64 protein-coding genes (2 of these 64 only partly in view) are annotated in these 52,653 nt (G+C 68.6%); 28 read left to right on the forward strand and 36 right to left on the reverse strand.

Annotation, left to right across the window (positions count from 1 at the left end):
• The 4 genes from ACIO3S_RS10630 to ACIO3S_RS10645 form a co-directional block, all read right to left on the reverse strand.
• Positions 1-655, reverse strand: the 5' portion of a protein-coding gene (locus ACIO3S_RS10630; protein WP_400462746.1) for an endonuclease/exonuclease/phosphatase family protein. It extends 470 nt beyond the left edge of the window; the window shows 655 of its 1,125 coding nt (coding positions 1-655); it begins with the start codon at positions 653-655; its stop codon lies beyond the left edge, outside the window.
• 9 nt (positions 656-664) lie between these two features.
• Positions 665-1,414, reverse strand: coding sequence for a VOC family protein (locus ACIO3S_RS10635; RefSeq protein WP_400462749.1), 750 nt, complete (start codon positions 1,412-1,414; stop codon positions 665-667).
• A gap of 96 nt (positions 1,415-1,510) precedes the next feature.
• Positions 1,511-1,786 (reverse strand): Fe-S cluster assembly protein HesB, encoded by a 276-nt coding sequence (locus tag ACIO3S_RS10640; RefSeq protein WP_160023611.1) that lies wholly within the window; start codon positions 1,784-1,786, stop codon positions 1,511-1,513.
• Positions 1,787-1,870: 84 nt separating this feature from the next.
• The gene (locus tag ACIO3S_RS10645; RefSeq protein WP_400462752.1) at positions 1,871-2,236 is read right to left on the reverse strand and encodes an MmcQ/YjbR family DNA-binding protein; all 366 of its coding nucleotides are present in this window, start codon (positions 2,234-2,236) and stop codon (positions 1,871-1,873) included.
• Between the two features lie 152 nt (positions 2,237-2,388).
• On the opposite strand from ACIO3S_RS10645, the gene ACIO3S_RS10650 reads away from it, so the two are divergent.
• Entirely contained in the window at positions 2,389-2,808 is a 420-nt protein-coding gene (locus ACIO3S_RS10650; RefSeq protein ID WP_350713980.1) for an SPW repeat protein, read from the forward strand.
• A gap of 65 nt (positions 2,809-2,873) precedes the next feature.
• On the opposite strand, the gene ACIO3S_RS10655 is transcribed toward ACIO3S_RS10650, so the two are convergent.
• Complete coding sequence (locus ACIO3S_RS10655) at positions 2,874-3,296, reverse strand: PPOX class F420-dependent oxidoreductase (RefSeq protein WP_350843459.1); 423 nt, start codon at positions 3,294-3,296, stop codon at positions 2,874-2,876.
• Between the two features lie 117 nt (positions 3,297-3,413).
• Between ACIO3S_RS10655 and ACIO3S_RS10660 the strand changes: the two genes are divergently transcribed.
• The 3 genes from ACIO3S_RS10660 (at position 3,414) to ACIO3S_RS10670 (ending at position 6,394) form a co-directional block, all read left to right on the forward strand.
• Entirely contained in the window at positions 3,414-4,835 is a 1,422-nt protein-coding gene (locus ACIO3S_RS10660) for an aminopeptidase (protein WP_400462755.1), read from the forward strand.
• An 80-nt stretch (positions 4,836-4,915) separates the two neighbouring features.
• The gene (locus ACIO3S_RS10665) at positions 4,916-5,794 is read left to right on the forward strand and encodes an LLM class F420-dependent oxidoreductase (protein WP_400462757.1); all 879 of its coding nucleotides are present in this window, start codon (positions 4,916-4,918) and stop codon (positions 5,792-5,794) included.
• Between the two features lie 96 nt (positions 5,795-5,890).
• Entirely contained in the window at positions 5,891-6,394 is a 504-nt protein-coding gene (locus ACIO3S_RS10670; protein ID WP_400462760.1) for a DUF5994 family protein, read from the forward strand.
• Here ACIO3S_RS10670 and ACIO3S_RS10675 read toward each other — a convergent pair.
• The 4 genes from ACIO3S_RS10675 to ACIO3S_RS10690 are packed head-to-tail and all read right to left on the reverse strand — an operon-like array spanning position 6,391 to position 12,455.
• Entirely contained in the window at positions 6,391-7,887 is a 1,497-nt protein-coding gene (locus tag ACIO3S_RS10675) for an acyl-CoA carboxylase subunit beta (protein WP_400462763.1), read from the reverse strand. The genes ACIO3S_RS10670 and ACIO3S_RS10675 overlap by 4 nt on opposite strands.
• Positions 7,884-9,704 (reverse strand): alkyl/aryl-sulfatase, encoded by a 1,821-nt coding sequence (locus ACIO3S_RS10680; RefSeq protein ID WP_400462766.1) that lies wholly within the window; start codon positions 9,702-9,704, stop codon positions 7,884-7,886. Before ACIO3S_RS10680 ends, ACIO3S_RS10675 begins: the two co-directional genes overlap by 4 nt.
• Positions 9,704-10,888: an acyl-CoA dehydrogenase family protein gene (locus tag ACIO3S_RS10685; RefSeq protein ID WP_400462768.1), complete on the reverse strand. Its 1,185-nt coding sequence runs from the start codon at positions 10,886-10,888 to the stop codon at positions 9,704-9,706. Before ACIO3S_RS10685 ends, ACIO3S_RS10680 begins: the two co-directional genes overlap by 1 nt.
• A 1-nt stretch (position 10,889) precedes the next feature.
• On the reverse strand, positions 10,890-12,455 hold the full coding sequence (locus ACIO3S_RS10690; RefSeq protein ID WP_400462771.1) for a class I adenylate-forming enzyme family protein: 1,566 nt from the start codon (positions 12,453-12,455) through the stop codon (positions 10,890-10,892).
• Positions 12,456-12,564: 109 nt separating this feature from the next.
• On the opposite strand from ACIO3S_RS10690, the gene ACIO3S_RS10695 reads away from it, so the two are divergent.
• From ACIO3S_RS10695 to ACIO3S_RS10715, 5 genes are all read left to right on the forward strand, one after another.
• The gene (locus ACIO3S_RS10695; protein WP_400462774.1) at positions 12,565-13,170 is read left to right on the forward strand and encodes a TetR/AcrR family transcriptional regulator; all 606 of its coding nucleotides are present in this window, start codon (positions 12,565-12,567) and stop codon (positions 13,168-13,170) included.
• A gap of 114 nt (positions 13,171-13,284) precedes the next feature.
• A complete protein-coding gene (locus ACIO3S_RS10700) occupies positions 13,285-14,610 on the forward strand; it encodes an MFS transporter (protein WP_400462777.1) in 1,326 nt (441 codons plus the stop codon).
• Positions 14,607-14,975: a YidH family protein gene (locus ACIO3S_RS10705; RefSeq protein ID WP_400462780.1), complete on the forward strand. Its 369-nt coding sequence runs from the start codon at positions 14,607-14,609 to the stop codon at positions 14,973-14,975. Before ACIO3S_RS10700 ends, ACIO3S_RS10705 begins: the two co-directional genes overlap by 4 nt.
• Before the next feature lie 11 nt (positions 14,976-14,986).
• Positions 14,987-15,253 (forward strand): DUF202 domain-containing protein, encoded by a 267-nt coding sequence (locus ACIO3S_RS10710; RefSeq protein ID WP_400462783.1) that lies wholly within the window; start codon positions 14,987-14,989, stop codon positions 15,251-15,253.
• Positions 15,254-15,345: 92 nt separating this feature from the next.
• Complete coding sequence (locus tag ACIO3S_RS10715) at positions 15,346-15,858, forward strand: hypothetical protein (protein ID WP_160023580.1); 513 nt, start codon at positions 15,346-15,348, stop codon at positions 15,856-15,858.
• A 21-nt stretch (positions 15,859-15,879) separates the two neighbouring features.
• On the opposite strand, the gene ACIO3S_RS10720 is transcribed toward ACIO3S_RS10715, so the two are convergent.
• From ACIO3S_RS10720 to ACIO3S_RS10730, 3 genes are all read right to left on the reverse strand, one after another.
• Positions 15,880-16,383, reverse strand: coding sequence for a hypothetical protein (locus ACIO3S_RS10720; RefSeq protein ID WP_400462786.1), 504 nt, complete (start codon positions 16,381-16,383; stop codon positions 15,880-15,882).
• 181 nt (positions 16,384-16,564) lie between these two features.
• Positions 16,565-17,770: a M20 family metallopeptidase gene (locus ACIO3S_RS10725; RefSeq protein ID WP_400462789.1), complete on the reverse strand. Its 1,206-nt coding sequence runs from the start codon at positions 17,768-17,770 to the stop codon at positions 16,565-16,567.
• Between the two features lie 12 nt (positions 17,771-17,782).
• Positions 17,783-18,304, reverse strand: coding sequence for a pyridoxamine 5'-phosphate oxidase family protein (locus ACIO3S_RS10730; RefSeq protein WP_400462791.1), 522 nt, complete (start codon positions 18,302-18,304; stop codon positions 17,783-17,785).
• Positions 18,305-18,422: 118 nt separating this feature from the next.
• Here ACIO3S_RS10730 and ACIO3S_RS10735 point away from each other — a divergent pair, with 118 nt between their 5' ends.
• On the forward strand, positions 18,423-18,794 hold the full coding sequence (locus ACIO3S_RS10735) for a hypothetical protein (RefSeq protein WP_350714000.1): 372 nt from the start codon (positions 18,423-18,425) through the stop codon (positions 18,792-18,794).
• Here ACIO3S_RS10735 and ACIO3S_RS10740 read toward each other — a convergent pair.
• The gene (locus ACIO3S_RS10740; protein WP_400462794.1) at positions 18,717-19,763 is read right to left on the reverse strand and encodes a GlxA family transcriptional regulator; all 1,047 of its coding nucleotides are present in this window, start codon (positions 19,761-19,763) and stop codon (positions 18,717-18,719) included. The two genes, ACIO3S_RS10735 and ACIO3S_RS10740, sit on opposite strands and share 78 nt — an antisense overlap.
• A 69-nt stretch (positions 19,764-19,832) precedes the next feature.
• Between ACIO3S_RS10740 and ACIO3S_RS10745 the strand changes: the two genes are divergently transcribed.
• Positions 19,833-20,393: a TetR/AcrR family transcriptional regulator gene (locus ACIO3S_RS10745; RefSeq protein WP_400462796.1), complete on the forward strand. Its 561-nt coding sequence runs from the start codon at positions 19,833-19,835 to the stop codon at positions 20,391-20,393.
• Positions 20,394-20,500: 107 nt separating this feature from the next.
• Positions 20,501-21,322 (forward strand): alpha/beta fold hydrolase, encoded by an 822-nt coding sequence (locus tag ACIO3S_RS10750; RefSeq protein ID WP_378821091.1) that lies wholly within the window; start codon positions 20,501-20,503, stop codon positions 21,320-21,322.
• 76 nt (positions 21,323-21,398) lie between these two features.
• Here the strand turns inward: ACIO3S_RS10750 and ACIO3S_RS10755 are convergent, their stop codons facing one another.
• Positions 21,399-22,667 (reverse strand): FAD-binding oxidoreductase, encoded by a 1,269-nt coding sequence (locus tag ACIO3S_RS10755; protein ID WP_400462799.1) that lies wholly within the window; start codon positions 22,665-22,667, stop codon positions 21,399-21,401.
• Positions 22,668-22,939: 272 nt separating this feature from the next.
• On the opposite strand from ACIO3S_RS10755, the gene ACIO3S_RS10760 reads away from it, so the two are divergent.
• The gene (locus ACIO3S_RS10760) at positions 22,940-23,722 is read left to right on the forward strand and encodes a class I SAM-dependent methyltransferase (protein WP_400462802.1); all 783 of its coding nucleotides are present in this window, start codon (positions 22,940-22,942) and stop codon (positions 23,720-23,722) included.
• A gap of 26 nt (positions 23,723-23,748) precedes the next feature.
• Here ACIO3S_RS10760 and ACIO3S_RS10765 read toward each other — a convergent pair whose 3' ends face one another.
• On the reverse strand, positions 23,749-24,225 hold the full coding sequence (locus ACIO3S_RS10765; protein ID WP_400462805.1) for a cupin domain-containing protein: 477 nt from the start codon (positions 24,223-24,225) through the stop codon (positions 23,749-23,751).
• 57 nt (positions 24,226-24,282) lie between these two features.
• Between ACIO3S_RS10765 and ACIO3S_RS10770 the strand changes: the two genes are divergently transcribed.
• Positions 24,283-24,885, forward strand: coding sequence for a TetR/AcrR family transcriptional regulator (locus tag ACIO3S_RS10770; protein WP_400462808.1), 603 nt, complete (start codon positions 24,283-24,285; stop codon positions 24,883-24,885).
• A gap of 71 nt (positions 24,886-24,956) precedes the next feature.
• On the opposite strand, the gene ACIO3S_RS10775 is transcribed toward ACIO3S_RS10770, so the two are convergent.
• A complete protein-coding gene (locus ACIO3S_RS10775; RefSeq protein ID WP_400462811.1) occupies positions 24,957-25,970 on the reverse strand; it encodes a tyrosine-type recombinase/integrase in 1,014 nt (337 codons plus the stop codon).
• 84 nt (positions 25,971-26,054) lie between these two features.
• Between ACIO3S_RS10775 and ACIO3S_RS10780 the strand changes: the two genes are divergently transcribed.
• Entirely contained in the window at positions 26,055-27,053 is a 999-nt protein-coding gene (locus ACIO3S_RS10780; protein ID WP_400462818.1) for an alpha/beta fold hydrolase, read from the forward strand.
• On the opposite strand, the gene ACIO3S_RS10785 is transcribed toward ACIO3S_RS10780, so the two are convergent.
• Both ACIO3S_RS10785 and ACIO3S_RS10790 read right to left on the reverse strand, forming a co-directional pair.
• Complete coding sequence (locus tag ACIO3S_RS10785) at positions 27,034-27,423, reverse strand: DUF1304 domain-containing protein (RefSeq protein WP_400462821.1); 390 nt, start codon at positions 27,421-27,423, stop codon at positions 27,034-27,036. The genes ACIO3S_RS10780 and ACIO3S_RS10785 overlap by 20 nt on opposite strands.
• Positions 27,424-27,494: 71 nt before the next feature.
• The gene (locus ACIO3S_RS10790) at positions 27,495-27,797 is read right to left on the reverse strand and encodes a hypothetical protein (protein WP_400462824.1); all 303 of its coding nucleotides are present in this window, start codon (positions 27,795-27,797) and stop codon (positions 27,495-27,497) included.
• A 26-nt stretch (positions 27,798-27,823) separates the two neighbouring features.
• On the opposite strand from ACIO3S_RS10790, the gene ACIO3S_RS10795 reads away from it, so the two are divergent.
• A complete protein-coding gene (locus tag ACIO3S_RS10795) occupies positions 27,824-28,030 on the forward strand; it encodes a hypothetical protein (protein ID WP_400462826.1) in 207 nt (68 codons plus the stop codon).
• On the opposite strand, the gene ACIO3S_RS10800 is transcribed toward ACIO3S_RS10795, so the two are convergent.
• Positions 28,027-28,383: a TraR/DksA family transcriptional regulator gene (locus ACIO3S_RS10800; RefSeq protein WP_400462829.1), complete on the reverse strand. Its 357-nt coding sequence runs from the start codon at positions 28,381-28,383 to the stop codon at positions 28,027-28,029. The genes ACIO3S_RS10795 and ACIO3S_RS10800 overlap by 4 nt on opposite strands.
• A gap of 100 nt (positions 28,384-28,483) precedes the next feature.
• Between ACIO3S_RS10800 and ACIO3S_RS10805 the strand changes: the two genes are divergently transcribed.
• On the forward strand, positions 28,484-29,716 hold the full coding sequence (locus ACIO3S_RS10805; protein WP_400462832.1) for a low temperature requirement protein A: 1,233 nt from the start codon (positions 28,484-28,486) through the stop codon (positions 29,714-29,716).
• A 33-nt stretch (positions 29,717-29,749) separates the two neighbouring features.
• Here ACIO3S_RS10805 and ACIO3S_RS10810 read toward each other — a convergent pair whose 3' ends face one another.
• Together ACIO3S_RS10810 and ACIO3S_RS10815 are read right to left on the reverse strand one after the other, a co-directional pair.
• Positions 29,750-30,265, reverse strand: coding sequence for a putative immunity protein (locus ACIO3S_RS10810; protein WP_400462835.1), 516 nt, complete (start codon positions 30,263-30,265; stop codon positions 29,750-29,752).
• On the reverse strand, positions 30,262-30,663 hold the full coding sequence (locus ACIO3S_RS10815) for an MmcQ/YjbR family DNA-binding protein (protein ID WP_400462837.1): 402 nt from the start codon (positions 30,661-30,663) through the stop codon (positions 30,262-30,264). The genes ACIO3S_RS10810 and ACIO3S_RS10815 overlap by 4 nt, the downstream gene beginning before the upstream one ends.
• A gap of 207 nt (positions 30,664-30,870) precedes the next feature.
• Between ACIO3S_RS10815 and ACIO3S_RS10820 the strand changes: the two genes are divergently transcribed.
• The 3 genes from ACIO3S_RS10820 (at position 30,871) to ACIO3S_RS10830 (ending at position 34,003) form a co-directional block, all read left to right on the forward strand.
• The gene (locus tag ACIO3S_RS10820; RefSeq protein ID WP_400462840.1) at positions 30,871-31,803 is read left to right on the forward strand and encodes a zinc metalloprotease; all 933 of its coding nucleotides are present in this window, start codon (positions 30,871-30,873) and stop codon (positions 31,801-31,803) included.
• Positions 31,804-31,897: 94 nt separating this feature from the next.
• Positions 31,898-32,512 (forward strand): GyrI-like domain-containing protein, encoded by a 615-nt coding sequence (locus ACIO3S_RS10825; RefSeq protein WP_400462843.1) that lies wholly within the window; start codon positions 31,898-31,900, stop codon positions 32,510-32,512.
• 117 nt (positions 32,513-32,629) lie between these two features.
• Complete coding sequence (locus ACIO3S_RS10830; RefSeq protein WP_400462846.1) at positions 32,630-34,003, forward strand: lipase family protein; 1,374 nt, start codon at positions 32,630-32,632, stop codon at positions 34,001-34,003.
• Here ACIO3S_RS10830 and ddaH read toward each other — a convergent pair.
• Positions 33,994-34,764, reverse strand: coding sequence for a dimethylargininase (gene ddaH, locus ACIO3S_RS10835; RefSeq protein ID WP_400462849.1), 771 nt, complete (start codon positions 34,762-34,764; stop codon positions 33,994-33,996). The genes ACIO3S_RS10830 and ddaH overlap by 10 nt on opposite strands.
• Positions 34,765-34,777: 13 nt before the next feature.
• Complete coding sequence (locus ACIO3S_RS10840; protein ID WP_400462852.1) at positions 34,778-35,272, reverse strand: GNAT family N-acetyltransferase; 495 nt, start codon at positions 35,270-35,272, stop codon at positions 34,778-34,780.
• A 74-nt stretch (positions 35,273-35,346) separates the two neighbouring features.
• Here ACIO3S_RS10840 and ACIO3S_RS10845 point away from each other — a divergent pair, with 74 nt between their 5' ends.
• Positions 35,347-35,979, forward strand: coding sequence for a class I SAM-dependent methyltransferase (locus ACIO3S_RS10845; protein ID WP_160023540.1), 633 nt, complete (start codon positions 35,347-35,349; stop codon positions 35,977-35,979).
• A gap of 34 nt (positions 35,980-36,013) precedes the next feature.
• On the opposite strand, the gene ACIO3S_RS10850 is transcribed toward ACIO3S_RS10845, so the two are convergent.
• From ACIO3S_RS10850 to ACIO3S_RS10875, 6 genes are all read right to left on the reverse strand, one after another.
• Positions 36,014-36,499 (reverse strand): GNAT family N-acetyltransferase, encoded by a 486-nt coding sequence (locus ACIO3S_RS10850; RefSeq protein WP_400462856.1) that lies wholly within the window; start codon positions 36,497-36,499, stop codon positions 36,014-36,016.
• A 21-nt stretch (positions 36,500-36,520) separates the two neighbouring features.
• Positions 36,521-36,991: a VOC family protein gene (locus ACIO3S_RS10855; protein WP_400462859.1), complete on the reverse strand. Its 471-nt coding sequence runs from the start codon at positions 36,989-36,991 to the stop codon at positions 36,521-36,523.
• A gap of 39 nt (positions 36,992-37,030) precedes the next feature.
• On the reverse strand, positions 37,031-37,555 hold the full coding sequence (locus ACIO3S_RS10860) for a DUF6069 family protein (RefSeq protein ID WP_201451020.1): 525 nt from the start codon (positions 37,553-37,555) through the stop codon (positions 37,031-37,033).
• A gap of 125 nt (positions 37,556-37,680) precedes the next feature.
• Positions 37,681-40,053, reverse strand: coding sequence for an ATP-binding cassette domain-containing protein (locus ACIO3S_RS10865; protein WP_400462862.1), 2,373 nt, complete (start codon positions 40,051-40,053; stop codon positions 37,681-37,683).
• A gap of 49 nt (positions 40,054-40,102) precedes the next feature.
• Positions 40,103-40,525, reverse strand: coding sequence for a VOC family protein (locus ACIO3S_RS10870; RefSeq protein ID WP_355021447.1), 423 nt, complete (start codon positions 40,523-40,525; stop codon positions 40,103-40,105).
• 5 nt (positions 40,526-40,530) lie between these two features.
• Positions 40,531-41,007, reverse strand: coding sequence for a helix-turn-helix transcriptional regulator (locus ACIO3S_RS10875; protein ID WP_400462866.1), 477 nt, complete (start codon positions 41,005-41,007; stop codon positions 40,531-40,533).
• A gap of 112 nt (positions 41,008-41,119) precedes the next feature.
• Between ACIO3S_RS10875 and ACIO3S_RS10880 the strand changes: the two genes are divergently transcribed.
• Positions 41,120-41,290, forward strand: coding sequence for a hypothetical protein (locus ACIO3S_RS10880; protein ID WP_400462868.1), 171 nt, complete (start codon positions 41,120-41,122; stop codon positions 41,288-41,290).
• Here ACIO3S_RS10880 and ACIO3S_RS10885 read toward each other — a convergent pair.
• Entirely contained in the window at positions 41,287-41,958 is a 672-nt protein-coding gene (locus ACIO3S_RS10885) for a response regulator transcription factor (protein ID WP_355021450.1), read from the reverse strand. The genes ACIO3S_RS10880 and ACIO3S_RS10885 overlap by 4 nt on opposite strands.
• The gene (locus tag ACIO3S_RS10890) at positions 41,955-43,139 is read right to left on the reverse strand and encodes a sensor histidine kinase (protein WP_400462871.1); all 1,185 of its coding nucleotides are present in this window, start codon (positions 43,137-43,139) and stop codon (positions 41,955-41,957) included. Before ACIO3S_RS10890 ends, ACIO3S_RS10885 begins: the two co-directional genes overlap by 4 nt.
• Positions 43,140-43,272: 133 nt before the next feature.
• On the opposite strand from ACIO3S_RS10890, the gene ACIO3S_RS10895 reads away from it, so the two are divergent.
• From ACIO3S_RS10895 to ACIO3S_RS10915, 5 genes are all read left to right on the forward strand, one after another.
• On the forward strand, positions 43,273-44,181 hold the full coding sequence (locus ACIO3S_RS10895) for an ABC transporter ATP-binding protein (RefSeq protein WP_400462874.1): 909 nt from the start codon (positions 43,273-43,275) through the stop codon (positions 44,179-44,181).
• On the forward strand, positions 44,178-45,029 hold the full coding sequence (locus ACIO3S_RS10900) for an ABC transporter permease (RefSeq protein ID WP_400462877.1): 852 nt from the start codon (positions 44,178-44,180) through the stop codon (positions 45,027-45,029). The genes ACIO3S_RS10895 and ACIO3S_RS10900 overlap by 4 nt, the downstream gene beginning before the upstream one ends.
• A gap of 168 nt (positions 45,030-45,197) precedes the next feature.
• A complete protein-coding gene (locus ACIO3S_RS10905; protein ID WP_400462880.1) occupies positions 45,198-46,133 on the forward strand; it encodes a MetQ/NlpA family ABC transporter substrate-binding protein in 936 nt (311 codons plus the stop codon).
• Positions 46,130-47,176, forward strand: coding sequence for a methionine ABC transporter ATP-binding protein (locus ACIO3S_RS10910; protein ID WP_400462883.1), 1,047 nt, complete (start codon positions 46,130-46,132; stop codon positions 47,174-47,176). Before ACIO3S_RS10905 ends, ACIO3S_RS10910 begins: the two co-directional genes overlap by 4 nt.
• On the forward strand, positions 47,176-47,850 hold the full coding sequence (locus ACIO3S_RS10915; RefSeq protein ID WP_350844522.1) for an ABC transporter permease subunit: 675 nt from the start codon (positions 47,176-47,178) through the stop codon (positions 47,848-47,850). Before ACIO3S_RS10910 ends, ACIO3S_RS10915 begins: the two co-directional genes overlap by 1 nt.
• 16 nt (positions 47,851-47,866) lie before the next feature.
• Here ACIO3S_RS10915 and ACIO3S_RS10920 read toward each other — a convergent pair whose 3' ends face one another.
• The 5 genes from ACIO3S_RS10920 to ACIO3S_RS10940 all read right to left on the reverse strand — a co-directional run bounded on the left by ACIO3S_RS10920 (position 47,867) and on the right by ACIO3S_RS10940 (position 51,627).
• Positions 47,867-48,658 (reverse strand): class I SAM-dependent methyltransferase, encoded by a 792-nt coding sequence (locus ACIO3S_RS10920; protein ID WP_400462887.1) that lies wholly within the window; start codon positions 48,656-48,658, stop codon positions 47,867-47,869.
• Positions 48,659-48,705: 47 nt separating this feature from the next.
• The gene (locus ACIO3S_RS10925; protein ID WP_400462890.1) at positions 48,706-49,002 is read right to left on the reverse strand and encodes a hypothetical protein; all 297 of its coding nucleotides are present in this window, start codon (positions 49,000-49,002) and stop codon (positions 48,706-48,708) included.
• A gap of 201 nt (positions 49,003-49,203) precedes the next feature.
• Positions 49,204-49,980 (reverse strand): SDR family oxidoreductase, encoded by a 777-nt coding sequence (locus tag ACIO3S_RS10930; protein WP_400462893.1) that lies wholly within the window; start codon positions 49,978-49,980, stop codon positions 49,204-49,206.
• A 7-nt stretch (positions 49,981-49,987) separates the two neighbouring features.
• Positions 49,988-50,485, reverse strand: a complete 498-nt coding sequence (locus ACIO3S_RS10935) for a DUF4919 domain-containing protein (RefSeq protein ID WP_160023517.1) — start codon at positions 50,483-50,485, stop codon at positions 49,988-49,990.
• A gap of 119 nt (positions 50,486-50,604) precedes the next feature.
• Positions 50,605-51,627, reverse strand: a complete 1,023-nt coding sequence (locus ACIO3S_RS10940) for an LLM class flavin-dependent oxidoreductase (protein WP_400462896.1) — start codon at positions 51,625-51,627, stop codon at positions 50,605-50,607.
• A 724-nt stretch (positions 51,628-52,351) separates the two neighbouring features.
• Here ACIO3S_RS10940 and ACIO3S_RS10945 point away from each other — a divergent pair.
• Positions 52,352-52,653 carry the beginning of an alpha/beta fold hydrolase gene (locus ACIO3S_RS10945; RefSeq protein WP_400462899.1) on the forward strand. 397 nt of this gene lie beyond the right edge of the window, so the window shows 302 of its 699 coding nt (coding positions 1-302); its start codon is at positions 52,352-52,354; the stop codon falls past the right edge of the window.

Consider the following 52,653-nt stretch of genomic DNA (forward strand, 5'->3'; position numbering starts at 1 on the left):
CGATCCGCGCGCCGCTGGGAGCGTCGAGGTGATACTCGCAGCAGTCGCGGGAGAAGATCACGCCCTCATCGTCGCGGTCGAAGATGTGGGTACGCAGCTGCACCAGGCGGTAGCCGTCGCCGACCATCACGCCGACATCGATGCCGCGCTCGTCGTTGCCCTCCACGACCATCACCTGCTCGTACGCCTCGGCGCCGACCTCGGGCAGCAGCGTCTGGGAGAACATGTGCAGCCCCGGCCGGTCGTCGGCCTCGACGACGACCGCGACCTCCGCCCGCAGCTCGGCGAAGACACGCGCGGTGTTCTCGGTCGCGATCTCGTCGACGGCGGTCGTCTTGAGCTCGACGAACCCGACCCAGTCGTTGCGCCCCTTCGCGACCAGCTGCACCGGCCCCGAACGCGGGCGTTTGAGCAGCGAGCCGCGCATCTTCCGCAGCCGCGCGAACTCGCCCTCGTCGCTCTTCAGGAGCCCCAGCTTCTCGAGGTTGTCCAGGATCTCCTGCTCATCGCCCTGATAGCTGGGCTGGGCGAGAAGCGTGGAGACGCGGGCGTGAGCGGTCAGGACCGCTCGCCGAGTCGTGGCATCGGCCTCGTCGGCGTCCATCGCCTTCGGCCGGGCGAAGAGGTTCTCGACGTTGAACGATGCGAGCCGCATCTCCCCAGGTTAGGCCACTCGACCCGTCACCGGGTCGCGATCGGTGAGGCAGTAGATCTGCCCGTACGGCGCGCGCATCACCGTCCACCACTCGAAGACGCCGACGGTGTCGGCGCCGAGCGCCTCGTGACGGCAGGTCTCCGAGGCACGGTTGGCGACCGCGACATCGGGGTGTGCCCCGACCTCACCGTCCTCGTCCTCGAGCCGCTGCAGGAGGATCCGGAGCCCGCCGTGCGGATCGGGGTCGGCGAGACGTACGAACTCGGGGGTCTTGGCCGGCTCGGGAGTCCGCCCGGTGACCGCGGCCCAGAAGGCGACCTCCTGGTCCCAGCGGGAGCGGGGGATGTCAATGCACACCTGATCGAGCACCCGCTCCGGCTCCGAGCGCGCGAAGCGCGGCTGGGACTCCTCACCGACCGTGTGGCAGAAGAGCATGCCGCCGGGGGAGCGCATCACCGGAACCCCGTCGTACGTCCAGGCCGGAGTCGCTCCGTGCGACACCGATCGCTCCACCGCTTCCTCACGGTCGGCGGCATCGAGATCGACGTGGATCCGTGGCTCGCCGTCGTCGAGGGCCTGCATCTTCAGCCAGGAATCGCCCGTCTGCGGTACGAGCGTGACGAACTGCCCGTCCTCGCCTCTCGGCGGCGAGATCGCCCAGCCGGTCGCCGCGGACCAGAATCCGACCGCCTCCTCCCATCGTTCCCGTGGGACGTCGAGGAAGAGGTGGAACCAGGCAGGCGCGCCAGTGGAGCTCATGCCCGCGACCCTACGCGTGCGACAAGGCGGATGTGGTCGAAAACGACGTACGCCGGGGCGCACCGCGACTGCGGCACGCCCCGGCGTAGCGCGGGATCAGCCCTGCTGGGAGATCCCGAACTGGACGTTGCCGGAGGCATCCATCCCGGCGTCGAGGATCTTGTCGTCGAGCTCGGCGGCAGCGCCCTGGTCGAGGAAGACCCGCGCACCCTCCTGCTCGATGACCTGGTCCTCCGCCTCGGCGGTCGGGACGAGAGCGGCGCTCAATGCGCCGTCCGGTTCTGTGTTGGAGGCGAGCCGGAGGCCGGCGCCCTGGGCCTGCTCGGAGATCGAGCGGACGATCGTGGTGGCGTTCTCGGTCAGCTGAAGCATGTCGAGATCTTCCATGGTTGGGTACGGAGTACCCGCTCCACCATTCCTCACAGATCGGCCTCGTTCAAGCCCGGCATGCCGCGCTCAGGCGTCCCAGCCCTCCGGACGGAGCTTCTTCGGGAGCTTCGAGACGACCGTGGCGTACGACTCGTCGACCGCCTCCAGGATCTCCTCGTCAGGGATCGCGCCACCCCAGGCGAGGTCGTTCCAGCCGGAGCGGCCGATGTAGCCGGTGACGGTCACATCGTCGGGATAGCGCAGCAGCCACTCGTCGGCGATCTCCCGGGACGGCCCGCACTTCAGCCCCACTTTCGCGTCGCCGAGGAACGCGAAGATCTTGCCGCGCTCACCCGGCCCGACCTTGATCACCGGGTGCTCGTGATCCCACGGGTTGTCCGGCCAGGCACCGGGCTTGGTGAGGCAGTAGGCCTGCAGCGACGTCACGTCCATGGCGACCATGGTGCCACCGACGGAGGCTGCCCGGGGCCCGCGATTTAGGGCGGGTCAATTGCCGCTTCGCGGGCCTAGAATTGATCGCGAGGACAGTCGTTCTTCCTTTGGCATGGGGCTGAGGAGGTGAAAAACAAATGTCGTCTGAACACATGTCCATTCAGGAACATCCCGACATCGCGGCACTCCGAGACCGGTTCGATCTGACCGGCTCCTCCGCCACCGCTCAGGTGGTCGACGGTGTCACGATGATGGCCGGTCTCTATCTGGCCATATCTCCGTGGGTCGTGGGCTTCAACACCACGGCATCACCACTGATGGTCAGCAACCTGATCATCGGCCTCGCTGTCGCTCTGCTGGCGCTCGGGTTCGCGTCGGCGTTCGGCCGCACACACGGTCTGGCCTGGACCGTCCCGCTCATGGGTGCATGGGCGATCGTCTCGCCGTGGCTCATGAACGGCGTCGACACCACCGCTGGAATGATCGCCTCCAACGTGATCGTCGGAGCCGTCATCATGCTGTGCGGACTCGGTGCGTCCGGGTTCGGCACGTTGTTCAATCCGCGTAGGTAGACCCCGCGGAACCGTCACCGACCGGCCGAGCGAGGAGCGCTCGGCCGGCCGTTCCGGCCGCTGGATCAGCCGATGTCCGCGCCGTAGACCTTCGTGACCGCGATGGTGATGAGCACGCGGCGGTCGGTGACCATCACCTCTCGGTACTCGTCCCAGTCGGGGTGCTCGCCGGCGCCGCGCCGGTAGTAGTCGACGAGCGCGTCGATCTCTGGGCTGTCGATGGAGGCGCCGGGTCCGGTCAGCGTGACCGTGCCCTCGGCCGTCGCCCAGGACCGCCCTCCGGGGCCGTCGACCTCGATCGCCGCGCGCGGGTCGCGGCGGAGGTTCTTGGTCTTCACCAGCCCCTCGCGGGTCGAGATCAGGATCTCGCCGCGCTCGCGGTCGTAGAACTGCCATACCGGCGAGAGCTGCGGCATCCCGTTGGACTTGATCGTGGCCAGGATCCCGTGGCGGGTCGTGGCGAGAAGCTCGTGCGCGTCGAACGTCATGTCGACCCGAACGCATCGCCGTACGACTTCCTTCCCCGAGAACGCATCCGGAATTCGGAGGTGCCCGGCGCGGAGACCGGCTAGGTTGCCGAGGACCCGCACCGAAGGAGACCCCACATGCGTGCATTGATCGGCCGGATTCTCGTGGCGATGGGGCTGGCATCCCTGCTCCTCGTCACACCCGCCAACCCCGTCGCAGCCGCCGAGGACGACATCCTCGACCGCCTGCTCGCCATCGAAGGCGTCAGCCTGATCCAGGAGAAGCCCGTCCAGGGCTACCGCTACTTCGTCCTGAACTTCACCCAGCCGGTCGACCACCGCCGGCCCGACGGTGACACCTTCCAGCAGCGGTTCACCGTGCTGCACAAGGACACCGCCCGCCCGACGGTGTTCCAGACCAGCGGCTACAACGTCTCGACCAACCCGGGCCGCAGCGAGCCGACCCGCATCATCGACGGCAACCAGGTCTCGATGGAATACCGGTTCTTCACCCCGTCGCGGCCTGACCCGGCCGACTGGGACGACCTCGACATCTGGCAGGCCGCGAGCGACCAGCACGCCATCTTCAAGGCGCTGAAGCCGATCTACTCCGCCAACTGGCTCGCCACCGGCGGCTCCAAGGGCGGCATGACCGCGACCTACTTCGAGCGGTTCTATCCCCGTGACATGGACGGCATCGTCGCCTACGTCGCGCCGAACGACGTGGTCAACCGCGAAGACTCCGCCTATGACGAGTTCTTCGCCTCCGTCGGCACCGAGGACTGCCGCGACCGGCTCAACGGCGTCCAGCGCGAGGCGCTCGTCCGCCGCGAGGCGCTCAAGGCGAAGTACGCCGAGCTGGCAGCAGCCGAGGGCTACACCTTCGACACCGTGGGCAGCCTGGACGCTGCGTACGAGATGGTCGTGCTCGACTACGTCTGGGCCTTTTGGCAGTACGCCGGCACCGCCCAGTGCTCGAGCATCCCCGCCGACGCGGCCACCGCCAGCGACCAGGCGATCTGGGACTCGATCGACTACTACTCGGGCTTCAGCTTCTACACCGACCAGGGCCTGAGCCCCTACACGCCCTACTACTACCAGGCCGGCACCGAGCTCGGTGCGCCGACGATCGGCTTCCCGCACATCGAGGACGAGCTGATCCGCTACGGCTACCAGCCGCCGCGCAGCTTCGTCCCGCGCGAGATCGACATGCGGTTCGACCCGTCCGCGATGCGTGACGTCGACTCCTGGGTGCGCAAGCACGCCAACCAGATGCTCTTCGTCTACGGCGAGGCCGACCCGTGGGGCGCCGAACGCTTCCGCCCGGGCATCTTCGCCAACGACTCCTACGTCTTCACGGCGCCGGGGATGAACCACGGTGCCAACGTGGCCGGCCTGGTCGCCGACGAGCGTGAGCTCGCCACCGCCCGGATCCTGGAGTGGGCCGGCGTGGCGCCCGCCGCGGTCGAGGCCGACGCGTCGAAGGCGAAGCCACTGGCCACCTACGACGCCAAGCTCGACAAGCGCAACCTGCGTGAGGAGCGGCGCATGCGGCCGTAGGTGAACAACGGGCCAGTAGGAGTGGTCTGAACGAAATCACCCTTGTCTTCGAGCGCGCTCGAAGACATAGCGTCTGAGGTATGGATCTTGGACTCCACTACTTCACGTTCACCCACCCCGAGTGGGAGACCACGCTCGCCGACAAGCTGACCGAGACGGCCCGGATCGCAGACGAGGGCGGCGTCGACCTGCTCACCGTCATGGACCACTGGTTCCAGATGGAGCAGGCCGGCGGCCCCTTCGAACCGATGCTCGAGGGCTACACCACGCTGGGCTACCTGGCCGGGATCACCGACAACGTACGCCTCAGCCTGCTCGTCACGGGCGTGACCTACCGTCATCCGGGGCTGCTCGCGAAGATCGTCACCACGCTCGACCGGCTCTCCGGCGGCCGCGCGCTGTTGGGCATCGGGGCGGCGTGGTACGAGCGTGAGCACCAGGGGCTCGGCGTGCCGTACCCGTCGACGGCCGAGCGGTTCGAGCGCCTGGAGGAGACCCTGGAGATCTGCCGCCAGATGTGGTCGGAGAACGACGGGGCCTATGAGGGCAAGCACTACCAGCTCGCCGAGACGATCTCGCTCCCGCAGCCGGTCAACGGCACGGTCCCGGTCCTGATCGGCGGTGGAGGCGAGAAGAAGACGCTCCGCCTGGTCGCGAAGTACGGACAGGGCACCAACCTCTTCGGTGGCCCCGGCCCCGAGGCGGTCGAGTCCGTCCGGCACAAGCTCGAGGTGCTGCGCGGCCACTGCGACGACCTCGGCACCGACTACGACGCGATCGAGAAGACGATCCTCTTCCAGGGCCCCTCGGTCGAGGACCCGGACGCCTTCTTGAAGTCGATGGAGGAGTACGCCGCCCTGGGCATCACGCTGGTCGGGCTGATGCCGACACCCTACGTCGACCCGGTGCCGTGGACCACCTCGCTCGTCGACCTGGTGCCGCGGTTGAAGGAGATCTAGGAAGTCGGATTCAGCCTGCGGACGTAGTACACTTGTTCTAACCACGCTGCTAGCCGGACTCGTCGAGTCCGCAGGGCTGCACGAAGGGTGGGCGTCATGACGACGTCACCGACAGTAGAACTCATCACCGCGGTTCGCGTCGATCTTCGGATTCGCCTGGACAACAGTTTCTCGTCAGGGCCGCTCGACGGAGCCTGGTGGCCGCAGTCGCGGGACCTTCAGGCCGAGGCCGCCGATCTCATCGATCACTTTCCCCACCGCGTCGGCCGGATCTCGCGGCTGTTGTTCTCCCGGCCCGACTGGGACTTGGTCGCGGGAGCGCCGAGCGTCCGCAAGATCCGCGCCGCCCGCGGGATCGTGAAGATCGGCTCGTTCCCGTCCGACGACACCCACCTCATCGTGCTGTCGATGGCCACCGGCGACCGGCTGCGCCTGCTGGTGGTGCCTCACGACACCGCCCCCGAGCGCGCCGAGAAGATCATGGCTCAGGCGGCCGACGACCGGAACACCTACCGCCCGGCGCAGCTGCTGGGCCTCGATGGTCCCGACCAGAGCCAGATCGGCCAGCAGATCTGGGACAACGACGGCGGAGCGTCCTAGGCCCGGCGTAGCGTGGCGGCGATGACGCTGCGGGTCTCGGCAGGGTCGATGACGTCGTCGATCTCGAACATCCGCGCGGCGTTGAGCGCGCTGGCCTGCTTGCGGTACTCCTCGGTGAGTGCGGCGACCCGCTGCTCACGCTCGGCCTCGGGCATCTCGGCGAGCTCGGCGGCCATGGAGAGGCGTACCGCACCCTCCAGGCCCATCGGGCCGAGGTGGGCGTCGGGCCAGGCGACGGTGAGCAGCGGGCGATGGGTGCTGCCGCCGAGCATCGCCTGCGCGCCGAGCCCGTAGCCGCGGCGCAGGATCACTCCGACCAGCGGGGTCGACAGCTGTGCGCCTGCGACGACCATCCGGGACGCGTGACGGACCAGGCCGCCGCGTTCGGCCTCCGGGCCGACCATGAACCCCGGAGTGTCGACCAGCGAGACCACCGGGAGGCCCCAGCGCTCGCAGAGTGCGAGGAAGTCTGCGGTCTTGACCGACGCCTCGCTGGTGAGCGCTCCGGCAAGATGGGTCGACTGGTTGGCGATCACGCCGACCGCGATCCCGTCGATCCGCGCCAGCGCGGTCACGAGCTCGGGCGCGAACCCCTCGCGGAGCCAGGTCACCGAGTCGATGTCGGCGAGGGCCTCGACGACCGGACGTACGTCGAAGGCCTCGCGGTCGTTGTGGGGCAGGAGCGTCCGCAGATCGGCCTGGTCGCCGGCCTCGCCGCCGTCGACGGCCGGCTCGAGGTAGGAGAGGATGCTGCGTACCGCCTCGACGGCTGCCGCCTCGTCCTCGACGAGCAGATCGATGACGCCGTTGGCGGTCTGGTCCTTGACCGGTCCGATCTCCTCGGGCGTGAAGCTGCCGAGCCCGCCGCCGGCGATCATCGCCGGCCCGGCCATGCCGAGGTTGGCGTCCGGGGTGGCGATGCGGAGGTCGGCACAGCCGGCCAGGACCGCGTTGCCGGCGAAGCACCGTCCGGAGACGACGGCGATCCGCGGTACGACGCCCTCGAGCTCACCCCAGAGCGCGAACGAGCCGACGTCGAGCGCGGAGACCAGCGGGATGTCCGTGTCACCGGGGCGACCGCCGCCGCCCTCGGTGAAGAAGACCGCCGGCAGCCGCATCCGCCCGATGACCTCGATCAGCCGGTCGGACTTGCGATGCCCGCGCATGCCTTGGGTGCCGGCCATCACCAGGTAGTCGTAGGAGAGCACCGCGCACGGGTTCCCGGCAACGGTCGCGGTCCCGCCGACGATCCCGTCGGCAGGCGTCTCGACGACCAGCTCGGCCAGATCACGGCGGCGTTCCTGGGCCGCGGTGATGAACCTCCCGTACTCGACGAACGAGTCCGGATCGACCAGATCGGCGATGTTCTCCCGAGCCGTACGCCGCCCCTTGGCGTGCCACCGGGCGACCTTGTCGGATCGCGCCGCGTCCGTCGTCAGGAAGCGGCGGGCGTGGAGCTCGGTCAGTCCGGTGGCGGGTGTGTCGTCGGTCACGCGGTCACGATAGGGAATGCCGGATCGGGTGCCTCGAGCACCCCCAGCAGCCGCTGGAGCACGCCGAGGTCGCCGGAGTGCTCGATCCCGTCGAGACTCCGCCTGCCCAACAGGCCGGCGAGCTGGGTACGGGTGAGCGTCAGGGTGAGGCCGGCAGCCGGGTCCGCCGCGCTGTCACGCCGGTGCACGAGCACACCGTTGTGCAGCCGGGCATGCCACCAGCCACCCTCAGCCGTGCCGTCGTGGTCGGTGAGATGCCAGTCGATGCGCAGATCGAGGTCCCACGAACGCGGGCCGTCCACGCGGATCGCCAGGGAGTCCAGCAGCTGCGAGACGGTGAGGGCGGTCAGCAGCCCGCGCCCACCACCGCGGGGCGGCGCTTTCGGGCCGTCGACGAGCTCGCGGGCGCCGGTCAGGTAGATGTTGCGCCAGGTGGCGTTCTCGGCGCCGCGCCCCAGGCGGGTGTAGACCTCGGCCAGCAGCTCCCGCGCAGCACGCTCCGACGGCTCGGCGAAGACCACATGGTTGAGCAGGGTGGCAGCGAACCGCAGGTCGTCGGTCGCTCCGCCGGCGACGAGCGCCGCGGCGTGGTCCACGGAAGCGGCCGCACCACCCAGCAGCCGCACCCAGCGCTCGCCCTCCGCCTTCGGCGGCAGCTCCCACAGGTGGGCCGGGTTGGCGTCGTACCAGCCCAGATAGCGCTGGTAGATGCCCTTCACGTTGTGGCTCAGCGAGCCGTAGTAGCCGCGCGTCGACGGCCGCGCGTCGAGGGCCGGCGGCAGGACCAGCTCCTCGGCGATCTCCTTCGGCGTCAGACCGCGGTTGATGAGGCGTACGGTCTGGTCGTGCAGGTAGGCGTAGACGTCGCGCTGCCCCGCGAGGAACGCCTCGATCCGCTCCGCACCCCAGGTCGGCCAGTGATGGGTCGCGAACGCGACCTCGGAACGCGAGGCGAACAGGTCGATCGCCTCGGTCAGATAGCGCGCCCACAGGCGGGCGTCGCGCACCTCGGCGCCACGCAGCGTGACGATGTTGTGCAGCGTGTGGACGGCGTTCTCGGCCAGGCAGAGCGCTCTGCGTCCGGGGAGGAGGATGTTCATCTCCGCCGGCGCCTCGCTGCCCGGCGTGAGCTGGAACTCCATCTCCACGCCATCGATGACGCGCGTCTCCCCGGTGCGGGTGATCGAGTCGGTCGGCGCGGCCAGCCCGATGGTCCCGGATGCCAGCCGCGGGCCGAGTCCACAGCCCACGTGTCCGTCCGGCGCGACCGGCAGCAGGCTGCCGTACATGAAGCCCGACCGCCGACCCATCGCCGGACCGACGTAGACGTTCTCCGAGACCGCGTGCTCGAGGAACCCTTCCGGTGCCAGGACAGGTACGTCACCGTCGGTTGCTGCGAGCACGGCGCCGATGCCGCCGAAGTGGTCGGCATGGGGATGGGTCAGCACCACCCCGGTCACCGGCCGGTCCCCGCGGTGCTCACGGTAGAGCCCCAGCGCGGCGCTCGCGGTCTCGGCCGTGGTGAGGGTGTCGATGACGATGATCCCGCGATCGCCCTCGACGATCGTGAGGTTGGCGAGGTCGAGGCCGCGGACCTGGTAGATACCGTCGGTGACCTCGAAGAGGCCCTGCAGCGAGGTGAGCCGGCTGTGCTGCCACAGCCCAGCGTGTGCGGTCGCCGGCGCGGGCGAGTCGAGGAAGGCGGTGGCGTCCGCGTCGAACGCGACGGTGCCATCGGCCCTGGTCACGACGCCAGGCTTCAGCGCCGCGACGAACCCACGGCGGGCGTCGGCCTCCTCCTGGTGGAAGTCGGTCATCACGCCCCCAGCGACTTCACCAGATCGCGGATGACGCCGTTGCGCTGGATCTCCGAGGAGCCGGTCAGCACCCGGAACATCCGCAGCCGCCGCCAGATCACCTCGATCTCCGCGCCCCGGATCATGCCGGCCTTGCCGTGCAGCTGCAGCGCTGTGTCCGCGATCTCGAAGGACCGCTCGGCCACGAACAGCTTGCACATGAACGACTCGATGCGCGGTCGCCTGCCGGCATCCAGGTCTGCCAGGGCGTCATAGGTCATCGACCGAGCGGCATAGTAGTCGGTGGCCATGTCGGCGAGCCGGTGCTGGATCGCCTGCTTCTCCAACAGCAGCCCGTCGAAGACGGTGCGGTGCGCGGCGAAGTCGAGCGCCAGCGCGAGCGCGCGGCGGGCGGCACCGAGCGCGGTCGGGCAGTGCAGCAACCGGTTGGCGGTGACCCGGCCGAGCGCGATCCGGAGCCCCTGGCCGACCTCGCCGAGCAGATTCTCCTGCGGCACGAAGCAGTCCTCGAGCACCACGTCGCTCTCGATGTTCTGCCCCGACAGCGGCAGGTCGCCGGGCAGCACCCGGCAGCCGGGGGAGTCGAGGTCGACGAAGAAGGCTGCGTACGACTCCTCCTCGCCGGCCATCCGGGCGACCAGGATCGCGAAGTCGGCGAAGGTGCCACCGGTACTGAACACCTTGCGTCCGCTGATCCGGAAGCCGCCCGAGGTCGGGGTGGCCGTGGTCCGCATCCGGCGTACGTCGGAGCCCGCGTCGTCCTCGGTCATCGAGAAGCAGCAGGCCCGCTCGCCGCGGACGACCGGCATCAGGTACTTCTCGACCTGGTGCTCGGTCGCGTGCTCGAAGATGGCGCCGACCCGCAGCGGTCCGCCCATGTCACCGAGCACGCTGGTGGCGAGCTGGCGACCGGACGCGCCGATCTCCTCCTTGAGCGCGGCGAGCTCGGTGAAGCTCAGCCCTTGCCCACCGAGCGACTCGGGTAGGTGGATGCCGTAGAAGCCGAGCTCGCGGCTGCGCTGCCAGACCGGCTCCAGCATCGAGCGGTCCAACGGCGTCTCCGGGCCCACGCCGAGGTCGCGCTCGTAGTCGGCGAGCTCACCGTCGAGGTAGTCGCGCAGCCGGGCCACCAGCTCGTCGAGTCGCGGGTTGTCGGGGTAGGACGGGGTGAGGGAGAACGTCATCTCAGCCGACCTTCCGCTCGGTGCCGGCCCAGTCGCGCTCGCGCAGCACCCGACGGTCGACCTTGCCGTTGCGGTTGAGGGGGAGTGCGTCGGCGAACTCGATGATCCGGGGCACCTTCACCCCCGATAGGCGCGTGCGGCAGAAGTCGCGCAGCTCCTCCTCGGTCGCTGTGGCGCCGGCGGCGAGCGAGACGTACGCCTTCACCGTCTCGCCCCACTTCTCGCTGGGTACGCCGACGACGCAGGCCTCGCTGACGGCCGGGTGCTCGTAGAGCGCGGCCTCGACCTCGGAGCAGTAGACGTTGTAACCGCCCGAGATGATCATGTCCTTCTTCCGGTCCACGATGAAGACGAACCCGTCCTCGCGGATCCGGCCCAGGTCGCCGGTGTGCACCCAGCCGTCGCGGAAGGTCTCCGCAGTCGCCTCGGGTGCGTGGAAGTACTCCCGGACGCAGTCCGGGCCGCGGGCCACGATCTCGCCGATCTCGCCGGCGGGCAGCGGGTTGTGGTCCTCGTCGACCACGATCACCTCGGTGTCGTAGACCGGGCGGCCGCAGGAGAGCAGCAGCTCCGGGTCGGACTCGATGCCGCGTACGACGTCCTCCGAGCTGAGGAAGGTGATCGCGCTCGTCGTCTCACCCTGGCCGTAGCCCTGGTTGACCACGGGGCCGAATGCCTCGACCGCCTCGCGCAGCCGCGCCGGGCTGACCGGGGCGCCGCCGACGGTGATGCTCTGCAGCGCGGAGAGCTCGCGCTCGCGCAGGGTGGGCGAGGCGAGGACGAGGTTGAGCATGACCGGGACGACGAAGGTGTGCGTTACGCGCTCGCGCTCGAGGGTGTCGAGGTAGGCCTCCGTGTCGAAGACCGGCAGCACGACCACGGCCGCGCCGCGGAAGAAGCAGCCGAGGATGACCATGCCGCTGGCGTGGGTGATCGGTCCGGGGGCGAGGTACACGGCCTCGGCGGAGAGCGAGCCGTAGGGGTTCATCGCCAGCTTGCGCATGTTGGCCAGCCGGTTGCCGACGGTCTGCACCGCAGCCTTAAGCGTCCCGGTGGAGCCGGAGGTGAAGTTGAGGACCGCCGGAGCCTCCTCGTCGACATCGACCGCGACGGGGTCGGTGCTGCCCTCGGCGAGCAGGACGTCGTATGCCATGGTGCCTGTGGCAGGGGCCGTGCCGTTGTCGAGATCGATGACCAGGCAGTCCAGGCCATGAGCGTCGACGATCTTGCGGACCAGCTCGAGGTGGGCGCCACCGGTGAAGACGACCTTCACGGCCGCGTCGAGGAGCACGTGCTCGACCTCGGCGGCGGCGAGCCGGGCGCTGATCGGCACGCGGAGGGCGCCCGCCTTGCAGATTGCCATCTCCGCGACGACGAGCTCGCCCCGGTTGGTGGCGAGGGTGGCGACGGGAGTGCCCGGCGTGCAGCCGCGGGCGATGAGGGCAGCGGCGAGCCGGTTGGTGTCGTCCTCGAGCTGGCGGTAGGTCCATCGGTCGGTGCCGGAGACCAGGGCGGTGGCGTCAGGGGTGAAGGTCGCGGTGCGGGTGAGATAGCTGCCGAGATTCACGGATGCCCTCCTGGTGGTCGGGGTCGCTGCTGTGAGCGCGGTCACCGAGATCATAGACATGATGTCCAGAAACGGTCCAGTCGTTCGGGAAAGTGCTAGAACAGTGCCCATGACCGTGGTTGAGGACCGGCGCAGCCGGCGAACGCGAGGAGCGCTCCGCGATGCGCTCGTCTCCCTGGTGCTCGAGCGTGGCTACGCCGCGGTGACGGTGGAGGACATCGTCGCCGCGGCCGACGTGGGCCGGGCGACCTTCTACACGCACTTCAAGGACAAGGAGGCGCTCTACGACCACGTGGTCTCCTCGGTCCTCCTGGACCTGAAGGAGCGGCTGGCCGAGGTGCTGGCGCCGGAGGATGCCGGATTCACCGGCGAGCCGGTGGCCGAGGTCTTCCGGCATGCGACCGAGCAGCCCGATGCGTACCGGATGATCCTGCGGGGCGAAGGCGACGGCCGCGGCCTGCGGGCCTTCGAGGATGCCTGGAGCGCCACCGCCCATGAGACCTTCATGGCCCGGGTGAAGGCACATGCCGTGCGCCCGCGGGTGGATCTTCAGGTGCTGGCGCGGGCGTGGGTCGGTGAGCAGATGGCGGTGCTGCTGTGGTGGCTGGATGCTCCGGAGCCGCGGCCGGCCACCGACCAGGTCGTCGAGACGCTCGTCGAGCTCTCGCGCCGCGGCCGCTTCTGGGCGACGGGATTCGACCCCGACACACGCTGACTCGCGGCGCCGAATTGGACAGGGTGTCTTGTGTGGCGCGGGTCACTGACCTTAGAGTCGGACGTGATGACCGTTACTAGACGCTCTGTCTAATATCTTGAAGGGCGGATCTCCGTGTCCTACCGCACCCTGCTCACCGAGTACCCAGTCGGAGCGCGCCGTCGCGTGCTGCTGGCTGTCGTCGTGCTCGCCCTGTTCATCTCGGCGTTCGAGGGCCAGCTGGCCCCGGTTCTGCCGTTGCTGCTCGACGACCTCGGGATGTCGCTCAAGACGTACGGCCTCATCACGGCCGCGTCGCTGATCTTCGGAGCCCTCGCCGGCTACCTCGGCGGCGAGCTCGCCGACCGCGTCGGCCGGGTGCGGATCCTGGTCCCGTTCATGTTCCTCTCCGCCGCCGCCTGCCTGTTCATGGCGACTGCGGACTCGGTGGGCCACTTCGCGCTCGCCAGGATCGTGCTCGCGTTCGTCGAGGGCGTCGCCGTCGCCGGCACCCAGCCACTGATCCGCGACTTCACCCCGCGGATGGGCCGGGCGCAGGCGTTCGCGTTCTGGAGCTGGGGTTCGGTCGGTGCGAACTTCTTTGCCGCCGCGGTGGCCTCGGCGACGCTGGGTGTCTTCGGCAACCAGTGGCGCTCGCAGCTGTTCATCATGGCCGGCGCGGCTCTCGTCGGTGCCATCGTGGTCGCCCTCACCCTGCGCGACCTGGCACCCGAGGTTCGCCGCGCCGTACGCCTCACCGAGCACGAGGCCCACACCGTCGAGGTGCCCCCGAGGAGGGCGGGTCTGCTCTTCCTCCTCGCCCGCCGCGCCTTCTGGACGCATGTGCTCGCGATGTCGTTCCTCTACGTCCTGCTCGCCACCATGAACGCCTACGCCCAGACGATGCTCGTCCAGCAGTTCGGCGTCTCGGTCCGTGCCGCCTCGGCGATGACGATGGTCTTCTGGCTGAGCAACCTCGCGTTGAGCCTGGTCTTCGCTCGCCTCTCGGACCGTACGCAACGCCGCAAGTCCTTCATGGTCGGCGGCGGGTTCGCCGCGGCGATCTTCCTCGGTGTCTTCCTGGCGCTCATGGACCAGGGGAGCGGGGCGTCTTCGAGCATGGTGATCGTCCTCTTCGTCGGCATCGGCGTCGCCCTGGCGGCGATCTTCGGACCGTGGATGGCGAGCTTCTCCGAGCACGTCGAGGAGATCCACCCCGACATCCAGGGCCGGGCCTTTGGTCTCAACCACCTGCTCAACCGCACCTTCATCCTGGCAACGGTGCTCTTCGCGCCGCGCGTGGTCGAGGCGACGGGCGGCTGGGAGCGCTGGATGACGATCGCCTGGGTCGCGACGGTCCTGTTCACCATCACCGCGGCACTCGTTCCCGGCGCGACCGGTCGCCACTCCCGGACCGACGCGGACGCCGACGCCGGGGCCGTCACGCAGCCTGCCTCGTGACCCGCGAACGCCGAGGTCGGCTGGACAGCTGGCTCTACAGCTCGACCGATGAGCCCGACGTCAGGTTCACGCTGGCCAACGAACGTACGTTCCTGGCCTGGATCCGCACCTCGCTGGCGTTCCTCGCCGTCGCGGTCGCGGTCGACACTCTCGAGGTGGGCGGCGACACGGCCCTGGCCGTGCTCGCTCCGCTCAGCCTCGCGATCCTCGCTGCCGCGTGCGCGGCGTGGTCCTGGTGGAGCTGGGTGCGCAGCGAGCGGGCGATCCGCCGGCGGGACGCCCTGCCGACCCGCCGAGCACCGCTTCCGCTGGTCTTCGGCGTGCTCGGCTCGGTCGCGCTCGTCTCGATGGCCCTGCTGGTGTGAGCGGGGCCGACGTGAACAGGGCCGGCGTGGGCGACCCCGGGCTGCAGCCCGAGCGGACCGAGCTCGCCTGGCGGCGTACGCATCTGGCTCTGGTCGTCGCCGCGCTCGTGGTGGTCCGCCATCCGCTGACCGGCGACAGCCCGTGGTTGCGGGTCGGCAGTGCGGCGCTGGTGGCCGCACTGGCCGTCTTCCTGCTCATCGGTCGCCGTCGGGTCGGGGTCACGGCAGCGGTCGCGGGCGCGATCGCCGTGACCGAGACGATCGGGATCGTCGGGTGAGGTCCAGGATCGCGACGGCCCGTGTGAACCGGAATGTCGCCCCGTCCTGAGGGTCCCTTGATTTCCCGGCGCAAGCGAGTAAGCATGATTACATGCTTACAACTGAGTTGCGCGGGTGGTTTACCGGACGACTGCCCGATGGTGTGTACGACGAGATCGTCGATGTCGTGGTCGACCGCGAGGAGATCACCGTCGTCGGAAGGATCAAGGAGCCGAAGACAGCCGAGGGCGCTTCGGACGAGGAGAAGGCTGCGGCCTACGAAGGGCGGGCGAGCGAGTTCCGTGAGCGCACCCGTGAGGACCGGATGGCCGTCGCGCGGCAGGCCGAGCGGCGATTCGACCGGAAGGTCTCCTGGGGTGTGGAGGTCGGGGGAGAGCGGCACATGTTCACCACCGTCTCCGCGCCGGTGATGACCCGGCTGCGTCAGCCCGAGCGCGCGGTCCTCGACCTGCTCGTCTCCGGCGGCGTCGCCCGGAGTCGGAGCGACGCGCTCGGCTGGTGCGTGAAGCTCGTCCAGCAGCACTCGAGCGAGTGGCTCGAGGAGCTCCAGCAGTCGCTGGTCAACGTCGAGCGAGTACGCGCCAACGGTCCCGACAAGGGCTGAGACGTGTCATGAAGCGGGTCGTCAGTCGACCAGCTTGCCGAAGGAGTAGGTGCCCGGGACAGTGATGGTCGCCAGGGTGTCCTCGTCGGTGACCGAGATGTTCGACCACGTCGACACCGTGTGCACTGCCTTCTGTCCGTTGGGGCAGTCGAGAACGGTGCTGGGCGCGGGTGCGGTCACCGTCAAGGAGCCGGTCACGTTGCCGTTCCTGGCAGCCTTGAACTCTCCGGACTTCGAGTAGTCACCGCTGATCACGGTCTTCTTCGGGTCGTCCGGGTTGTGGCCACCTCGGTTGACGCACTGATAGGTCGCGTCGAGGTGAGCGGTGACGGTGATCGTCTCGACCGCACCGCTCTCGAGGCCGGCCTCCTTGAAGGCGACGGTGACGGAGGACAGATCCGCGTCGGTGACCTTGGTCAGGTGCTTGATGAAGTGCGGGCTGCCGCCCGCGAGGGCCGGTGCAGCGGCCAGGACCGTCGCAGAAGCGGCGGCGGCGATCGCGGTGAAGATGCTGTGGATGCGCATGCTCATGTCCCCCGTAGATGACGTGTACTTGGGCGCAGCCGCCCGGATGATGTGGAGTCTGGCACGTCGATTCAGCATGCATCCATAGCCCACTCGGCTCATCGTGCCTAAGGCGGCAGCAAAGGCAGTTGAATGCACTTAAACGCGCGTGATCGCATCGGTCCAGTCGTAGGAACGATCGTCACGGTTGCTCGGCGGCCAGAGTGTCGATCGTGAGCAGTGCGAGTGCCGCCGCCTGGTCGCCGAGGATGCTGTCGTCGAAGGCGGCGTCAGGGGAGTGGTTGGGAGCCGCATCCGCGCTCGGCGCGGCGCCCAGCAGCACCATCGTGGTCGGGACTCGCTGGCTGACGAACGAGAAGTCCTCGGCCCCCATCGTCGGTCGTGGCACCTCGACGACGCGCGGCTCGAAGGCGCTACGCAGCGTCTCCATCGCACGTCGGGTGACCGCCTCGTCGTTGATGACGCTCGGATAGCCGGTTTCGAGCGCGACCGTCGCCTCCAGCCCGTGCGCGGCCCCGATGCCCTCGATGAGCTGAGGGAGCTCTCGCTCGATCCTGGACAGTGTGTTCGGGTCGACGGTGCGTACGGTGCCCGTGAGCTGGACCGACTCGGGGATCACGTTGTCTGCTCCGGTGCCCGCGGTCAGGTTGGTCACCGAGATGACGACCGGGTCGAAGGAGTCGAAGCGGCGCGCGGTGTAGGTCTGCAGGGCCAGCACGATCTCGGCCGCGACGGGGACCGGGTCGAGCGCCTCATGGGGGCGCGAACCGTGCCCGCCACGACCTACGAGGTCGATCGTCAGATGCGTCGAGCTCGTCGTCACCGTGCCCGGCCGGGTGAGGAAGATCCCGCGCGGCGCGTTGCCGACATGGATCGCGTACGCAGCCACTGGCCGGTCGCCGGTGGCGTCGAGCACGCCTTCATCGATCATCAGCTTCGCACCGCCGTGCCCCTCTTCGCCCGGCTGGAACATCAGGATGACGTTTCCGGCGAGGTCAGCGCGGTTCTCGGCGAGCAGCCGGGCCGCGCCGACCAGGCCGGCGACATGCAGATCGTGCCCACATGCGTGCATCGCGCCGTTGCTGGACCGGTACGGAACGTCGACCGCCTCCGTGATCGGCAGCGCATCCATGTCGGCGCGCAGCAGCACGGTCGGACCGGGCAGCCCGCCGCGCAGCACGGCGGTGACGGACGAAAGTGATCGTCCTTCGGTGATCTCCAGGTCCAGACCGGACAACGCCTCGAGTACTCGGCGCTGGGTGCCCGGCAGGTCGAGTCCGAGCTCTGGTTGGGCATGGATGCTCCGACGGAGCTCGACCAGGTCGGGAACGAGCGCCTCGGCGGACGTGATGAACCGAGACACGAATCCGGGATTGCTGGACATCATGTCCAGAAACTATCAGAGCGGGCGCCCGGCGGCCTCCCGCTCAGCGCGTTGCTGGACAAGCTCCTCGACCTGGGTCGGAAGTGTGGTCTCGAAGTCGATCAGCTTCGCCCAGGTCGGGGTGACGACGATCCGGACCATGCTGTCGTACAGCGAGCGGACCTCGGCCTCCCAGGCGACCCGCTGCTCGGCCGACATCTCGTAGGAGCCGTTCATCTGGAGGTACTCCCAGGGAATTCCGTCGACGAGGTCGAGCTCGACCGTGCCACGGATGAACAGGATCTTGGGCGGGTGCGCCTCGGTGTCGATGGTCAGCGCGACCACCGGGTTGTGGCGCAGCGAGATGAGCTTGGGGGAGTTGGGCGTGGTGCACATGACGACCTCTGAGCCGTTCCAGGTGAACCCGATCGGGACGTTTCTCGGCGTGCCGTCCTTGGCGACGTACGCCAGTCGGGTCAGGTCACGCGCGAGGAGATCCTGGCTCAACGGGCGGCTGAGGACCTCGTCGATCTCGGCGGGCTGCATGGTGTTCGACATCTGCTTCTCCTCGGATGTGGCGACCTCGGCTGGTCGCATTCACTCCATGAACGGAGACGTTCGCGTGTTCTCTACATCCTCCGCGGGAGATCACCGGCCGTCGGACAAGATGGTGCTCATGGACCACGAGAGTGCGCGGCGCTCGGCCGCCTTCGTCGGACTCGCCACGCTGCCGATCGGGGCAGCGATACTCCTCGCGCCGGAGCGGGTGGGCCGGGCGCTGAAGCTCGGCGACCACCCCACGGCGCTGCGAGCGATCGGTGTCGCGGACCTGGCGCTCGTGCCCGGGTTGCTGGCGGGTCGGCGCAGACTGCCGTGGATGGCTGCTCGGGCCGGGCTCAACGTGGCGATCGCGGCGTACTGCGTGAGCCTCGCCCGCAGCGAGGGCACCATCGGGCCGAAGATCGCGGCATCAGCGCTGGCGGTCGCCACGGCCGCCGACGCCCGCACGATCCTTGCTCTGCGCGAAGGTGAGAGTCGTCGGCCCTGACGTGGCGACATCGATCTGGGTGCGGATGCCGCGGCGGTAGGCCGAGGGTGAGACGCCCAGGCGGGCGACGAAGGTGCGGCGGAGGGCCTCGGCGCTCGAGAACCCGGCATCGGACGCCGCCTGCGCCACCGAGCGGCCGGCCTCCAGCCAGCTCCGCGCCAGATCGAAACGTACGCTCGCTGCGTACTCGGCAGGGCTCATCCCGACCTCGTCCTGGAAGAGGCGCGTGAGGTGGCGCGGGCTGATGTTGACGTGACGCGCCAGTGAGATGACGCTGTGCCGGTACGACGGGTCCTGTGCGATGAGCTCGGTGATGACGCGCACCGGGCTTTCGGGCACCGCGACAGCGCGCAGGGGAGCGGAGAACTGGGTCTGTCCGCCCGAGCGCCGCAGGTAGACGAGGAGCCCCTGCGCGGCCCGCCGGGCGGTTGCCACGCCGAGGTCGTCCTCGACCAGGGCCAGCGCAAGGTCGATGCCGGCAGCGACGCCGGCGGACGTCGCGACGTGGCGGTCACGTACGAAGATGCGGTCCGGCTGTACGTCGACGAGGGGGAACCGGCGTGCCAGGTCGTCGGTGAACTTCCAGTGGGTGGTCGCGCTGCGCCCGTCCAGCAGGCCGAGCTCAGCGAGGACGAACGCCCCGCTGCAGATCGACACGACTCGTCTGGCCCGGACGGCCAGGGTCTGCGCAGCGGTGAGCAGCTCGTCGGTCACGAAGTCCGACGGCGCACGCTCGCTGCCCGGGACGATGAGCGTGTCGAGCGGCGGGGCGTCGGCTGCGGCAGCACTCACGGCGATACCGCCGCCGATCGACGAGGTCACCGCGGCGCCCGAAGGCGAGAGCAGGACGACCTCGTAGGCCTCTGTCGCCTGGTTGGCCTCCACGAAGACCTCGGCGGGACCGACATAGTCCAGCGCCTTCACGCCGTCGAACAGGAGGAACCCGATCCGTCGCCTCGTACCAGCCATCGACATCCTCTCGTAGTTGTGGATTGAGTATTCCATAACTGTGGTCATGAAGACCGGTAGATTCGGGGGATGGCCAGACCTCGGGAGATCTCAGTCACGGCGGTACGTGACGCAGCGCTCGACGTGTTCCGTGAGCATGGCTACGAGCGAACCTCCATGCATGACCTCGCCGAGCACACCGGCGCGGGCAACGGCAGCATCTACGCGGCGTTCGGGAGCAAGCGCGGCCTTTTCCTCGCAGCACTCGAGGCGTACTGCGGCGGCCGGATCACCCTGACGGCCGACGCCCTGGCAGGGGAGGACGGAGCCCGTGAAGCCGTACGCCGCTATCTTCTCTGCATCGCAGACGACTGCACAGCAGATCCGCGGCGACTCGGCTGCCTCATGGTGCGCTCTCTGGCAGAGCTCGCCGACCGCGATCCCGAGGTGGTCGGCATCTGCAGGCGGACCCTCGATGCGATGGAGGAGCGGATCGCGGCCCGCATCGGAACCGGCACCGGAGCGGGCACGCTTGCGCACGAGATCCTGCTCTTCTCGCAGGCGCTGATCCAGGCCGGGGCCACGGCGACGTCGCGGCGAGAGCTGCGCGAGTCGGCGAACGCCTACGTCGACCGGCTCGCCCTGGCCTGACGCGCGTCCGATTCCGAGGGATTCGCGGCCGATCCGGCAGGCGACCCGGCGCGGTGAGGACGGCGACGATGGTGAAGTCCTCGCTGAACCGATCCAACAGGAGCACCATGCCCTTCTTCACCACGTCCGACGGCACCGACATCCACTACTCAGACTGGGGGACCGGTCAGCCGATCGTGTTCAGCCACGGCTGGCCCCTCAGCTCGGACGCCTGGTCGCTCGAGCGCAAGACGCTCGCCGACGCCGGCTACCGGGTGATCGCCCACGACCGCCGCGGCCACGGGAAGTCCGCCCAGCCCTGGCAGGGCAACGACATGGACACCTACGCGCGCGACCTCGCCGAGCTCGTCGAGCATCTTGACCTGCGCGACGCGGTCTTCGTCGGCCACTCGACCGGCGGGGGAGAGGTCGTCCGCTGCGCGGCTCAGCACGGGAACGGACGCGTCGCCAAGGTCGTCACGATCGGCGCGGTCCCGCCGATCATGCTCCAGACCGAGGCGTACCCCGACGGGCTTCCGATCGACGTCTTCGACGGGATCCGGGCCGGCGTGCTCGCCGACCGCTCGAACTTCTACCGCGAGCTCGCGCCGTCGTTCTTCGGGTTCAACCGTGACGGCGTCGAGACGTCGCAGGGCGCGATCGACGACTTCTGGCGCCAGGGGATGCTCGCCGGGATCCAGGCAGCGTACGAGTGTGTCGCGGCCTTCTCGGCGACCGACTTCACCGAGGACCTGAAGGCCCTCGACGTGCCGATCTTCATCGCGCACGGCGACGACGACCAGATCGTGCCGATCGGCAACGCGGCGCTGAAGTCGATCGAGCTGGTCAAGGACGGCACGCTCAAGGTCTACCCGGGCGCTCCGCACGGGATCTTCGGCGCCTACCAGCAGGAGCTGATCCAGGACATCCTCGACTTCATCAAGAAGTGAGCGCGTAGCGACTCCGTGGCGCGGTACCGCCTCGCGTGGTCCCGCGCCACGACCTGGCGCCGGCGAACCGGCGTCGTCAGGGCGTGATGTTCTGGTTGTGGCTGAACAGGTTCTCCGGGTCGTAGGCCTGCTTGACCTTCCTGAGTCGCGCGTAGTTGTCGCCGTAGGTGTCGGTGACGCGGCCCTGGTCGTCGTCGGACATGAAGTTCACGTACCCGCCCGCCTCGGAGTGCGGCGTGAGCGCGGCGGCGTAGTCGCGGACCCACGCGATGTTGGCGGCGTCGTCGGAGGCGTCCGGCCAGGCGGAGACGATGACCGTCGAGAACGTCGCGTGCCGGTAGGAGAACGCGGTGTCCGTCGCGCCGACACGGGAGGCCGCACCGTTGATCGGGTACAGGTGCATCGTCGAGCTCGCGTTCGGCGCCTTCGGGCCGTGGGCCAGGTGCACCTCGATCGCTTCATCGGTCAGCTCGGTGACGTAGTTGCCCTTCCAGTAGCTGCGTACGCCACGGGGGAAGAGGTCGTCGAACGCACTGTTGAGCCACGGATACGGCATGGGCGACACCATCTCGCCGACGCGCGGCGCGAGGTCGCGGAACGGCTGCATCGCCGCCTCGCCCTCATCGACCGGACCGCTCCAGTGGACGACGGCCGCGCAGAACGTGTCGCCGTGGCGGTCCTCCGGAAGGAAGGGGAGGGGAGGGGCCACCTGGAAGGCCGGGAAGGCGCCGTAGCGCTCGTCCGCGTCGGTGATCCAGGTGCGGAAGAAGCGCAGCAGGTCCCCGGCGTGCTCCAGCTCGTAGAAGAAGAGTCCGACGACGACCTCGTCCACCGGATGCAGGTCGAACTCGAAGCTCGTGACCACCCCGAAGTTGCCGCTGCCTCCACGGAGCGCCCAGAACAGGTCGGCGTTCTCCGACTCACTGGCGCGACGGAGCTGCCCGTCCGCGGTGATGACGTCGGCCGATCGAAGGTTGTCGATCGAGAGACCGAAACCACGGGTGAGGTAGCCGATGCCGCCGCCGAGCGTGAGGCCGCCGACGCCGGTCGTCGAGACGATCCCGCCCGGCGTGGCGAGGCCGTGCGCGTGGGTGGCTTCGTTGAGGTCGGCCAGGGTCGCCCCGCCACCCACGCGAGCAGTTCGGGCGTCGGTATCGACCTCGACGGAACGCATGGGGAACAGGTCGATCACCACGCCGTCATCGATCGTCCCGTAACCGGGTGCGCTGTGCCCGCCTCCACGCACGGCCAGCGGCAGGCCGGCGTCGCGAGCGAAGTTCACTGCGGCGATGACGTCGTTGACGTCGGCGGCCGGCACGACAGCGGCCGGACGACGGTCGATCATTCCGTTCCACACGGCTCGAGCCGTTTCGTAGTCTGGATCGTCGGGCGCGATGACCCGCGACACTTGTTTGCGAAGTTCGTTGATGGATGTCATGACGCCAGCGTCATCCGCGGTGATGGCGGCAACCTGTCCGACGACGCCACGTCATCGAGTTCCGGTACATGGGGGCTATCGCGAGAGGGGACTCGAGAAGGCGTAACTTGACATAATGTGCATTATCGGCGAATTATCCAACCGCTGAAGCAGGGCCTGAGCGGCTAGGGTTCGCTGCTGTGACAGAAGACTTCGACCCGACCGCGCACAACCGCGTCGCGTGGGACGAGCTCGTCGACAACGACAACGAATGGTCCCGGCCGGTTGGCCCCGAGGTCACTGCGAAGGCACGTCAAGGCGACTGGTCCGTGGTTCTGATCGGCCACGAGCCGATTCCGCGTGATTGGTTTCCATCCGAGCTGTCCGGTGCCAGGGTGCTCTGCCTTGCGTCCGGCGGTGGCCAGCAAGGCCCCGTCCTCGCGGCAGCGGGCGCCGAGGTGACCGTCTTCGACAACTCGCCCAAGCAGCTGGCCCGTGACGACGAGGTGGCCGCTCGTGACCGGCTGGAGCTTCGCACCGTGCTCGGCGACATGCGCGACCTCGGCGCCTTCGACGACGCCAGCTTCGACGTCATCGTCAACCCGGTGTCGAACGTGTTCTGTCCCGACCTGACGCCGGTGTGGGAGGAAACGTTCCGGGTGCTGCGCCCCGGCGGGACGCTCATGGTCGGCTTCATGAACCCGGACGTCTACATCTTCGACGAGGTGGCGCTCGACCGGCAGGAGCTGGTGGTGCGTCACCGGCTGCCGTTCAGCTCGCTCGATCTCTCGGAGGCCGACCGGATGCGCGCCTACGGAAGCGGTCCGATCGAGTACAGCCACTCCTTGACCGAACAGATCGGCGGGCAGCTGGCGGCCGGGTTCATCCTGACGCATCTCAGCGAAGCGCCGCACCACGCAGACGTCACGGCGCAGCACTTCCCCGCCTATATCGCGACCCGTGCGGTCAAGCCATCTATGTGACTGATTGCTCGTGTCGGCAACTCTGATCAGAACGGCGGCGGCCCGACGATGGTGATGCCGCCGTTGAGTTCCCCGCTCCGTGCGATCCGGCCGAAGTCGGTCACGCGGGCAGACCCTTCGAGCGGCTCGGAGGCGCCGCGATAGAACGCCTCGCACGCGTCCGACGGCTGCAGCGCCAGCACTCGGGCCACGTCGCTCAGCACCATGAAGGCGTGCGGCACGTCGCGGGGCACCATCACGAAGTCGCCGGTGTCGAGCTCGACGTCGTCAGTGTCGATGCGGTAGCGCAGCTGGCCCTCGAGGACCCAGAGCGACTCGGCGACCGGGTGCGTGTGCATCGGTGTCACCTTGCCTGCGTTCATCTCGATCTCGACCACGCTCAGTCCTTCGCCGGGGTCGGCGCCGGAGGTCTTCCAGGTCCAGATGCCACCTCCGGCGAACCAGAGCTTCTCGCCCTCACCCGCGTGACGTACCACCGGTGCCACTGCGATCTGTCCGTTCATGTCGTACTCCTTTATGGGACTTGAATCCTATAATGAAACTGCCATACCATATGGATTGTGTCAACCAACAGCTACCTCGCAACCGGCCGTAGCAACCAGAAGCAGCGCACCCGTGAGCACCTCCTTGCGACGGCGCGCAGGCTCATCGAGAGTGGTGACACTCCTCGCGTCGAGGACGTCGCCAAAGAGTCAGGCATATCCCGGACGACGGCGTACCGGTACTTCCCGACGCAGGCCGACCTCCTTGCCGCGGCCTTCCCGGAGACGGCGGCTGCGTCACTGCTGCCCGATCCCGCGCCGGAGGGTGTCGACGCCCGGGTCGACGCCGTGGTGACCGCGCTCATCGACACCATCGAACGCACCGAGCACCAGCAGCGCGCCATGCTGCGGCTCTCGCTCGGGGAAGCGCCGCACGAGCTGCCGTTGCGTCAAGGCCGGGCGATCGGGTGGCTGGAGGAGGCGCTCGACCCGGTCCGAGCGGATCTCGGGGAGGAAGCCGCCCATCGGCTCGCGGTGGCGATCCGCAGTGTGTGCGGCATCGAGACGCGGGTCTGGCTCCGCGACATCGCGCACCTGGATCCGGATGACGTCCGGGACCTGCAGTTGTGGATGGCTCGTGCACTGCTCGCCCGGACTATGGAGGACCCACCGCCGGCGTGACTGCGTGTCGGCCGGTTCGAACAACTGCCGGATGTCACGGATTTCCGTCGTCCGAGCTGAAGCCGTAACGCTTACTGCTCGAATGGCTCAGCGGTCTCACGCAGCACCTCACGCGCTGGTGAGAGCAGGACGGCGTCGCGCGTGTCGGCGGCGGTCGCCTTGACGTAGATCCCGGTCGTCTTGAGGTCTTCGTGACCGAGCAGCCCCTGCACGGCAGGCACCGGTACGCCGGAACGGATCAGTCCCTTGGCGGCGCTGTGCCGGAACGCATGTGCGGCCTCGCCAGGCTGCTTCGGGACGCCGGCGAGGCGGATCCAGGTCTCGACCAGATGGTTGAGCGCGCCAGGACGCAGCTGTTTGCCCGAGGTCAGCACGAACAGGTGGTCGGCCGTGTCGCGAGCCCCGAAACGGGCCTCCAGCTCGGCCAGGTAGGCGTCGACCGCATCCACGGCCTCGGGCGGCAGCGGCAGGTTGCGCTGCTTGTCGCCCTTGCCGATGACCCGCACCAGCGTCTCGCCGTCGGGCTCGCGCCGGATGGAGCCGATGGTGAGACCGCACAGCTCTGCGGCACGTACGCCGGTGGTGACCAGCACCGCGAAGATCGCCCGGTCTCGAGCAGGCCAGCGGCGCCGGTCGGTGCCTTCGCGCGGGGTCGAAGCGACCCGCGCCAGGCGGCGGAGCTCGTCGACGCTCCAGCCCGCCGGCAGCCTGCTGGGTCGCTCAGGTGCCTCGATACGCAGCGTGGGATCCACCTGGAGGTGTCCCTCGAGCTGCAGCCAGTGGGTGAAGAGCCGCAGCGTCCCGACGCGGCGCTGACAGGTGGCCGCGGCCGAGCCCTCCCGCAGGGACCTGTAGGCGATGCGTACGTTCTGGTCGGTCAGCGCCGAGATCGGGACCAGCGCCAGCACGTCGGCATCAGGCTCGCCACCCGCGTCGACATGCAGCTGCCGCGCCCAGGCGGCGATGTCCTGCCGGTAGGCGTTGCGAGACTTGTCGTTGAGCCCGCGGCGCGTGAGTGTGGCGCGGTCGGTCAAGAAGTCCTCGACGACATCGCCGAACATCACACCATCGTCAGGTACGCTCACATCTCCCGATAATACAGTCTTTTCGAACATTTCTGCGATAGGGGGTACTATCGCAGAAATCCGGAAAGGTGGCAGACTCCGGCCGTGGCCGACACCGCTGTGACTCACCGCACCGAACACGTCAACGGGATCGACCTGCACTGGGTGGAGTCAGGGCCGGCGGACGGCCGGCTCGTGATCCTGGTGCACGGGTTTCCGGAGTCCTGGTACTCGTGGCGCCACCAGATCGCCGCGCTCGCCGACGCCGGCTACCGGGCGGTCGCGATCGACGTCCGTGGCTACGGTGGGTCCTCGAAGCCGAGTGCCATCGAGGACTACCGGATGCTGCGCCATGTCGGCGACAACGTCGGCCTGGTGCACGCCCTGGGCGCGGAGACGGCCACCATCGTCGGGCACGACTGGGGCGCTCCCATCGCCTGGACAACGGCTCAGCTGAGGCCGGACGTCTTCACCGCCGTAGCCGGCCTGTCGGTGCCGTTCAGCCCCTCCGGACGCCGTCGGCCCACCGAGGCGATGGCACAGGCCGGCGGTGACGACGAAGACTTCTACATCTCCTACTTCCAGAATCCGGGTGTCGTCGAGGCCGAGATCCTGCCCGACGTACGCCGCTGGCTGCTCGGCATCTACTACTCGATCTCTGGCGACGGCGTGCTCACCGCCGGCGGCGATCCGCGCGGGGCGCTCGGGTTGGTGCCACGCGGCGACAAGCTCTCGGACCAGTTCACCTACCCCATCGAGATGCCCGAGTGGCTGAGCGACGCCGATGTCGACTTCTACGCTCGCGAGTTCGCCGACTCCGACTTCTTCGGTCCGCTCGCGCGCTACCGCAACATCGACCGCGACTGGGAGGATCTCGCGGCCTTCAGCGACGTGCCGATCAGGGTGCCGTCGCTCTTCGTCGCCGGCGAGTACGACGGGCCCGCGATCACCGGTCGGCGCCAGATCGAACGCTTCGACCGGACCCTGCCGGGTCTCACTCGATCGGTGGTACTCCCCCGGTGTGGACACTGGGTCCAGCAGGAGCGCCCCGAGGAGACCAACCAGCTCCTGCTCGAGTTCCTGGCTAGCTCAGGGCCACGCTGATCGCCAGGGCGACGACGGCGAGCAGCGGGATCACGCCCTGCTTGAGCGCCGCGCCGCGCTTGTCGGGCGAGGAGATGAACAGCACTGCCGCGGCGGCTGCCATCGAGCCGGCTCCGGCGAAGACCAGAGCGGCGCCGACCGCTGCGGAGCACACCGGGTACAGGACGATGCCGACCGCGGTGACGATGGCGAGGAACAGGTTGTAGAAGCCCTGGTTGAACGCCAGCTCCTTGGTCGCCTCGGCCTCCTCGGCGCCGAGCCCGAACACCGCCCGCGTCTTCGGGCTCGTCCAGGTCAACGACTCCATGACGAAGATGTAGACGTGCACCAGGGCGGCCAGGGCGGCGAGCACCAATCCAGCAACGACCATCTCAGACCTCTTCCGGGTTGGGTGCTCGAGCACCAGATGAGGCAGACAGTAACCGATCCTCAGACCGATCCTCAGAACCGCACCGGAAACACCTCGGTGCGCGCGACGGCTGAGTCGCGCTCGGCGCTGAGTGCCGTACGCCGCTCGTCGTTCATGTAGGCGTCCAGCGAGGCCTGGTCCGGGAACCGGAAGAGCTGGACCTCGTCGGGCTGCCCGGGCGCGTCGTCGGTGATCGCCCGGTGCACCACTTCTCCGCCGTGCTCCGAGATCAGCCTCAGGACGCGGTCCTCGTAGGCGTGGAGGGCCTCGGCCTCTCCCCCGCGCGCCCACAGGAGACAGCACAGCCGGATGGAGTCTTCGGGTTCACCTGACATAACGGCCACCGTATCGAAGCCCGTGCATGAACGCGGACGACATCGGGTACCTGCCCGCAATGACGAGCTACGTCCTGGACATGGTGGGCGCCACGGTGGTGGTGCTCCTGGTCCTGATGGTGCTCGCGGCCGCCGCCGGTTTCCTGGTGGCGAGGCTGGAGAGACTGCGCGCGCGCCGGATCCACGACGATCTCGTCGAGATGCGTGACCAGCCCGGTCGGCATCGCCGCTAGCGCAGCCGTTCCCTCGGCTTCCCGGCACAGCTGATGCATGTGCGCGCGACCGGGCGCGCCTCGAGGCGGCCCGCACCGATCGGCTGGCCGCAGTCCTCACAGGTCCCGTACGTACCCGCGCTCACGCGCTCCAGCGCGGCGTCGATCTCGACGAGATGCTCTCGCGCCTGGCGTACGAGCGCATGGACCTGGGACCGCTCGAAGGCGATCGTCGCGCCCTCGGGATCGTGCTCGTCGTCTGCGTTGGTGTCGCGTGAGGCCGCGACGACAGCGTCGAAGTCGTCGGTGAGATCCGCTAGGCGCGCGAGCGTCTGCCGGCGCTCCGCCTGGAGCCGATCGCGCGGTTGATCCATGTGGTCGACGGTAACTCGATGGTCCCCGCTCGTGCTCCGAGGTCTTCCGTCGGCCTGACTCCTCTCGCCGAGACGGCGCAGTGGTGGCAGGATCTTCGCCATGACCGTGGTGCGACCTCATCGGCTGATGCGGATGAGCGGACGCGACCCCAACGAGGTAGGTCGCTCCGCCACTCCCCTGGAGTTGCTGTTCGACCTTGCGTTCGTCGTCGCGTTCGCGCAAGCCGGCAACGCGTTCGCTCACCTGGTCGCTGAGGAGCACCTGGGGCCCGCGATCGGTGGGTTCCTGTTCACCGTCGTGGCGATCTGCTGGGCATGGATCAACTTCGCGTGGTTCGCCTCCGGGTTCGACACCGACGACTGGGTCTTCCGCGCTCTCACGATCGTGCAGATGGCCGGCGCCATCGTCGTGGCCCTCGGCGTCGCGCCGTTGTTCGAGTCGATCGACCACGGTGGAGTGCTCGACAACCGCGTCCTCGTCGGCGGCTACGTCGTGATGCGCGTCGCGATGGTCGCCCAATGGCTCCGGGCGGCGTCGCAGTCCCCCGCCTACCGCAATACCGCGCTCACCTATGCCGGTTCGATCCTTGTCGCGCAGGTCGGCTGGGTGGTCCTCGCGGCGGCTCAGACGAGCTCGGTGGCACTGGTGGTGCTCGCGTCGGTCATCTTCTACGGCGTCGAGATGATCGGCCCGATCTACGCCAAACGCCGCTGGGGCATGCCCTGGAATGCCGAACACATCGCTGAGCGCTACGGGCTGCTGCTCATCATCACGCTGGGCGAGGTCATCCTCGGAACGGTCGCGGCAGTGGCCTCGGCCGTGGAGCACGTCGGCTGGTCACAGGAGTCGATCCTGCTCGTGGTCGCCGGCACGCTGTTGGCCTTCGGGATCTGGTGGGACTACTACATCATTCCGTTCGCGCACTTCATCGAGCGCCATCGAGAACGGGCCTGGATCTTCGCCTACGGCCATATCCTCATCTTCGCCTCGGTGGCGGCCTTCGGCGGTGGCATCCATGTGGCGGCGTACGTCATGGAGGGCGAGGCGACCATCGGCGTGCTCGGAGCGGTGCTGTCGGTCGTGATCCCGCTGGCAGTCTTCACGATCGCGTACTTCGGCATCTACTCATCACTGATGCGGCGCGTCGACATGCTGCACGTCAACCTGGCCGTGGGCATGCTCGCGGTCCTGGCGCTCGGCGTGGTCGCGGCGGCAACTGGTGTCTCGCTCGGCTGGTCGCTGCTGATCGTTGCCGCCGCGCCCTTCGTGACGGTCGTCGTCTACGAGTCGTGGGGCTATCGCCACGTCGCCGCCGATGTCGAGGCCATCTGAACGGCCCGGCGGATCGGCGCGCACGGCTTGACCTCAGCAGTCGAAGACCGACCAGCAGATGTCGTTGCGGATCCGCTGGTCGTCGAGGACGAGCTCTCGGACGGGCTCCGGGAGCTGCTCGCGCTGCCAGTGGCACTCCTGGCGCCCGGCCTCGATGGCCTCGCCGGGAGGAGCCGCGTCGCGTACGGCCTTGATGGCGTACGCCGCCGCGCCCAGGTCGTGGGCCGCGACATGGGCGACCACGCCGGCCTGTCCGGCGGAGTAGGCGGCATTGCGGGCGGCTCCGCGCAAGGGCCGGGCCGCGCCCATGGCGTGACCGCCGAGAGCGCGCGTCTCCATCATCTTCAGCTCACCGCGGGTCCAGGCGCGCGCGGCCTCGATGGCCTCCCGCGGGCGCGGGTCGTCGGGGCACTCCGCCTCGAAGAGCGGGAGGACGTGCTCTGCGCAGGTCGCCGCCCACAGCGCGAGCAGCTGGTGGTCGGCGTCGGTGAGCGTCCCGCCACGGCGGACCGTGATCAGGCGGGGGTCGCGCTCCTTGGCCAGGATCATCGCTCTCCCTCGTTCGCCGGCCCGGTCTCCGGACGGTCTGGTCCGGGGCCGTCGGGATGGGTGAGGTCGTAGGCGGCGGAGACCTTCTTCGGGACGCACAGGCGCCAGGCGTCGACGACGAACTCACACGCCTCGACGGGGTCGAGGGCGGCCAGGGACGACTCCACCCAGTTGAACCGCATCTCCGACTCGCGGGGCAGGTGGAACCTGTCGGGCGCGCTGGCGACCAGCGCGGCGCGCTCCTCCTTCGGGAAGCCGAACCCCATCTCGGTCTCGTCCAGGGAGAAGGCGACATAGACGATCGACCCGACCCGGAACTTCAGCCGATTGCGTACAAAGACCTCGTAGGACCGCTCCAGGCTCGAGGCGAGCCACCGCACGTCTTCCACGCTTGCCATGCTCCGGAGCGTACCCATGTCTCGATGGCGACGAAGACCTCATGCTCTTGGGCACCGGCGTCCGTTACGGCTCAGTTAAATCCCTCCGGTCATGGACAAATCTGCAAGCGTTACATTCCCGTGCAACGAAATTTGGTGTTGAGTCAGCGCTCGAAATCCAGGCCCCAGACCCCGTGGGCCCGGACTGAGTGAGAGGACCCCCATCACATGACGTTGAACCGTTCAGCTCGCATCGCAGCGACGGCAATCAGCTTGGCGCTCGGTGCCGCCTCGGTAGCCATGACCGCCGTCCCGGCAGCGGCATGGGCTCCGCAGGAGTCGAAGGCCGCCTGCATCGAGCCGGCCGACCACGACGAGGCCGACGCCGCCCGAGGTGGCTCCGGCGGGGACCACCGCGAGATCTCCGCGGCGGAGCAGCAGCGGATCGAGGCCCGCACGGCGGGGATCCTGGCCAAGAAGGGCAGCAGCGCGCGCACCGCGGCCACTGTTCCCGTCTACATCCACAAGATGCTGGGAACCGACGGATCCGGCGACGTGACCCAGGCGCAGATCGATGCGCAGATCGCCGAGCTCAACCAGGACTTCGCAGGTCAGGAGCTGGCCGGCACGGCAGCAGACACCGGTTTCACGTTCACGCTCGCGGGCGTCGACACCTACTACAACAACCAGTGGCACAAGGACCGCCAGTCGACGACCTACCGCACCCAGACCCGCCTGGGCGGCAGGAACGCGCTCAACATCTGGCTCGTCGACTTCGGCTACCTCGGCATCGCGACGTTCCCGTGGGACTACTCGCGCAACCCGGGCATCGACGGCATCCGCGTGCAGTACTCGTCGCTTCCTGGCGGCTCGGCCACGAACTACGACCAGGGCAAGACCGCGACCCACGAAGCCGGCCACTGGTTCGGGCTCTACCACACCTTCCAGGGTGGCTGCACCACGACCAACGACGAGGTCGGCGACACCCCGGCTCAGGCCAGCTCGACCTCGGGCTGCCCGACAGGCCGTGACTCCTGCAGCCTGCCCGGCCTCGACCCGATCCACAACTACATGGACTACAGCTACGACAGCTGCTACAACCAGTTCACCCTGGGTCAGAGCACCCGGATGGACCAGATGTGGGCGGCGTACCGAGCCTGATCATCGGGCCTGATCATCACCGCTGCTCGCCTGGCGCGTCCCACGTGACTCGCCAGGCGAGCAGCTGCCATGTCCGGAGCGTCATCATGTCCCCATGGCAGCGAAGGTGGATCTGAAGAAGACGCTCGACAGCTATCGGGCACGTCAGGGTGAGTTCCGGGTGATCGAGGTGCCGCCACTCCCCTACCTGATGGTCGACGGGCACGGTGACCCCAACACCGCCCAGGAGTACGCCGACGCGCTCGCGGCGCTCTACCCGGTGGCGTACAAGCTGAAGTTCGCCAGCAAGAACGAGGGCCGCGACTACGTGGTGCCGCCGCTGGAGGCGCTGTGGTGGGCCGAGGACATGGACGCGTTCACCCGGGCACGGGACAAGTCGCGGTGGGACTGGACCGCGATGATCATGACGCCCGACTGGATCACCGAACAGATGTTCGACGAGGCGGTCTCCAGGGTCGGCGCCAAGGATCGCCCGGCGAGTTTGGGCAAGGTGCGCATGGAGACACTGACGGAAGGCACCTGCGTGCAGACGCTGCACATCGGGTCCTACGACGACGAGGGTCCGGTGCTCGAGGAGCTGCACGAGCGGTTCATCCCCCAGCATGGGCTGCGGATGACCGGGAAGCACCACGAGATCTATCTGGGCGACCCTCGACGGGTCGAGCCCGTGAAGCTCCGGACGATCCTGCGCCAGCCCGTCGTCTCGTAGGCTCCGCGAATCTCGGTGTACAAGTGTGGACTGAAACCCTTGTCACCGTGACGGCGCTCACATTACTCTTCAGTAACTCGGGACGAAGCGGTCCCGCTTACGTGAGGAGAGTCCCCCATGGCTCAGCACGCATCGAGGCTGTTCGTGAAGCGTCCCGGCAAGCACGCCGTACGCACCCTGGTGACGGCCCTGGCCGTCGCCGCCGTCATGCCCGCAGCCCTGGCCACGCCGGCCGTGGCCGCCGACCAGAGCACCGCCGTCGTCTCCCGCGGCGTCGAGATCCCGGAGTTCTACAACCCGCCGGCGACGCTTCCCGGCGCCGACGGAGCGCTCGTACGCACCGAGCCGCTCCCCCTCGGGGTCGGGCTCTCGATCCCGGGCATCGGCTCGCTGCCCGGCACCGCCACCCGGGTCATGTACAAGACCACCGACAACAACGGCGCCCCGGCTGCGGTGACCGGCGCCTACATCGAGCCGTTCGCGGCCTGGAGCGGTGCCGGCGACCGGCCGCTCGTCGTCGTCGCGCCCGGCACCATGGGCCAGGGCGACCAGTGCTCGGCCTCGCTCGGTCTGGAGCATCCGATCCTCTTCAACGGCAAGACCGTCTCGGTGGGCTACGAGGACATCGGGATCTACCGCCTGCTGGCGCGTGGCGTCGCGGTGATGGTCACCGACTACGTCGGCCTGGGCGCCACCGACCGTCTCCACACCTACGTCGACCGCATCGACGGCGGACATGCCGTCCTCGACGCCGCGCGAGCAGCGCGCGAGGTCCCGGACGCATCGGTGACCACCGGGTCGCGGGTCGCGCTCTACGGCTACAGCCAGGGCGGCGGCGCGACCGGATCGGCCTCCGAGCTCGCCGCGACGTACGCTCCCGACGTCAACCTCGTGGGCGCCTACGTGGGCGCGCCGCCGGCCGACCTGCGCGCGACCGCGGAGGGTATCGACGGGTCGGCGCTGGTGGCCGCTCTCGGCTGGACGATCAACGGCCTGGCACAGTCCAACCCGGAGCTCCGACCGATCCTGGACGAGAACCTGAACGCGACCGGCAAGGCGGCGCTCGAGGACCTCTCGACGGCATGCGTCGCGGACGGGATCATCGGCTACCCGTTCCGGCGCAGCACCAGCTGGACGACGACGGGCGAGAGCCTCGATGACATCATCGAGCGCGAGCCGGTGGTCCGGGGCATCATCGACGCGCAGAAGCTCGGCCATGTGGCTCCGCGGGTCCCGGTGCGGCTGGCGACCGGCACTCAGGACGACATCGTCCCGCACGCGCAGTCGCGCCAGCTCGCCGTCGACTGGTGCGGCCGTGGCGCCCGGGTGACCTACAAGGCGGTCGTCCTGCCCAACCTCGGCGACGGGCTGATCACCAACCACGTGACGCCGCTGCTGGTCGACCAGACCGATGCGGTCAACTGGGTGACCGACCGGGTCAAGGGCATCGCCACCGGATCCAACTGCGCGACGCTGCCGATTCAGCCCTGAGCGGCTCGTAGCCGCACGGACAGGCAGGTCACGCACCCTTCGAGCTTCTCGAACTCGGAGATGTCGACCGGTACGACCGTGTAGCCACGCTCCTCGAACAACGCTTTGCTCAGCGGCGCCGAGGCGGCCATCAGCAGTGTGCGGTCGTCGAGGACGACGACGTGGGAGCCCGATTCCTCCGGGACCGGCAGGAACCGGGCTCCCCACACCCTCGGGTCGTCGACCAGCGGCTCGTGGCCGATGACGGTGCCGTCGGGTAATGCGGTGACGGCCGACTTGAGATGGAGCACCTTCGTGAGTGGGACGGCGACGACCTCGGTGCCGAGCGGTCCGAGCAGTGCCCGGAGCTGGGCGATCCCCTCGGCGTTCGTACGCCCGCCCTCCCCCACCCACACGGTGTCGCCGTGCTTGAGCACGTCGCCGCCGTCGAGAGTCCCAGGAGCCTCGATGTGGGCGATCCGGTAGCCCCGCGCACGGACCGCGTCCTCGGCAGCGTCGATCTCCGGGCGCCGCTCCAGGGCACCCGGCCGGCTGATCACGGCCAGGTCCGCGAAGACGACCATCGTGTCCTCGACGAAGACCGAGTCCGGGCAGTCGTCGGCGGGATCGACCTCGTGGGTGGTCCAGCCTGCGGAGCGCATCGCGGAGACGTACGCCTCCCACTGCTCCTGGGCGAGACTGACGTCGACCGGGCTCCGCTCGATGTGAGTGACGAGCCCCTCGGCGAGGCGGGGCGAGGGGCGGCGTACGAGAGCGTGCATGGGTGAAGTATCCCTACCCGATCCAGAAACGGAGCTCGTTGCCGAGCTGCTCGTCGAGCACGCCCCCGTTCTTCTCGATCACCCGCCGGGACGGCTCGTTGGAGGGGGCACACGTGAGGAGGGCACGCGAGACTCCGTGCTCGCGGGCCTTCTCGAGACCGAGCTCGAGCATGCGGGTCGCGTGGCCCTGGCGCCGCCACGGCGCGACGACGTGGTAGCCGATGTGACCGCCGTCGACCGCGAGCTCGGGGGTCAGCGTGTGGCGCACGACGAGGGTGCCGAGATAGTGCTCCTCAGAGACGTACCAGTAGACCGTCGACATCACGTCCCAGCGCTCCTTGTCGTGGTCCCGGGCAGCGACGAACCCGTCGAAGTCTGTGCTCGCCGGCCCGAGCCAGTCGGTGTCGGTGCCGCGCAGGAGGCAGTCGGCCTGTTCGCCGGTGAGATAGGAGGTGCGTACGGCCGTCGTCGGACGGACCAGGCGAGGTGGTTCGCTCAGGGTGATCATCGCCGGCAAGGCAACCACACGGCATGCTCCGAACGCACAGGGTTTTGACTGGGGCGGCGGCTAGATTGAGCACCATGAGCGAGGACGAGGACCGCAGGATGTTCGAGCCGGAGTCGTGGGAGGAGCGCTACTCCGGCGAGGAGAAGGTCTGGAGCGGCAACCCGAACCCCCAGCTCGTCGCCGAGGTCTCCGAGCTCACGCCCGGCACCGCGCTCGATGTCGGCTGCGGCGAGGGCGGCGACGTCATCTGGCTCGCGCAGCAGGGCTGGACGGTCACCGGCGCCGACTTCTCGGCCAACGGTCTGGCCCGGGCGAGGCGGCATGCCGAGGACGCCGGGGTCGCGGACCGTACGTCCTGGTGGCAGGTCGACGCCCGCACCTTCGACGCCGAGGGCCGGCAGTTCGACCTGGTCACGTGCCACTTCCTGCACACCCCCGACGGGAGCATGGTCGAGGTCGCCGGTCGCCTGGCCACCGCGGTCGCGCCCGGGGGCCACCTCCTGGTCGTCGGCCACGCGCCCTCCGAGGTCTTCGCGCGCCATGGCCATCACAACGCGATGTTCCTCGCCTCGGACCTGCTCCCCGGACTGCCTGCCGGGTTCGAGCCGGTCGTCGTCGAGCAGCGCCCGCGCTTGACCATCCGAGACGGCGTCCCGGTCCAGATCGACGACTCGACCCTGCTCGCCCGCCGCGCCGTCTCGGGGTGAAAGAAAGGTTTCTTTCACCCCGAGGGCAGGCTCCTCAGCAGTCGCGGACCATCCTGCGTTCGATGCCGACGGGGTCGGCTTTGGTCTCGCCGTCGAACCGGAAGCCCTGACGCTCGTAGAACGCCGATGCGCGCTGGTTGCCGTCGAGAACCCAGAGGTACGCCGCGGAGCCCCCGACCGCCGCCTCGAGCAGGGCATGGCCGAGGCCGGTGCCGTACCTCTCCGAGCGGACATAGAGGGCCGAGAGTTCGAGCGACGGCAATCCCGGGCCCACGTCGCGAGCAGGCCCGATGCTGGCGAAGCCCAGCAGCCGCCCTGGCTCGTCGGCCTCGGCCACCAGGTTGGAGATCGGGCCGGTCTCGATGTTCCTACGCCAGCGATCGACCCTCGCCGATCGCAGTGATCGCCGCTCGGTGAAGATCCTGTCGGGCATCAGACCGGCGTACGCCTCCTCCCACACATCGAGATGGAGGTCGGTCAACGCCTCGGCGTCATCGACGACTGCCGCCCTGATCCTCATGCCCAGAGGATAGGGAGACGCTCAGTCGAGACACCACTCGTTTCCCTCGGGATCCTGCATCACGATGAAGCCGTTGCTCATCGGCGGATCCGGCTCGAAGCGGCGGACGCGGGTGGCTCCCAGCGCCACGACACGCTCGCACTCCGCCTCGAGGGCGGCCATCCGCTCCTCACCCTGCAGTCCGGGAGCGGCCCGGACGTCGAGGTGGACGCGGTTCTTGGCGGTCTTCGACTCCGGCACGCGCTGGAAGAAGACGCGCGGACCGGTGCCTGCGGGATCCTCGATCGCCGAGGCGTTGTTGCGCTGCTCTTCCGGCACCCCGACACGAGCGAGGAACTCGTCCCACGCGTCCAGCGGGTCGCTGCCGTCGGGGACGTCGACACCCGGCGGACCCGGATGGACGTAGCCGAGGACGTCACGCCAGAACGTGGAGAGCGCGCGTGGGTCGTGCGCGTCGAAGGTGACCTGGAAGGTGCGGGTCTCGAGTGCCATGGCTCCACCATGACACCGAAATAGGACGGTCGGCGTCCGCTATCGACGGTGGGCAGGAGCGGGCAGCCCGAGGCCGCGGCGCTCCTCCATCCGCCCGGCGATCATCGGGACCACGATCGCGGCGGCGACGATGTGGGTCAGGCACAGGACGCCGACGAAGGCCAGGTCGAACTCGAAGAACGGCAGCACGTCGGGGACCAGCGAGAGTCCGGTGAGCACGATCATGGTGATCTGGAAGGTGGAGCGGGGCATCGTGGCCACCCGGATCATCACCTCGGCGATGATGATGCCGATCAGGGAGCAGTAGACGGTGAGCATCGGGAACGCCGAGAGCGGTACGTCGCCCACGCTGCTGCCGAAGTCGACCCCGGCCGCCTTGGCGATCACGGCCATCAGGCTGGTGGTGACCGCGGCGATGGCGGTGGCCACCAGCCCGCGCGGCCATACCGGCGCTGGCCGCTCCCGCACCGGAGTCATCTCCACCGCCGGCTGGGCCGGACGGGTCCAAGCGGTGTGCTCGGACTGCCCGGGCGTACGCCTGTGCTCGGGAACGTAGAGGGTCATCGCGGCTGCTCCTTCGTTGATGCTGCAACCAACGCACACTAAGTGCGCCGCTCGCGGTCGACCGCATCCAGATGCCCTCAAACAGGCGTGATTCCCGCCACCCGAACCCGTCCAGCAGCTCGAGCTCAGGCCCCGACGTACGCCGCCAGGTGCTCGCCGGTGAGCGTCGACTTCTTGGCGACGAGCTCGGCGGGTGTGCCTTCGAAGACGACCAGGCCGCCGTCGTGACCGGCACCCGGGCCGAGGTCGATGATCCAGTCGGCGTGAGCCATGACCGCCTGGTGGTGCTCGATCACGATCACCGACTTGCCGGCGTCGACCAGCTTGTCGAGCAGCGCCAGCAGGTTGTCGACGTCGGCGAGGTGGAGACCGGTGGTCGGCTCGTCCAGGACGTACGTCCCGCCCTTCTCCCCCAGGTGCATGGCCAGCTTGATCCGCTGCCGCTCGCCGCCGGAGAGGGTGTTGAGCGGCTGGCCGAGCTTGAGGTAGCCGAGGCCGACGTCGGACATCCGCTCGAGGATCTTGGCGGCCGCGGGCACCTTCGACTCCCCCTCGGAGAAGAAGGCGTGCGCCTTGGCGACCGAGAGGTCGAGCACCTCGGCGATGTTGAGGCCGCCGAGACGGTATTCGAGCACCAGCGCCTGGAACCGCTTGCCGCCGCAGTCCTCACAGGGCGAGGCGACCGTCTCCATGAACCCGAGCTCGGTGTAGATCATGCCGTTGCCCTTGCAGGTCGGACAGGCACCCTCGGAGTTCGCCGAGAAGAGCGCCGGCTTGACCCCGTTCGCCTTCGCGAACGCCTTGCGGATCGGCTCGAGAAGACCCGTGTACGTCGCCGGGTTGCTGCGCCGCGATCCCTTGATCGCGCTCTGGTCGACGAACTCCACGTCGGCACTGGCCGGAATGGAGCCGTGGATCAGCGACGACTTCCCCGAACCGGCCACGCCGGTCACGACCGTCAGCACACCGAGCGGCACATCGACGTCGACGTTGCGCAGGTTGTGCGAGGTCGCTCCGCGGATCTCCAGGTGCCCCTTCGGAACCCGGACCGTCTCCTTCAGCGACGCGCGGTGCCCGAGGTGACGCCCGGTGAGCGTGTCGGCAGCGGCGAGCCCCTCGTAGGTGCCCTCGAAGCAGATCGTGCCGCCGTCGCTGCCGGCTCCGGGACCGAGGTCGACGACGTGGTCGGCGATCGCGATGGTCTCCGGCTTGTGCTCGACGACCAGCACGGTGTTGCCCTTGTCGCGCAGGTCGAGGAGCAGCTTGTTCATCCGCTGGATGTCGTGCGGGTGCAGCCCGACGGTCGGTTCGTCGAAGACGTAGGTCACGTCGGTGAGCGCGGAGCCGAGATGACGGACCATCTTCGTACGCTGCGCCTCACCGCCGCTCAGGGTGCCCGAGGGCCGGTCGAGGGAGAGATAGCCGAGGCCGATCTCGACGAACGAGTCGAACAGGTGCAGCAGCCCCGCGACCAGCGGTGCCACGCCCGGGTCGTCGATGCTTCGCAGCCATTCCGCGGCGTCGGTGACCTGCATCGCGCACACGTCAGCGATCGACTTGCCGCGGATCTTCGAGGAGAGCGCCGACTCGTTGAGCCGGGTCCCGCCACAGGCGGGGCACGGCTTGAAGACCGCCGCGGCTTCCACGAACTTCTTGATGTGGGGCTGCAGCGCCTCGACGTCCTTGCTGAACATCGACTTGCGGATCTTCGGGATCAGGCCCTCGTAGGTCGCGTTGATGCCTTCGAGCTTGATCTTGCGCGGCTCGGCGTAGAGCAGGTCGTGGCGCTGCTCCTCGGTGAGGTCCTTGATCGGAATCTCCGGCGGCACGACGACCTTGTAGGCGGCCACCATCCAGCCGTCGGCGGTGTAGCCGGGCACCAGGATCGCCCCGTCGACCAGCGACTTCGACTCATCGACGATGACCGCCAGGTCGAGATCGGAGATCGTCCCGCGGCCCTCGCACTCGGCACACATGCCGCCGAGGTAGACCGCGTCCTTGACGATCGTCTTCTCGCCCTTGGGGCCGGTCATCACGCCGCTCGCGCGGGTGGTGGGGATGTTGAAGGAGAACGCGGTCGGACCACCGATGTAGGGGTCTCCGAGCCGGCTGAACAGACTGCGGAGCATCGCGTAGGCGTCGGTGACGGTGCCGAGCGTCGAGCGCGGGTTGGCGCCGAGCCGCTCCTGGTCGACCAGGATGGCGGTGGTCAGCCCCTCCATCGCGTCGACCTCCGGTCGCGGCAGGCTGGGCATGAACCCCTGGATGAAGGTCGAGTACGTCTCGTCGATCAGCCGCCGCGACTCCGCAGCGATCGTGCCGAAGACCAGCGACGACTTCCCCGAGCCCGACACCCCGGTGAACACCGAGAGCCGGCGCTTGGGGATCTCGACAGAGACGTCCTTGAGGTTGTTCTGCCGGGCCCCCTGGACTCGGATCAGGTCGTGAGTGTCTGCGCTGTGCTCGGTGCTGTGCTCGTTCGAGCCGGGGTCGGTCATGGCGATCAGGCTAGTCCGAGGCGTGAATCCAGGCCTGCACATTTCTGACTCACTTGACCTGCTGCAGCCGGATGGTGTTGCCGGCCGGGTCGCGGAAGGAGCAGTCTCGCATGCCCCAGTCCTGGTCGGTCGGCTCCGACATGATCTCGCCGCCGCTGGCCTCGATGCCGGCCTGGATCTTCTCGAAGGCGGCGTCGACGTCGGTGGAGGAGAGCATCAGGCTGGCGAAGGTGCCCTTGGCCATCATCTCCTGGATGACCCGGCCCTCCTCCTCGCTGATGTTCGGGTCGGCGAGCGGCGGGTAGAGCACGACGCTCACGGCAGGCTGCGCCGGCGGTCCGATCGTGAGCCAGCGCATCGCCTCGTACCCGACGTCCTTCCTCACCTCGAATCCCAGCAGGTCGCGGTAGAACCTCAGCGAGGCCTCGGGGTCGGTGTGCGGAAGGTAGCTGTGGCAGATGTTGATGTCCATGGACCTCAACTTATGTAGGGGTCGGGCACCTTCGCTTCTCCATTCCTGATCGAACTCCGCCTGACCGGTCTGGTGACCTGCTTCGAGACGCACGGCGGAATGCCGGCGCCGCCGCTCGTCGCCTTGTCGCGGTAGACGCTCGGCGACATCCCGACGAGCTCGCTGAACCGTGTCGAGAACGTCCCCAGCGACCCGAAGCCGACCGCGAAGCAGATGTCGGTGACGCTGAGGTCACCGCGGCGCAGCAGGGTCATAGCCCGCTCCACCCGCCGGGTCATCAGGTAGGAGTAGGGAGGCTCGCCGTAGGCCTTGCGGAACTCCCTGCTCAGGTGGCCGGCCGACATGTGTACGCCACGGGCGAGCGCCTCCACGTCCAGCGGCTGGGCGTACTCCCGGTCGATGCGGTCCTTCACCTTCCGCAGCAGCTTCAGGTCGCGCAACCGCTGCTCCTGGCCCTGCCCACCACTGGGTTTGGTCGTCACTCTCCGATCCTCCCATTTGATGAATCTGCCGCGTGTCGAAGTAAAGATGTCGAAATCGGACGCGCACACTCGTGGAGTAGGTGAAGGCACACAACGCGGATAGGAGAAAGTCATGTGGGACACAGCTCAGAGCACCGAGAACATCAACGTACGCAGCTTCCCGATGTCGCACTTCCTGCCGTGCCCGCGGTGTGGCCACGAGGTGCACACCTACCTGGCCTGCAGCGACACCTGCTCCTGCGCACCGGTCATCATGCCCGGCAGCGTCTCGCTGGCAGCCTAGATCTTCAGGCCGGACTCGATCGCGAAGACGACGAGCTGGGCGCGATCACGGGCATGCAGCTTCACCATCGCACGCGAGACGTGCGTGCGGACCGTGTCGGGGCTGACCACGAGCTCGGCGGCGATCTCGGCGTTGGAGCGGCCGGTGGCCACCCAGGCGACCATCTCCCGCTCACGCTCGGTCAGGTCGCCCAGACGCGGATGCGGGTTCGCCGCCCGGCGTGAGGAGCCGAACTCCTCGATCACCCGCTTGGTCACCGTCGGGGCAAGCAGCGAGCCACCGTCGGCGACGACCCGGATCGCGTCGAGCAGCGCGACCGGCTCGGCGTCCTTGAGCAGAAACCCGCTCGCTCCCAGCCGCAGCGCCTCGAAGACGTACTCGTCGAGCTCGAAGGTCGTCAGCATCACCACCCGTACGTCCTTCAGCGAGGGGTCGCGGGTGACCTGCTCCAGCAGGCCGAGGCCGTCGAGCACCGGCATCCGGATGTCGCACAGGACCACGTCGGGGTGGGTGCGGCGCAGCATCGGCAGCGCCGCGCTGCCGTCGGAGGCCTCGCCGACGACCTCCAGGTCGGGTTCGGCGCCGATCATCGTCGCCAGGCCCATACGTACGAGGGGCTGGTCATCGACCAGAGCAACCCTGATCAGCGTGTGATCGGTGATGCTCATGCCAGCCCCTCCGCGCCACCCGCCGAGGACCCAGAAAGCGGGAGGGAAGCCCGCAGCCGGAAGCCCCGTACCTCCGGCCCCGCCTCTAGGGTGCCCCCAAGTGCCTCCACGCGCGACCGCATTCCCACAATTCCCATCCCAGGACGCCTTTCCCCGCTCAACATGTCCGATCCCCGCCCGTCGTCGTCGACTGTCACGACCATCTCGGCCGCCGGCGTCGAGACGATCGACACCTCGGCTCGCGTCGCTCCGGCATGCCGCAGCACGTTGGTGAGCCCCTCCTGGACCACTGCGTACGCGGCCCGCTCCGCCTCCGCCGAAGCCGAATCCACCTCGAGGCGCAGCGAGACCTCCAGTCCCCCGGTGCGCACGCGCTCGACGAGAGCGGGCAGGTCGGCGAGCCCGTGCTCCGGTGCTCGCGGGGCCGAGCCGGCGCCGGTCTCGGTGTCGGTCAGCCGGGCCAGCTGCCGACGCAGCAGGTCGAGCGACTCCTTGCTCTCGGCACGGATCGCCTCCAGGTTGCGGCGGGCGGCCTCGGGATCGCGGTCGAGGACGTGCAGCGCGGCACCGGCCTGCATCGCGATCACCGCGAGCCCGTGACCGACGCCGTCGTGCAGGTCGGCGGCCATCCGCACACGCTCGTCGCTGACCACCCGTCGCTGCCGTTGGGCCCGGGCCTCGTTGCGCGACCGCAGCGCGCTCGCGATCGCACCGCAGGCGGCGATGAGCGCCACCTGCCCGAAGGCTTGCCACAGCGACAGATCGCCCTCCGGACCACGGCCATCTGCCCAAGGCCCGCGTCCGGGACCGCCGTCGAACCGGGCACCTTCGGGGTTCAGGATCATGCCGGCCGCCACGAGCGCGGCCCCCACGACCGCCCAGCCGACCCAACGGCGCGTGGGCAGCGACAGCGCAACCGCGAAGGTGACCACCGGGAGTGCCATGAAGATCGGTCCCGCGGCGTATCCCGCGGCGAAGTAGACGCCGGCACAGGCTCCGCTGGTCGCGAGCATCCACCCACGCGGCTGCGCCAGCACCACCGGCAGGACCGCGACCAGGGCTAGCAGCACACCCACCAGGACCGGTCCGCGGGGATCGGTCTGGGCGTTGCTGCCCAGCGAGCCGACCAGCACCACCACGACGACCAGCCACGGCAGCCAGTGGCGACGGATCCGGGACATGGACCTGACCCTAGTTCGCGCGGCCGCGCGAGGCGTACGACAAATCCGGCCAGCCGCCTACGCAGATCTGCGTAACCGGGAGCAGCGCCGACGCCGATGCCGAACCAGTGGGCGCCACGAGAGCGTGAGAGGTATGAACGAACTCGTGGTTGAGACCGACGGGCTGACCAAGCGATACGGCGACAGGCTCGCCGTCGACCGGGTCAGCATGACCGTCATGCGTGGCGAGGTGTACGGCTTCCTCGGCCCCAACGGGGCCGGCAAGACGACCACCTTGCGGATGATGCTCGGCCTGATCCGGCCCACCGCCGGATCGGCCAGCGTCCTGGGCCGTCCCGCCGGACGACCCGAGGTCACCGCCCGCATCGGCGCCCTGATCGAGGGCCCCGGCTTCTATCCCTACCTGAACGGCCGCGACAACCTGCGCACGATGGCGCGCTACCAGGGGCTGCAGAACACCGAGGTCGACCGGGTGCTCGAGATGGTCGACCTCGCCGACCGAGCGAAGGACGCCTTCAAGGGCTACTCGCTGGGGATGAAGCAGCGCCTCGGTGTCGCCGCCGCGATGCTCGGCTCACCGGACCTGCTGGTGCTCGACGAGCCCACCAACGGGCTCGACCCGGCCGGCATGGCCGACATGCGGGCCCTGGTCGTCTCGCTCGCCGAGGCCGGTCAGACGGTGATCCTCTCCAGCCACATCCTCGCGGAGGTGCAGGAGATCTGCGATCGCGTCGGTGTCATCAACAACGGCCGCCTGCTGCGCGAGTCGACCGTCGCCGATCTGCGCGGTGGCGCGACCCTACGTGTCCGGGCCACCCCCGAGGACGCCGCGTTGGCCGCACTGATGCGGATGGCCGGCGACGAGGGCGTACGCCGCATCGGCAACGAGACGCTCGAGGTCGACCTGCCCGCCACCGCGGCCCCCGATGTCGTACGTCATCTGGTCGCCCACTCCATCGATGTCCACGAGGTCACCGTTGCGGAGCGTTCCCTGGAGGACGCCTTCTTCGAGATGACCAGCAACAAGGAGCTCGTGTCATGAACGTCAGAGGCTGGATGAACAGCACTACCGCCGAGCTGCTCCGCCTGCGCAAGTGGTCGGCGATCTGGGTGATCGTCGGTGCCTGGCTGGCGCTGTCGCTCTCCTTCGGGTACGTCTTCAACTACGTCGCCTACAAGACCGGCGACGACAACTTCGCCGGCGACGGCGCCAGCAACGCCCAGCTCCTCTCCGAGCTGATGCCGAGCGCGATCCCGGACGTCATCGTCAGCGGCCTGCCGATGTTCGGTGGTGCGCTGGCGATGGTGGTCGGAGCGCTGGTGGCCGGCAACGGGTTCGGCTGGGGCACCTGGAAGACCGTCTTCACCCAGGGCCCGAGCCGGCTCGCCGCCGTGGGTGGCTCGCTGACCGCGGTGACGGTCTTCATCTTCGCGATGATGACCGCGACCCTGGCTCTGTGCGCGGGCGTCTCGGTCGCGATCGCTGCGACCGAGGGCGAGGCGATCACGATGCCGCCCCTGAGCGATCTGGCGCAGTCGTTCGGCTCCGGGTTCCTGGTGCTGGAGATGTGGGCGCTGCTGGGGTTCCTCGTCGGTGTGCTCGCCAAGGGGCCGGCGCTCGCCGTCGGACTGGGCCTGGTCTGGTCGCTGGTGGTCGAGAACCTGCTGCGCGGCGTCGGCAGCCTGCTGCCGGGCATCGAGACCGTCACCGACGCCCTCCCAGGCACCGCCGGAGGCTCGTTGGCCGGCGCGATCATCGGCGGTCCCAACGGCACCCCGGGTGTCCTCGACGCGATCTCCGGCGAGCGGGCGCTGATCACCGTGGCTGCGTACGTCCTGGTCGCAGCGGTCGCGGCGGTGGTCGTGATGAGGCGGCGCGACCTGGCCTGACCTCGGGAAACATGCCTCTAGCACACGCCGGGACGGGTCCGTGACACGTCTCGGCGTGTGACCGGCAATCGGGATGTGATCCTCGTTAAGTCTACTGTTTTGGTGGACAACAACCAGGCTGTCCGCTCTCAACGCCGAGACAATCCCGTCTAGAAGAGGTTCCCACCCGTGTCCTCCAACACGCCTGAGCCCACCCCGCTCATCGAGGCTCCCAAGTCCAAGCTCCCGCTGATCATCGGGATCGTCGTCGTCGCCGCCATCGTGATCGGCGGCCTCGCCTTCGTCCTCACCCGCGACGACGAGAGCAGCGAGCTGACCAAGGTCAGCATCGGCGTCGTCGGCGCCGACGACCCCTACTGGAAGACCTTCCAGGATGCCGCTCGCGAGGAGGGCATCGACCTCGAGGTCAAGAACTTCGGTGACTACAACCAGCCCAACCCGGCGCTGTCGGAGGGCGAGCTCGACCTCAACCAGTTCCAGCACATCATCTTCCTGGCTGACTACAACGTCCAGAACGACGACGACCTGGTGGCGCTCGGCTCGACCGCGACCTATCCCCTGGGTCTCTACTCCTCGAAGTACTCCTCGCTCGACGACATCAAGGCCGGCGAGACCGTGATCGTCCCCGACGACGAGACCAACCAGGCCCGCGGTCTGGTGCTGCTGCAGTCCAAGGGCCTGATCGAGCTGACCGACGGCGGCACCCCGTTCAGCACGATCAAGGAGGTCGACACCGCCGCGTCCAAGGTGAAGGTCCGGGCGGTCCAGGCCTCGATCACGGCCTCCTCGCTCCCCGACGTAGCCGCGGCGATCATCAACAACGACTTCGTCGAGGACGCCGGCCTGAAGTTCGAAGACGCGCTCGCGACCGACGACCCCTCCGACCCGAAGGCGCTCCCCTACGTCAACATCTTCGCCGTACGCGCCGAGGACAAGGACAACGCGACCTACAAGAAGCTCGTCGAGATCTTCCAGACCAACGCGGACGTGCAGCAGGGGGTCTACGAGACCTCCGGCAACACTGCCGAGCTGGTGAAGATCCCGGTCGAGGACCTGCAGAAGTCGCTCGATGACACCGAGAAGCAGGTCGAGGAGCGTCAGTGACGCACTCGGCCACCGTTGCGGAGCCGCTGGTGCGGCTCCGCAACGTCACCAAGACCTACCCGGCAGCGAAGGGCCGCAGCGAGGTCCACGCCGTGGTCGACGTCGACCTCGACATCGCCGCCGGTGACGTACAGGCGATCGTCGGCTACTCCGGGGCCGGCAAGTCCACCCTGGTGCGGCTGCTCAACGGCCTCGAGCCGGCCACCTCGGGCTCCATCCAGGTCGGTGGCACCGAGCTGGTCGGCCTGCACGAGCGGCAGCTGCGGCCGATCCGGCTGGGCATCGGGATGATCTTCCAGCAGTTCAACCTCTTCGAGTCGCGTACGGTCTGGGGCAACCTGGCCTACCCGCTGCAGATCGCCGGCATCGACAAGGCCGAGCAGCAGCGCCGGATCTCCGAGCTGCTCCACTTCGTCGGGCTCCCCGACAAGGCCCACACCTACCCGCGCAACCTCTCGGGGGGACAGAAGCAGCGCGTCGGCATCGCCCGCGCCCTCACCACCAACCCCTCGCTGCTGCTCGCCGACGAGGCCACCAGCGCACTCGACCCAGAGACCACCCACGAGGTGTTGCGCCTCCTGAAGCGGGTCAACGAGGAGTTCGGCACCACGATCGTGGCGATCACCCACGAGATGGAGGTGGTCCGCGAGCTCGCCGACCACGTCGCGGTCATGGAGAACGGGCGCGTGGTCGAGTCCGGTGCCGTCTACGACGTCTTCTCGGCGCCTCAGCAGCCGGTGACCCGCCGCTTCGTCGGCACCGTCGTCGACGACGAGCCCGCCGCCGACGCGCTGGCGGCGATGAAGTCCCGCCATCCCGGCCGGTTCGTGAAGCTCGAGCTGCGCGAGGGCGGGCCCCGTCAGACCGACATCTTCGCGGTCCTCCTCGAGCGCGGGATCACCTTCGAGCTCGTCTTCGGCGGCATCGAGGAGATCCAGGGCGCCACCTTCGGCAACCTGACCCTCGCCCTCGACGGTTCTGCGACCTCGGTCGACGAGGCCGTACGCGAGCTGGCCGCCCTCGTCCCCGCGAAGGAGCTGTGATGCTTCTCCCCACCGACACCCGGCTCGGCGAGCTGTGGCCCGACATCTGGCAGGCCACCGGCGAGACGCTGCTCATGGTGGCGCTGACGATGCTGATCGGCGGCACCCTGGGTCTGCTGCTCGCGCTCGGCCTCTACCTGACCCGCAAGGGCGGGCTCTACGAGAACGCCGTCGTCTCGGTCGTCCTCAACGTACTAGTCAACTTCTTCCGGCCGATCCCGTTCATCATCTTCATCGCCGCCGTCCAACCGGCAGCGCGGCTGGTCGTCGGCACCGGGATCGGCATGCCGGCGGTGGTGTTCTCGCTGATCCTCGCCGCGATGTTCGGAATCGCCCGGATCATCGAGCAGAACCTGGTGACCGTCCCGCCGGGAGTGATCGAGGCCGCCCGGGCGATGGGTGCGAGCCGTGCCCGGATCGCCGCCACCGTCGTCCTCCCCGAGGCGCTGGCGCCGATCATCCTCGGCTACACCTTCGCCTTCGTGGCGGTCGTCGACATGTCGGCGGTCGCCGGCCTGATCGCCGGTGGCGGCCTGGGCAGCTTCGCCCAGACCTTCGGCTACCGGCAGTACGACCCGACCGTCACCTGGGTCTGCGTGCTCATCCTGGTCGCGCTCGTACAGGTCATCCAGCTGCTCGGCAACACGCTCTCGGCGCGGATCCTGCGCCGCTGAGGCTCGGCGTCGACCCTCAGGCGCGAGCCAGGATCTCGCCGTGGAGGACGGAGAACCAACCGTCCTCCGCCTCAGCCCACGACCGCCACCCGTCCGCGACCCGGGCGAGGTCGGCGGTCGTGGCGTCTCCCGAGTCGACGAGCTGACGAGCGACCGCCGAGTCGGTGAACCGGTCGGCCCACATCCCGCCCCACCAGGCCTGGTCCTCCGGGGCGGAGAAGCACCAGGTGCTCGAAGTGGCCTCGATGTCGTCGAACCCGGCAGCGCGCGCCCAGGAGACCAGCCGCCGCCCCGCGTCGGGCTCACCACCGTTGGCCCGCGCGGCATGACGGTAAAGACGCAGCCACTCGGTCAGCTCGGCCGACTCCGGCCACCAGACGAAGGCCGCGTAGTCGCTGTCGCGTGCGGCCACGATGCCGCCGGGTTTCGTCACCCGGCGCATCTCCCCCAGCGCCTGCACCGGGTCCTTCACGTGCTGCAGCACCTGATGGGCGTGAACCACGTCGTACGTATCGTCCTCGATGCTCAGCGCGTGCACGTCCTCGACCCGGAAGTCGACGTTCGTGACTCCCCCGGCCTCGGCGGACTGCCGAGAGAGCGCGAGCTCGGGCTCTCCGATCTCCGTGGCGGTGACCTGAGCGACCCGGCCGGCAAGATCGACCGTGATCGTCCCCGGGCCGGCACCCACGTCGAGCAGCCGCTGCTCAGAGCTCAGCCGGGGCAGCAGGTACGCAGCGGAGTTCTCCGCTGTACGCCACCTGTGCGAGCGCAGGACCGACTCGTGATGGCCATGGGTGTAGGTCGACATGCATCGACTCTACGCATGGAATCCCGACCAGTGAGACGGCAATATCGCTATACGGACATACGTGGGAGTCCGGAGTCGGCGCAGCCGAGCCGCCGTCGCGCCCAGAGCATCCCGCCCAGGAGCCCGCCGAGGAGCAGCGTGTTGAGCACGATCACCACGCCGGTCTCGAACGGTGCCGCACCACCGCCCGGCCGCGCGTCCTCGGGCGGCACCTCGTGACGGTCGAACACGACCTGCCCCTGGTCGGAGGCCCGGGGTTCGTCGGCCCTCGCCGCGGTGAGCGCCGCGGAGGCGAGTACGACGGCAACCATCCCGGCGAGCAGAATCCGCAACGTGCGACTCATCATGCTCCCGAGAGTGCGCGCCAGGGTCGTCAGGAACCCGACGCACACCGTCCCTACCGGCAACAACCCGGTGAACAGTCAGAACCCACCGAAACCGCACTCCTGTCGGCCGAGACTGCAGAAATGGGCGACGAAACTGGAGTTTCGTTGCCCACAAGTGCGGACTCGCCGCCCACTTCTACAGATTCGGCTGGGTGGGGCTCAGGTGGAGATCAGCCGGTTGAACACCCGGTTGGCCCAGCTCGGGGTGACTCCGGAGAGGCCGAGCAGGACGCGCGCCTTGGCGCCGACGCCGCGGTGGACGCCACCGAGGAGGCCGTGACCGCTGGTCGCGGCGGCGTAGACCGACTCCGCGACATCGTCGGGCGTGAGCGAGACCTTGAGCCGCCGCAGCGCCGGGAAGTCATGACCCCACACCATGGAGGTGTCGGCGAAGAGCGGCCACAGGGCCGTCACAGTGATCCCGTCGCCGGACCACTCCAGGTCGAGAGCCTCGGAGAGGCCGCGTACGGCGAACTTGGTGGCGGAGTAGATCGCCATCCCGGGCTGGCCGTAGATGGCCGAGGCCGAGGCGAGGTTGACGACGTGGGAGCCGGGCCGGAGGAACGGGCGCGCGAGGTGGCAGCCGTTGACCAGGCCCTTGACGTTGACGTCGATGATCGCCTGCTGCCGGTCCAGCGGCAGGTCGGCGAACTTGCCGATCTGGATGATGCCGGCGTTGTTGACGAGTACGTCGAGGCTGCCGCCGCTCACGGCGACGAAGCCGTCCAGGGCGGCCTGCCAGGACACGGCGTCACGTACGTCGAGGGTCCCGGTGACCAGCTCCCCGGCGAGCGGCTCGACCTCGGTCGTCAGCGATGCCAGGCCGTCGTGGTCGATGTCGTAGGCGCCGACCAGCCACCCCTCACGGGCGAAACGGAGCGCGGTCGCCCGGCCGATGCCGGCGGCCGCACCGGTGATGAGTACGGATCTCGGCACGCCGCGGTCAGGCCCTGGCGAAGTCGTTGCTGGTGTCGAAGAACCAGACCGTCGAGTCGGTGCACACGATCCGGTCGAGCTTGCCGACCGCGACCTGTGAACGCGGCGTCTTGCCCGAGGCCAGCACCACGTCGTAGGCGTCGCTGGTCCGCAGCACCGACCACGGCTCGGACTCGGTGCCCTCTCCGGTGCTGATGATGCTGTCGAGTGCTGACTGGGCCAGGATCGACTCGCGTTGGGCCTGCTCGAGGTTGCCGAGGCCGCGCTGGGCGTCGGCGAGGGCCGCGTGGGCCGACGGGCTGAAGATCGCGCCGGGCATCAGCCCGTGGACGGCAGCGATCGCGCCGGCGTAGTCGCCGACCGACATCATCGGGGCGATCATCTCGGTGATCTCGAGATCGGGCCGGAAGTTCGGAGCTTCCAGGATCGCCTCACGTAGGGCTCTCAGCGACTCCGGGCCCGGATCGCGAAGATAGACGTCAAGCAGCTCAGCGTACGTAGCCAACAGGGGTCCCCCTTGAATAACGGTCGCCGTGCACGGTAGCCAATGGTGCGGCCACGTGGGGCGGTTGACAACGATTATGCGCCCTTTTGTGACTCGGAAGTTGTGCGGCCCGCAGGTTTCTACCGCCAGCCCAGATCAGGGGCGACGTGGGTCAGGATGCTCTCCAGGGCATGTGCGTTGTAGTCGACGCCGAGCTGGTTCGGCACCGTGAGCAGCAGCGTGTCCGCGGCCTGGATCGCCTCGTCCTCGGCGAGCTCCTCGACCAGGACGTCGGGCTCGGCGGCGTACGAACGCCCGAAGATCGCGCGGGTCTGGTCATCGATGTTGCCGATCTGGTCCTTGGTCTGCCGGTCGAGCCCGAAGTAGCGCCGGTCCTCATCGTTGACGAGAGCGAAGATCGAGCGCGAGACCGAGACGCGCGGCTCACGCTCGTGGCCGGCCTCCTTCCACGCTTCGCGGTAGGCCTCGATCTGCTCGCGCTGCTGGATGTGGAACGGTTTGCCGTTCTCGTCGTTCTTGAGGGTCGAGCTCTGCAGGTTCATCCCGAGCCCCGCGGCCCAGCGTGCGGTCGCCAGCGAGCTCGAACCCCACCAGATCCGGTCGCGCAGCGTCTCGGAGTAGGGCTCGACGCGGAGCTTGCCCGGCGGGTTGGGGAACATCGGCCGCGGATTGGGCTCGGCGAACTGCGCCCCCTCGATGATCTTGAGGTACGTCTCGGTGTGAGCCCGGGCCATGTCGGCCTCGGAGGCATTCTCGCCGGGGTCGTAGCCGAAGTAGCGCCACCCCTCGATGACCTGCTCGGGTGAGCCGCGGCTGATCCCGAGCTGCAGGCGCTCACCGGAGATGAGGTCGGCGGCCGCTGAGTCCTCGGCCATGTAGAGCGGGTTCTCGTAGCGCATGTCGATGACACCGGTGCCGATCTCGATCTTCGAGGTGCGGGCGCCGACCGCGGAGAGCAGCGGGAAGGGCGAGGCGTACTGGCGGGCGAAGTGGTGGACCCGGAAGTACGCACCGTCGATTCCCAGCTCCTCGGCGGCGACCGCGAGCTCGATCCCCTGGATCAGCGCGTCCCGTGCCGACTGCGTCTGCGAGTAGGGCGACGGTGTCCAGTGGCCGAAAGACAAGAATCCGATGTTCTTCACGACTAGTAGAACTCTCAACAGTCCCTCGAGATTCCCTCGGAGCGGCCGCAGACGCTGCCCGGCTCGGGTCAGGCAGGGTGGCTGGGACCTTCGCCTCTGACTGTTCTGCACTCCGGAATCGGCTCCGAACTGACACCAGGTTGTCGGCGGTGACCTGCAGTTCTGCGTTCTGCTCTCATTCCATCAACACGCAAGAGCGCCTTCGCGCGCCGGGTAAAGCAGACGTCCACACGGCATCAACAGCAGTCCCTTATGAGTTTATCTATCGGTCGACCGAATAATCATATCGGTCGACTGACCAGGGAAAACAATGTCTCGGCGTGTTGTCCGAGCTCTTCCGAAGTCGCGGATTATCGTGTTACATATCAGGCAGCTTCACCGATGCAGTTTCACCGATAAAGACCGACCAACATTCTCTGGGGGATGAATTAATTATGTGGGACACCGTTGAGGTGCAGAGCTTCACGCTTTCTCACGACATGCCGTGCCGCGACTGCGGTCACGCTCGTCACCGCTTCTTGCCGTGCGACTCCGACTGCGACTGCCGCGCCCACGAGGTCGCGGAGCTACTGGAGGTCGCCGGCGCTCGCTGAACGACCTGGCGTCAGCTGTCTCGGGCGCCCAGAAACGGTGACCACCGCAGTCGCGGTGGTCACCGTTCTTTTGTTCGAAAGATTTCTGGTGGCGGAAGCAGATCGTCCGCAATCAGGCAGAGGATCGTTCCATGGACATCGTTCTCGTACCCGGCCTCTGGCTGGACGCCTCCTCCTGGGACCTCGTCGTCCCCCATCTGACCGAAGCCGGTCACACTCCCCGGCCGCTCACCCTGCCCGGCCTCGAGTCGGCCGAGACCGACCGGTCCGACGTGCACGTCGCCGACCAGGTCGCCGCCGTGGTGGCCGCCATCGACGAGTCGGCTGCGCCGGTGATCCTCGTCGGACACTCGATGGGCTGCGCAGTGGCCGGCGCCGCCCTTGATGCACGCGTCGACAAGGTCGCCGCCGTGGTCTACGTCGGCGGCTGGCC

This window comes from Nocardioides sp. NPDC087217, assembly GCF_044744805.1.
GTDB lineage: Bacteria > Actinomycetota > Actinomycetes > Propionibacteriales > Nocardioidaceae > Nocardioides.

Excerpts from the sequence above, each read along its gene's own strand:
- ACIO3S_RS10635 (WP_400462749.1), bottom strand. The coding sequence starts at position 1,414 with ATGAGCTCCACTGGCGCGCCTGCCTGGTTCCACCTCTTCCTCGACGTC.
- ACIO3S_RS10640 (WP_160023611.1), bottom strand. The coding sequence starts at position 1,786 with ATGCTTCAGCTGACCGAGAACGCCACCACGATCGTCCGCTCGATCTCC.
- ACIO3S_RS10645 (WP_400462752.1), bottom strand. The coding sequence starts at position 2,236 with ATGGACGTGACGTCGCTGCAGGCCTACTGCCTCACCAAGCCCGGTGCC.
- ACIO3S_RS10650 (WP_350713980.1), top strand. The coding sequence starts at position 2,389 with ATGTCCATTCAGGAACATCCCGACATCGCGGCACTCCGAGACCGGTTC.
- ACIO3S_RS10655 (WP_350843459.1), bottom strand. The coding sequence starts at position 3,296 with ATGACGTTCGACGCGCACGAGCTTCTCGCCACGACCCGCCACGGGATC.
- ACIO3S_RS10660 (WP_400462755.1), top strand. The coding sequence starts at position 3,414 with ATGCGTGCATTGATCGGCCGGATTCTCGTGGCGATGGGGCTGGCATCC.
- ACIO3S_RS10665 (WP_400462757.1), top strand. The coding sequence starts at position 4,916 with ATGGATCTTGGACTCCACTACTTCACGTTCACCCACCCCGAGTGGGAG.
- ACIO3S_RS10670 (WP_400462760.1), top strand. The coding sequence starts at position 5,891 with ATGACGACGTCACCGACAGTAGAACTCATCACCGCGGTTCGCGTCGAT.
- ACIO3S_RS10680 (WP_400462766.1), bottom strand. The coding sequence starts at position 9,704 with ATGACCGACTTCCACCAGGAGGAGGCCGACGCCCGCCGTGGGTTCGTC.
- ACIO3S_RS10685 (WP_400462768.1), bottom strand. The coding sequence starts at position 10,888 with ATGACGTTCTCCCTCACCCCGTCCTACCCCGACAACCCGCGACTCGAC.
- ACIO3S_RS10695 (WP_400462774.1), top strand. The coding sequence starts at position 12,565 with ATGACCGTGGTTGAGGACCGGCGCAGCCGGCGAACGCGAGGAGCGCTC.
- ACIO3S_RS10715 (WP_160023580.1), top strand. The coding sequence starts at position 15,346 with ATGCTTACAACTGAGTTGCGCGGGTGGTTTACCGGACGACTGCCCGAT.
- ACIO3S_RS10720 (WP_400462786.1), bottom strand. The coding sequence starts at position 16,383 with ATGCGCATCCACAGCATCTTCACCGCGATCGCCGCCGCCGCTTCTGCG.
- ACIO3S_RS10725 (WP_400462789.1), bottom strand. The coding sequence starts at position 17,770 with ATGATGTCCAGCAATCCCGGATTCGTGTCTCGGTTCATCACGTCCGCC.
- ACIO3S_RS10730 (WP_400462791.1), bottom strand. The coding sequence starts at position 18,304 with ATGTCGAACACCATGCAGCCCGCCGAGATCGACGAGGTCCTCAGCCGC.
- ACIO3S_RS10735 (WP_350714000.1), top strand. The coding sequence starts at position 18,423 with ATGGACCACGAGAGTGCGCGGCGCTCGGCCGCCTTCGTCGGACTCGCC.
- ACIO3S_RS10740 (WP_400462794.1), bottom strand. The coding sequence starts at position 19,763 with ATGGCTGGTACGAGGCGACGGATCGGGTTCCTCCTGTTCGACGGCGTG.
- ACIO3S_RS10745 (WP_400462796.1), top strand. The coding sequence starts at position 19,833 with ATGGCCAGACCTCGGGAGATCTCAGTCACGGCGGTACGTGACGCAGCG.
- ACIO3S_RS10750 (WP_378821091.1), top strand. The coding sequence starts at position 20,501 with ATGCCCTTCTTCACCACGTCCGACGGCACCGACATCCACTACTCAGAC.
- ACIO3S_RS10755 (WP_400462799.1), bottom strand. The coding sequence starts at position 22,667 with ATGATCGACCGTCGTCCGGCCGCTGTCGTGCCGGCCGCCGACGTCAAC.
- ACIO3S_RS10765 (WP_400462805.1), bottom strand. The coding sequence starts at position 24,225 with ATGAACGGACAGATCGCAGTGGCACCGGTGGTACGTCACGCGGGTGAG.
- ACIO3S_RS10785 (WP_400462821.1), bottom strand. The coding sequence starts at position 27,423 with ATGGTCGTTGCTGGATTGGTGCTCGCCGCCCTGGCCGCCCTGGTGCAC.
- ACIO3S_RS10790 (WP_400462824.1), bottom strand. The coding sequence starts at position 27,797 with ATGTCAGGTGAACCCGAAGACTCCATCCGGCTGTGCTGTCTCCTGTGG.
- ACIO3S_RS10795 (WP_400462826.1), top strand. The coding sequence starts at position 27,824 with ATGAACGCGGACGACATCGGGTACCTGCCCGCAATGACGAGCTACGTC.
- ACIO3S_RS10800 (WP_400462829.1), bottom strand. The coding sequence starts at position 28,383 with ATGGATCAACCGCGCGATCGGCTCCAGGCGGAGCGCCGGCAGACGCTC.
- ACIO3S_RS10805 (WP_400462832.1), top strand. The coding sequence starts at position 28,484 with ATGACCGTGGTGCGACCTCATCGGCTGATGCGGATGAGCGGACGCGAC.
- ACIO3S_RS10810 (WP_400462835.1), bottom strand. The coding sequence starts at position 30,265 with ATGATCCTGGCCAAGGAGCGCGACCCCCGCCTGATCACGGTCCGCCGT.
- ACIO3S_RS10815 (WP_400462837.1), bottom strand. The coding sequence starts at position 30,663 with ATGGCAAGCGTGGAAGACGTGCGGTGGCTCGCCTCGAGCCTGGAGCGG.
- ACIO3S_RS10820 (WP_400462840.1), top strand. The coding sequence starts at position 30,871 with ATGACGTTGAACCGTTCAGCTCGCATCGCAGCGACGGCAATCAGCTTG.
- ACIO3S_RS10825 (WP_400462843.1), top strand. The coding sequence starts at position 31,898 with ATGGCAGCGAAGGTGGATCTGAAGAAGACGCTCGACAGCTATCGGGCA.
- ACIO3S_RS10830 (WP_400462846.1), top strand. The coding sequence starts at position 32,630 with ATGGCTCAGCACGCATCGAGGCTGTTCGTGAAGCGTCCCGGCAAGCAC.
- ddaH (WP_400462849.1), bottom strand. The coding sequence starts at position 34,764 with ATGCACGCTCTCGTACGCCGCCCCTCGCCCCGCCTCGCCGAGGGGCTC.
- ACIO3S_RS10840 (WP_400462852.1), bottom strand. The coding sequence starts at position 35,272 with ATGATCACCCTGAGCGAACCACCTCGCCTGGTCCGTCCGACGACGGCC.
- ACIO3S_RS10845 (WP_160023540.1), top strand. The coding sequence starts at position 35,347 with ATGAGCGAGGACGAGGACCGCAGGATGTTCGAGCCGGAGTCGTGGGAG.
- ACIO3S_RS10850 (WP_400462856.1), bottom strand. The coding sequence starts at position 36,499 with ATGAGGATCAGGGCGGCAGTCGTCGATGACGCCGAGGCGTTGACCGAC.
- ACIO3S_RS10855 (WP_400462859.1), bottom strand. The coding sequence starts at position 36,991 with ATGGCACTCGAGACCCGCACCTTCCAGGTCACCTTCGACGCGCACGAC.
- ACIO3S_RS10860 (WP_201451020.1), bottom strand. The coding sequence starts at position 37,555 with ATGACCCTCTACGTTCCCGAGCACAGGCGTACGCCCGGGCAGTCCGAG.
- ACIO3S_RS10865 (WP_400462862.1), bottom strand. The coding sequence starts at position 40,053 with ATGACCGACCCCGGCTCGAACGAGCACAGCACCGAGCACAGCGCAGAC.
- ACIO3S_RS10870 (WP_355021447.1), bottom strand. The coding sequence starts at position 40,525 with ATGGACATCAACATCTGCCACAGCTACCTTCCGCACACCGACCCCGAG.
- ACIO3S_RS10880 (WP_400462868.1), top strand. The coding sequence starts at position 41,120 with ATGTGGGACACAGCTCAGAGCACCGAGAACATCAACGTACGCAGCTTC.
- ACIO3S_RS10885 (WP_355021450.1), bottom strand. The coding sequence starts at position 41,958 with ATGAGCATCACCGATCACACGCTGATCAGGGTTGCTCTGGTCGATGAC.
- ACIO3S_RS10890 (WP_400462871.1), bottom strand. The coding sequence starts at position 43,139 with ATGTCCCGGATCCGTCGCCACTGGCTGCCGTGGCTGGTCGTCGTGGTG.
- ACIO3S_RS10895 (WP_400462874.1), top strand. The coding sequence starts at position 43,273 with ATGAACGAACTCGTGGTTGAGACCGACGGGCTGACCAAGCGATACGGC.
- ACIO3S_RS10900 (WP_400462877.1), top strand. The coding sequence starts at position 44,178 with ATGAACGTCAGAGGCTGGATGAACAGCACTACCGCCGAGCTGCTCCGC.
- ACIO3S_RS10915 (WP_350844522.1), top strand. The coding sequence starts at position 47,176 with ATGCTTCTCCCCACCGACACCCGGCTCGGCGAGCTGTGGCCCGACATC.
- ACIO3S_RS10920 (WP_400462887.1), bottom strand. The coding sequence starts at position 48,658 with ATGTCGACCTACACCCATGGCCATCACGAGTCGGTCCTGCGCTCGCAC.
- ACIO3S_RS10925 (WP_400462890.1), bottom strand. The coding sequence starts at position 49,002 with ATGAGTCGCACGTTGCGGATTCTGCTCGCCGGGATGGTTGCCGTCGTA.